The organism is Thermogemmatispora carboxidivorans (assembly GCF_000702505.1).
Lineage (GTDB): Bacteria > Chloroflexota > Ktedonobacteria > Ktedonobacterales > Ktedonobacteraceae > Thermogemmatispora > Thermogemmatispora carboxidivorans.
In genome coordinates, this window is the sequence record NZ_JNIM01000001.1 from 3,341,000 (window position 1) to 3,398,670 (window position 57,671).

At 61.9% G+C, this 57,671-nt stretch carries 43 protein-coding genes and 1 tRNA gene (2 of these 44 running past the window's edge); 22 read left to right on the forward strand and 22 right to left on the reverse strand.

From position 1 onward, the window contains the following. Positions 1–746, reverse strand: partial view of a phosphoenolpyruvate--protein phosphotransferase gene (gene ptsP / locus N688_RS13095; RefSeq protein WP_052889694.1) — the beginning only. Its footprint begins 1,114 nt before the window's first position; only the first 746 of its 1,860 coding nucleotides appear in the window; it begins with the start codon at positions 744–746; its stop codon lies beyond the left edge, outside the window. 331 nt (positions 747–1,077) lie between these two features. Here ptsP and N688_RS13100 point away from each other — a divergent pair, with 331 nt between their 5' ends. Then, entirely contained in the window at positions 1,078–2,145 is a 1,068-nt protein-coding gene (locus N688_RS13100; protein WP_052889695.1) for a diacylglycerol/lipid kinase family protein, read from the forward strand. Positions 2,146–2,348: 203 nt separating this feature from the next. Beyond that, positions 2,349–3,308 carry a cobalamin-binding protein gene (locus tag N688_RS13105; RefSeq protein WP_052889696.1) on the forward strand — a complete coding sequence of 320 codons (960 nt, stop codon included), beginning with the start codon at positions 2,349–2,351 and terminating at the stop codon, positions 3,306–3,308. 270 nt (positions 3,309–3,578) lie between these two features. Here the strand turns inward: N688_RS13105 and N688_RS13110 are convergent, their stop codons facing one another. Beyond that, positions 3,579–3,938: a hypothetical protein gene (locus N688_RS13110; RefSeq protein ID WP_156025413.1), complete on the reverse strand. Its 360-nt coding sequence runs from the start codon at positions 3,936–3,938 to the stop codon at positions 3,579–3,581. A gap of 195 nt (positions 3,939–4,133) precedes the next feature. Next, complete coding sequence (locus N688_RS13115) at positions 4,134–4,337, reverse strand: hypothetical protein (protein ID WP_052889698.1); 204 nt, start codon at positions 4,335–4,337, stop codon at positions 4,134–4,136. Positions 4,338–4,348: 11 nt separating this feature from the next. On the opposite strand from N688_RS13115, the gene N688_RS23590 reads away from it, so the two are divergent. Then, positions 4,349–4,537, forward strand: a complete 189-nt coding sequence (locus tag N688_RS23590; RefSeq protein WP_238321085.1) for a hypothetical protein — start codon at positions 4,349–4,351, stop codon at positions 4,535–4,537. A 59-nt stretch (positions 4,538–4,596) separates the two neighbouring features. On the opposite strand, the gene N688_RS13120 is transcribed toward N688_RS23590, so the two are convergent. The 7 genes from N688_RS13120 to N688_RS23195 form a co-directional block, all read right to left on the reverse strand. Next, positions 4,597–6,297 (reverse strand): sensor histidine kinase, encoded by a 1,701-nt coding sequence (locus N688_RS13120; protein WP_052889699.1) that lies wholly within the window; start codon positions 6,295–6,297, stop codon positions 4,597–4,599. Further along, positions 6,294–7,022 (reverse strand): response regulator transcription factor, encoded by a 729-nt coding sequence (locus N688_RS13125; RefSeq protein ID WP_202901918.1) that lies wholly within the window; start codon positions 7,020–7,022, stop codon positions 6,294–6,296. Before N688_RS13125 ends, N688_RS13120 begins: the two co-directional genes overlap by 4 nt. 7 nt (positions 7,023–7,029) lie before the next feature. Next, a complete protein-coding gene (locus N688_RS13130; protein ID WP_052889701.1) occupies positions 7,030–7,611 on the reverse strand; it encodes a DUF4870 domain-containing protein in 582 nt (193 codons plus the stop codon). 306 nt (positions 7,612–7,917) lie between these two features. Beyond that, positions 7,918–8,787, reverse strand: a complete 870-nt coding sequence (locus N688_RS13135) for an LLM class flavin-dependent oxidoreductase (protein WP_052889702.1) — start codon at positions 8,785–8,787, stop codon at positions 7,918–7,920. Positions 8,788–8,883: 96 nt separating this feature from the next. Then, a tRNA-His gene (locus N688_RS13140) sits at positions 8,884–8,956 on the reverse strand. Positions 8,957–9,139: 183 nt separating this feature from the next. Continuing rightward, positions 9,140–10,609, reverse strand: coding sequence for an MFS transporter (locus N688_RS13145; protein WP_081838821.1), 1,470 nt, complete (start codon positions 10,607–10,609; stop codon positions 9,140–9,142). Positions 10,610–11,194: 585 nt separating this feature from the next. Continuing rightward, on the reverse strand, positions 11,195–11,557 hold the full coding sequence (locus tag N688_RS23195) for a hypothetical protein (protein ID WP_162179558.1): 363 nt from the start codon (positions 11,555–11,557) through the stop codon (positions 11,195–11,197). Between the two features lie 614 nt (positions 11,558–12,171). Between N688_RS23195 and epsC the strand changes: the two genes are divergently transcribed. Then, a complete protein-coding gene (epsC, locus tag N688_RS13160; RefSeq protein ID WP_052889705.1) occupies positions 12,172–12,888 on the forward strand; it encodes a serine O-acetyltransferase EpsC in 717 nt (238 codons plus the stop codon). Between the two features lie 185 nt (positions 12,889–13,073). On the opposite strand, the gene N688_RS13165 is transcribed toward epsC, so the two are convergent. Next, a complete protein-coding gene (locus tag N688_RS13165; RefSeq protein ID WP_052889706.1) occupies positions 13,074–14,030 on the reverse strand; it encodes a nucleoside hydrolase in 957 nt (318 codons plus the stop codon). Between the two features lie 372 nt (positions 14,031–14,402). On the opposite strand from N688_RS13165, the gene N688_RS13170 reads away from it, so the two are divergent. The 4 genes from N688_RS13170 to N688_RS13185 are packed head-to-tail and all read left to right on the forward strand — an operon-like array spanning position 14,403 to position 18,721. Next, a complete protein-coding gene (locus N688_RS13170) occupies positions 14,403–15,599 on the forward strand; it encodes a 6-phosphofructokinase (RefSeq protein ID WP_052889707.1) in 1,197 nt (398 codons plus the stop codon). Positions 15,600–15,612: 13 nt separating this feature from the next. Further along, entirely contained in the window at positions 15,613–16,794 is a 1,182-nt protein-coding gene (locus N688_RS13175) for a phosphopentomutase (RefSeq protein WP_052889708.1), read from the forward strand. Beyond that, the gene (locus N688_RS13180; RefSeq protein ID WP_052889709.1) at positions 16,791–17,354 is read left to right on the forward strand and encodes a GNAT family N-acetyltransferase; all 564 of its coding nucleotides are present in this window, start codon (positions 16,791–16,793) and stop codon (positions 17,352–17,354) included. The genes N688_RS13175 and N688_RS13180 overlap by 4 nt, the downstream gene beginning before the upstream one ends. Beyond that, positions 17,351–18,721 (forward strand): phosphohexomutase domain-containing protein, encoded by a 1,371-nt coding sequence (locus N688_RS13185; RefSeq protein WP_052889710.1) that lies wholly within the window; start codon positions 17,351–17,353, stop codon positions 18,719–18,721. Before N688_RS13180 ends, N688_RS13185 begins: the two co-directional genes overlap by 4 nt. Before the next feature lie 228 nt (positions 18,722–18,949). On the opposite strand, the gene N688_RS13190 is transcribed toward N688_RS13185, so the two are convergent. Then, a complete protein-coding gene (locus tag N688_RS13190) occupies positions 18,950–20,011 on the reverse strand; it encodes a hypothetical protein (RefSeq protein WP_052889711.1) in 1,062 nt (353 codons plus the stop codon). 565 nt (positions 20,012–20,576) lie between these two features. Between N688_RS13190 and sucC the strand changes: the two genes are divergently transcribed. The 4 genes from sucC to N688_RS13210 all read left to right on the forward strand — a co-directional run bounded on the left by sucC (position 20,577) and on the right by N688_RS13210 (position 25,232). Next, positions 20,577–21,731 carry an ADP-forming succinate--CoA ligase subunit beta gene (gene sucC / locus N688_RS13195; RefSeq protein ID WP_052889712.1) on the forward strand — a complete coding sequence of 385 codons (1,155 nt, stop codon included), beginning with the start codon at positions 20,577–20,579 and terminating at the stop codon, positions 21,729–21,731. Then, positions 21,728–22,603 (forward strand): succinate--CoA ligase subunit alpha, encoded by an 876-nt coding sequence (gene sucD, locus N688_RS13200; protein WP_052889713.1) that lies wholly within the window; start codon positions 21,728–21,730, stop codon positions 22,601–22,603. Before sucC ends, sucD begins: the two co-directional genes overlap by 4 nt. A gap of 277 nt (positions 22,604–22,880) precedes the next feature. After that, a complete protein-coding gene (locus tag N688_RS13205; protein ID WP_052889714.1) occupies positions 22,881–24,083 on the forward strand; it encodes a histone deacetylase family protein in 1,203 nt (400 codons plus the stop codon). Between the two features lie 264 nt (positions 24,084–24,347). Next, entirely contained in the window at positions 24,348–25,232 is an 885-nt protein-coding gene (locus tag N688_RS13210) for a GNAT family N-acetyltransferase (protein ID WP_052889715.1), read from the forward strand. Between the two features lie 186 nt (positions 25,233–25,418). Here N688_RS13210 and N688_RS13215 read toward each other — a convergent pair whose 3' ends face one another. From N688_RS13215 to N688_RS13240, 5 genes are all read right to left on the reverse strand, one after another. Beyond that, positions 25,419–27,287: an adenylate/guanylate cyclase domain-containing protein gene (locus N688_RS13215; protein ID WP_052889716.1), complete on the reverse strand. Its 1,869-nt coding sequence runs from the start codon at positions 27,285–27,287 to the stop codon at positions 25,419–25,421. Between the two features lie 280 nt (positions 27,288–27,567). Beyond that, the gene (locus N688_RS13220; RefSeq protein WP_052889717.1) at positions 27,568–28,476 is read right to left on the reverse strand and encodes an NAD(P)H-binding protein; all 909 of its coding nucleotides are present in this window, start codon (positions 28,474–28,476) and stop codon (positions 27,568–27,570) included. Between the two features lie 449 nt (positions 28,477–28,925). Next, entirely contained in the window at positions 28,926–31,325 is a 2,400-nt protein-coding gene (locus tag N688_RS13230) for a sensor histidine kinase (protein WP_156025415.1), read from the reverse strand. A 36-nt stretch (positions 31,326–31,361) separates the two neighbouring features. After that, positions 31,362–32,150, reverse strand: coding sequence for a response regulator (locus tag N688_RS13235; RefSeq protein WP_052889720.1), 789 nt, complete (start codon positions 32,148–32,150; stop codon positions 31,362–31,364). 516 nt (positions 32,151–32,666) lie between these two features. Then, a complete protein-coding gene (locus N688_RS13240) occupies positions 32,667–33,503 on the reverse strand; it encodes an SGNH/GDSL hydrolase family protein (RefSeq protein WP_052889721.1) in 837 nt (278 codons plus the stop codon). 359 nt (positions 33,504–33,862) lie between these two features. On the opposite strand from N688_RS13240, the gene N688_RS13245 reads away from it, so the two are divergent. The 3 genes from N688_RS13245 to N688_RS13255 all read left to right on the forward strand — a co-directional run bounded on the left by N688_RS13245 (position 33,863) and on the right by N688_RS13255 (position 36,820). Beyond that, positions 33,863–34,657, forward strand: coding sequence for a type 1 glutamine amidotransferase (locus N688_RS13245; RefSeq protein WP_052889722.1), 795 nt, complete (start codon positions 33,863–33,865; stop codon positions 34,655–34,657). Positions 34,658–35,008: 351 nt separating this feature from the next. After that, a complete protein-coding gene (locus tag N688_RS13250; RefSeq protein WP_052889723.1) occupies positions 35,009–35,938 on the forward strand; it encodes a PP2C family protein-serine/threonine phosphatase in 930 nt (309 codons plus the stop codon). A gap of 162 nt (positions 35,939–36,100) precedes the next feature. Next, positions 36,101–36,820, forward strand: coding sequence for a CAP domain-containing protein (locus tag N688_RS13255; RefSeq protein WP_052889724.1), 720 nt, complete (start codon positions 36,101–36,103; stop codon positions 36,818–36,820). A gap of 207 nt (positions 36,821–37,027) precedes the next feature. Here N688_RS13255 and N688_RS13260 read toward each other — a convergent pair whose 3' ends face one another. Next, positions 37,028–37,591 (reverse strand): YceI family protein, encoded by a 564-nt coding sequence (locus N688_RS13260; RefSeq protein ID WP_052889725.1) that lies wholly within the window; start codon positions 37,589–37,591, stop codon positions 37,028–37,030. Positions 37,592–37,830: 239 nt separating this feature from the next. Here N688_RS13260 and N688_RS13265 point away from each other — a divergent pair, with 239 nt between their 5' ends. Next, the gene (locus tag N688_RS13265; protein ID WP_052889726.1) at positions 37,831–40,146 is read left to right on the forward strand and encodes an MGH1-like glycoside hydrolase domain-containing protein; all 2,316 of its coding nucleotides are present in this window, start codon (positions 37,831–37,833) and stop codon (positions 40,144–40,146) included. A gap of 57 nt (positions 40,147–40,203) precedes the next feature. On the opposite strand, the gene ftsH is transcribed toward N688_RS13265, so the two are convergent. Continuing rightward, positions 40,204–42,552 carry an ATP-dependent zinc metalloprotease FtsH gene (ftsH, locus tag N688_RS23795; RefSeq protein ID WP_156025417.1) on the reverse strand — a complete coding sequence of 783 codons (2,349 nt, stop codon included), beginning with the start codon at positions 42,550–42,552 and terminating at the stop codon, positions 40,204–40,206. 767 nt (positions 42,553–43,319) lie between these two features. Here ftsH and N688_RS13280 point away from each other — a divergent pair. Next, entirely contained in the window at positions 43,320–44,300 is a 981-nt protein-coding gene (locus tag N688_RS13280) for a quinone oxidoreductase family protein (protein ID WP_052889729.1), read from the forward strand. A 337-nt stretch (positions 44,301–44,637) separates the two neighbouring features. Next, positions 44,638–47,184 carry an ATP-binding protein gene (locus N688_RS13285; RefSeq protein ID WP_052889730.1) on the forward strand — a complete coding sequence of 849 codons (2,547 nt, stop codon included), beginning with the start codon at positions 44,638–44,640 and terminating at the stop codon, positions 47,182–47,184. Between the two features lie 318 nt (positions 47,185–47,502). Here the strand turns inward: N688_RS13285 and N688_RS13290 are convergent, their stop codons facing one another. Both N688_RS13290 and N688_RS13295 read right to left on the reverse strand, forming a co-directional pair. Then, the gene (locus tag N688_RS13290; protein ID WP_052891495.1) at positions 47,503–49,812 is read right to left on the reverse strand and encodes a Tex family protein; all 2,310 of its coding nucleotides are present in this window, start codon (positions 49,810–49,812) and stop codon (positions 47,503–47,505) included. Between the two features lie 184 nt (positions 49,813–49,996). Continuing rightward, on the reverse strand, positions 49,997–51,565 hold the full coding sequence (locus N688_RS13295; RefSeq protein ID WP_052889731.1) for a serine/threonine protein kinase: 1,569 nt from the start codon (positions 51,563–51,565) through the stop codon (positions 49,997–49,999). A 773-nt stretch (positions 51,566–52,338) separates the two neighbouring features. On the opposite strand from N688_RS13295, the gene N688_RS13305 reads away from it, so the two are divergent. From N688_RS13305 to N688_RS13315, 3 genes are all read left to right on the forward strand, one after another. Next, positions 52,339–53,292: a sigma-70 family RNA polymerase sigma factor gene (locus tag N688_RS13305; RefSeq protein ID WP_202901921.1), complete on the forward strand. Its 954-nt coding sequence runs from the start codon at positions 52,339–52,341 to the stop codon at positions 53,290–53,292. 697 nt (positions 53,293–53,989) lie between these two features. Continuing rightward, positions 53,990–55,273 carry a serine/threonine-protein kinase gene (locus N688_RS13310; protein ID WP_052889734.1) on the forward strand — a complete coding sequence of 428 codons (1,284 nt, stop codon included), beginning with the start codon at positions 53,990–53,992 and terminating at the stop codon, positions 55,271–55,273. Between the two features lie 174 nt (positions 55,274–55,447). Further along, complete coding sequence (locus N688_RS13315; RefSeq protein WP_052889735.1) at positions 55,448–56,170, forward strand: cytochrome c biogenesis CcdA family protein; 723 nt, start codon at positions 55,448–55,450, stop codon at positions 56,168–56,170. 385 nt (positions 56,171–56,555) lie between these two features. Here N688_RS13315 and N688_RS13320 read toward each other — a convergent pair whose 3' ends face one another. After that, positions 56,556–56,858 carry an anti-sigma factor family protein gene (locus tag N688_RS13320; RefSeq protein WP_052889736.1) on the reverse strand — a complete coding sequence of 101 codons (303 nt, stop codon included), beginning with the start codon at positions 56,856–56,858 and terminating at the stop codon, positions 56,556–56,558. A 753-nt stretch (positions 56,859–57,611) separates the two neighbouring features. On the opposite strand from N688_RS13320, the gene N688_RS13325 reads away from it, so the two are divergent. Next, on the forward strand, positions 57,612–57,671 hold the 5' end (the start) of the coding sequence (locus tag N688_RS13325; RefSeq protein ID WP_081838823.1) for a sigma-70 family RNA polymerase sigma factor. It continues 711 nt past the right edge of the window; 60 of the gene's 771 nt are visible here — the first part of the coding sequence; it begins with the start codon at positions 57,612–57,614; its stop codon lies beyond the right edge, outside the window.

A 57,671-nucleotide genomic window follows, 5' to 3' on the forward strand; every position in this document is an offset into this window, starting at 1 on the left:
GGCGCCAGTTGAGCAAAAAGGTCAGGGGCAAGTCCGCTGACGGCGGGAATCTCCAGAGAGCGGGCAATAATAGCGGCGTGAGTTGTCGGGCCACCGAACACTGTACAAATGCCGGCTACAAGCTTCGGATCAAGGGTAGCAGTATCGGAAGGTGTCAGATCGTCAGCGACAAGGATCACCGGTTCCCGCACACTTGCGGGCTGGGGAAGCAGGGAAGCCGTAGGGGTTCCCGAAAGCAGGCGCAGGACCCTTCCGGTGGCGTCGCGCACATCGCTGGCGCGCGCCGCCAGTAGCTCATCGTCGAGCGCGGCCAGGACCTGGGCATTCTCCTCGGCCACCTCGTGTAGGGCCTGCTCAGCGGGAAGGCCTTGCTGGCTGATGCGCTCAAGAGCGGCATCCAGGATTTCAGGGTCCTGCAGAATCAGCTGATGAGCCTCAAAAATAGCGGCCTCTTCCTTGCCCACCGTGCGCGCAACCTGGGCGGTCAAAGCCTGCAGCTCGGCCACCGCCTGCTCAACCGCCGCGCGCAGGCGCCGCTGCTCTTCGGCGACCTGGTCCGGCGTCAGCTCCTGGCCCTTGCCTGCAGCCGCTGGCTGAGGATGGGATGGCTGTTGCAGGGCCGGAGAGTGGTAGAGCCAGATCGGTCCGACAGCCAGGCCGGGCGAGAGCGGGACGAGGCGAAGCGGAAGCGGGACCGAAGACGAGGAAGGGGTGGGCGCCTGGAATGTCTGTTCATGCTCAGACACAGTGACTCAACCTCCTGAGAATCGCAGCCGCGGATGGTGCCAACCCTGCGGCGGGTAGCGATGGGCGCGCCTGGCGCTGCGCGTGGGCATCGGTGCCAAACTGAAATGATGTTCTTATTATCCGGCAAAAATGATGGGGCTGCAAGAGCGACCGCTCTCCAGCCTTTCCAGCAGGCCGAGGAGAGAGCTGGCTCCTGCTCAGGCCGGCCTTACTGGGTCCGGCCCGAAGGCGCCAGGCAGACTTATGCCTGTTTACAGGATGCTCAGCAACGGTATATACTCCTCTGCGAAGCCACCAGAAGGCGACTTCATACGAGAGTGGGAGGAACCAATGCCGGGCAAACGCCATGCCATCGTGATCCACAGTCCCCATTCTGGCCGGGCCCCGCAGCTTGAAGAAGCTCTCAAGCTGTTGCAAGAGGCTGGCATCGAGCCGGTGAACGTTGAACCGATTACGAGTCTGAACGAGCTCCCCCCGCAGGGGGCCACCTGGCAGGCCCAGGGCATCGACCTGGCGATTGCGGCAGGAGGCGACGGCCTGGTCGGAGGAATGATCAGGCACGTTATCAAAGCAGGGCCGGTGCTGGCCATCCTGCCGCTGGGCACGGCCAACGACACCGCCCGTTCGTTGGCCATTCCCCAGGATCTGGCCGGTGCTGTCGAAGTAATCGTGGCTGGCCAGGAGGCGGCGGTCGACGTCGGCATGGCCCTTCCACCAGCAGCCTCCTCTTCAGCCTCCGGCGCCAGCGACGAGGAGGCTGGGGGCGACTACTTTTGTCATACCCTTACGATTGGGCTGAATGTTGAATTCGCGCGTCTTGCGACCAGCAGCGAGATGCGCGAGCGTTTCGGCGCCATGACCTACCCGGTGGCGGCGCTGGAAGCTCTGCGCACGCACGAGCCGCTAGAAGTCGTTCTGGAGTTTGAGGGGCTTGCCGGACCTGCTGGGCCTGCTACCGCCGGGCAGCCGGAGGACGAGCTGCGCTATCAGGTGCTGCAGGTCGCAGCGATCAATGCCCCTGTCTTTGGTGGTCCGCTGCAGCTCAGCATTCCAGGGGCCAGCGTGACTGATCACCTGCTCGATATTGTCGTGGTACAAGGACCGGACTGGAAGGAAATCGCGGCGACCATTGGCCAGCTCTTCGCGGGCAGCGAGAGCACGCAGAGCGAAGCAAGCGCAGGGACAACTCGCCACCCTGCCGAGTTGACAACCTTACCGGGCTTGCATCATTGGCGGGCTTCCAGTGTCACGATCAGCACTCCCGCGGGTCCCTGCGAGGTGACGCTGGATGGCGAGGTCAAAGGGAAGACTCCCATTACTGTGCGTATTGCTCCCGAGCCTCTGCGCGTCCTGGTGCCAGCAGGTTGGCAAGCTCAGACCACCGAGGCTGGCCAGTAAATGCCCTGTGATACCATAAGAAGAGCCAGGCCATAGACCGAACGACGGAGGCTCAGCCACAGCTGATCAGATGAGAGCACTGACCTGTTCTCTTGGCTGTGCCCGGTGGCTTCGGCTCCTTCTGTCCACGAGTAGGACTGCTATCCTGCCCTGACCCGCTCAGGAGCAGAGAGGAGGCCACCGGCAGAAGAAGGGAGTGAGCAATGATGCGCATCGTTTCCTTGCTTGCCAGCGCCACAGAGATGGTGGCCGCCCTTGGATGCACCGGGCAACTGGTGGGGCGCTCGCACGAGTGTGACTATCCGCCCGAAGTCCAACGCTTGCCAGTTCTGAGCCGTCCGGTAATCGATATCAGCACCAGCAGCGCCGGCATCGATGCCCAGGTTCGCCAGCTTGCTGGCAGGCGCCAGACCGGAGACGAGGCGGCCCTCCAGGCGCTGAGCATTTATCAGATCGACGTCGCCCGCCTTCAGGAGCTGCGACCCGATGTCATCTTGACCCAGACCCAGTGCGAGGTCTGCGCTGTCAGCGAGCGCGATGTCAGCGAGGCGATTCGCCAGCTGACCGGCTTGCAGCCCCGCATTGTCTCTCTGGCCCCTTATCGTCTCAGCGATGTCTGGGAGGACCTGCGGCGCGTTGGGGCAGCCCTTGGGCGGGCAGCTGAGGCTGAGGCCCTGATCGCCGGCTACCAGCAACGCCTGGAGGAGCTGGGCCAGCGCTGCGCTCGCCTGAGCGCCGGGCGAGGACAGGCCCCCCGCGTGGCCGTTCTGGAATGGCTTGATCCCTTGATGGGAGCCGGCAACTGGACCCCCGAGCTGATCGTCTATGCCGGCGGCGAGCCTGTCTTGAGCGCCAGCGGGCAACACGCCCCCTGGATTAGCTGGGACGAGCTGCGCCAGGTCGATCCAGAGGTGCTGATCCTCTCGCCCTGTGGCTTCGATCTGGAGCGCACGCGGCAAGACGCTGTCCTGCTCCAACAGCATCCCTTCTGGCCGGAGCTGCGCGCTGTGCGCGAGGGGCGCGTTTACCTCATCGATGGGAACCAGTATCTGAACCGCTCCGGGCCACGCCTGGTCGAGTCGGCAGAACTGATTGCCCGAGCGCTGTGGGGAGAGCGTGCGGGGAGAGCGCTGCCGGCAGAGGGCTGGCAGCCTTTGCATTAAGCCATTAAGCGCCGTACAGAAGCGCCCACAGGGGAGCGATGCATACAATCCAGGGCCGTCCTTCAAGGCTTGCCCATTGTCTCAACACTACGGCCTTCCCGTGCTGGGCAACATCCTGACCAGGATGGTCAGCATGAGCCACCCCGCCCAGAGCAGCGCGGGCAGGCGGCAAGCACAAGAGGCGGCCCTTTGTTGCTCTCTTACTGCCTGCCACTGGCAAGCACACCGGGGGCAGGAGCAAGAGCCAGAGCGCCAGTCGGCTGGCGCTTGCTATGACTGCTCGCCCTGCCTGGGCGCGGCGGCCCAGAAGATCACGACGACAAAGAGGGCGAACAGGAGAATCAAGAACCCCATCAGACCGTCAATGATGGGGGCCAGGCTGAACTGAAGGAGGCCGGCAGCGGCAAAGAGCAAGACGACGCAGATTCCCACGACGGGGAAGAGCAAGAGCCAATTGTAGCGCCGCGCTGGATCGGCAGCCCGCCGGCGCCGGCTCGGTAGCGGTGTATAATCAGACTCCAGTGGCTCCATGAAACGCCTTTCTACGGCAGCGAGCGCAGGCCGCGCCACCAGGGCCGGCACCTTCTCCGGCCCACGCCATCGACTTGCACCCGCAGCGGATGATTTCATCTCAGCTCAGTTCCTGGTGAACCAGCGGCGCCAACATGGGCAACCTCGGGCTGAGGTCTCATCTCGTTTGGTTCACCGGCCCTTATTATAGTGCTTCTTGAGCGTGAAAGCAACTCTGCCGACAGCTCGCTTCCCCGCCTGGCTGCCAGCGAGAAGGTCCGTTGACGGCCAACGGCCTGCCTCTTTCAGCTCACGCTACGGAGTGCGGCGCCGACCAGACTCGGGAGAGCAGTGAAGCGAACGCCTGACCGAAATAAAAGGAAGCGGGCGCAAGCGGTTCAGATAGCGACGCAGCTCCAAAGCATTGACATGATAGGTGGACCCTTTCACAGTGGCAGGGATTCGGCCTTCAGCAATGGCCGCACAGAGGTCGGCAATGGTCAGGACACGCTCGGGCATGAGGTACCTCCATGAGGACTGTGCACTCGCAGCCGGCCAGTCCCACTCGCTCGCCGCTCGCAGCCTCCCTTTCCTCAGACCCTCTTCTCTTCTTCCTCTCCCCCTCGCGCTTCGGCGAGCCGGGCACGAGCTACTTCCTCTCATCTAGCCACACGCACCATTACCGGCGTCGGTTTCAGTGCATTCACTCCATCTATTAAGAAAAACACGGCAAACGCACACTTTATTTCCACAACGAGGCGCTATGCTGCAAAGCAGGCTACAAGAAAAGCAGGCGTTCCTGCTGCTCCTGCCGCCCTTGAAGAATAAGCTGGTCCTCACGCTCATCCACCTTGCTGAGCTGTGCCCACTCCTGACGAGGCTGGGACGGTTCTGGTCCGTGCGAGGTTGCGGGCCTCTGCTGGGAGATGAGGTCGGAATCGCTAGGGACGGCAGGAAGATAGAGGGTAAAGCAACTGCCCTCTGAGAGCACACTGGTGGCTGTCACTCTCCCCTGCATCGCCTCTATCCACTCCTTCACCAGGGCCAGCCCCAGGCCACTGCCACTGCCATCGCGGCGCAGCTTGCTGGAAGCCTGATAAAAGCGCTCCCAGATCCGTGGCAACTCTTCGGGGGGGATACCCTCACCCGTATCGCGTACCTGAATTACCACCTCATGCTCTTCCCGGGAAACTGCCACGGCCACAATCCCCCCGGGTGGGGTATGGCGAATGCCATTGTGCAGCAGATTCTGCAGGGCCTGAGCGAGACGCTCGGGATCAACCAGAGCCAGCGGCCCCGCTGGCGGAGTCTCCGCCACCACCTCCACTCGTCCGCTCTGCCAGGCCAGCGGCGCCCGTGCCTCTACCAGGCGGCGTACCAGCTCTCCCACATCGGTCGGCACGCAGCGCAAGGTCAGACGCCCAACCTCGGCACAGGCCAGGGCAAAGAGGTCCTCCACCAGCCGTTGCAGGCGCAGCACTTCAGCCTCCATCACCTCCAGATCCCGTGGCAGCGATTCCGGCAGCTCGCCGCGGTCCAGGCGTCGCAGCGCTGCCTCCAGATAGCCCCGCACGGTAGCAACGGGTGTGCGCAGCTCATGGGAGACGGCAGCCACTAGCTCGCGCTGGGTCTTGAGCAGTCCAGCCACCGTATCGCGCTCTTGCTTCAGCTCGCGCAAGGCCCGCTCCAGATCAATGGCCATCGCGTTAAAGTCGGCCTGCAGCTGAGCTACCTCATCCTCACCCTCGACAGGCACGCGCACCTCATAATGGCCCTGGCGCAAGGCATGAGCGGCCTCCTCCAGCGCACGCAGACGGGCCGTGGTCCGCCGGACCACCAGGTAGGAAAAGAAAGTTGTCGGGGGGATCACCGCCAGTAAGGCGATGAGCGACATCAGCCCGAGCATCATCGTGACCGAGATGAGCAGGGCCAGATCTTTCACGTTGGAGAGGACCAACAGATCGAAGAGGAGAATGACCAGTCCCGCTGCTAGCAGGACCATCATGGCATGAGCATGGGTTAAGGCCCACAAGAGTTGTTTGCGCCGCAGGCGGCTCCACAGAAAGAGCAGGCACACGAAGCCACGCCAGATAATATAACCAACCAGAGTGACCAGCCCCGCTCCCAACAAGACCACAGGGAACGCGGCCAGTCTGGGAAAGAAGAACCTGGCTCCCAGCCGATACCCCAGACTCAGCAGGAGAAAGGGCACTCCAGAGAGCAACAAGAGAAGCAGCAGCCCCCAGGCCAAATCGCGCGCCCAGCGCCGCCACCAGGGTGGGGGTCCAAGCTCGGCGCGCAGGGCAAAATAGCCCAGCCCGAAAGGCGTCAAGAGCAGCAGGCTAAACTCACGTCCCGTCTCCGTAGCAGACGTCAGATGGATCAAGCTGATCAGCAGCAACGCAAACAGGACAGCTTCGAGCAGAGCGCGTCTGCGCCTGGCCCTCAACCAGAAGAGGTTGGTCCATCTTTCTTTCATTGCCCTCCTCCTGTTCTTGAGGGGCTATGCACACGCCAGCGATAGCCTACGCCCCAGACCGTTTCGATGGCTTCCCCCAGCGCTCCCAGCTTCTTGCGCAGGCGCAAGACAGTATTATCCACCGAGCGATCGCCACCGACATAGCTCTCACCCCAGACCGTATCAAGGAGATAAGCGCGGCTGAAGGCTCGTCCAGGACTGCGCAGGAAGAGATGCAGGAGTTCAAACTCAGTCGGACTGAGATCGAGCGGCTGGCCGTCCAGGGTCACTAAATGGGCCTGGGCGTCGAGGCAGAGCGGCCCATCGATAAGGGGTCGCTCGGCCCGCGCCAGATCCTGCTGCAGCATCTGCTGAATCAGCTCCGCACGGCGCAGCAGCGCATGCACCCGCGCTAACAGCTCACGCATGCTAAAAGGCTTGGTCAGGTAATCATCGGCCCCCAGCTCCAGACCCACCACGCGATCGGTCTCCTCACTCCGTGCCGTTAACATGAGCACGGGAGTGGGCGCTTGCTGACGCAGGCGGCGCAGCACCTCCAGACCATCCATGCGCGGAAGCATCCAGTCCAGAATGACGAGCGCAGGGCGCTGCTTCTCATGCAGGCGCAACGCTTCGACGCCATCGGGAGCATAGAGGACCTCGTAGCCGTCCGCTTTCAGTTCGCGAATAATGAGCTGCGCCAGATCCTGCGCATCCTCAACAAGCAAGAGCTTCTTCATGGCCATTCTTCAATCACTTCAGGATGATCTCCCGCTTCTGGCCAACCAGAGCCAGAGCCAGGCGGCCTACGACTGGCATCAGGTAGAAGCGCCGATGGGCCGCCTGAATCATGCCAACGAGCCAGCCCGTGATGGTCACCACCAGCAGTATGCCAGACAGTAGCAGCCAGAACAAGACAGCCAGAGTGTGCAGGGAAGAAAAGTACCACCAGGAGTAGTGGCGGCCCATATAGATGAGCGCCATCAGCATGGATACTTCAATGAGAGTGATCAGTCCAAAAAAGAACAACGATTGCAGGGCATGAAAACGTACCAGACGGCTCCGGCTAGCAAAGAGCAGAACCAACAGACCCGAGAGCCAGCCACCCAGGTAACTCAGCATGCCCAAGGCGGCTTCAGCACTCGCTGAGGGCGGCGACTCGTCTGCAGCCTCCGCCGTGGCTGGCCAGTTCCCTTTCATAAACCGCTGGTCAGCCAGGACGGCGTCCATGAGCAGCTCCTGCTGCTGAACGCTTCCCATTTCTTCATACAGGCCCTCGAAAGGAGGCCTGGTCTGCCAAACAGTGGCATAATCCTTTCTTCCGTCATCCAACACGAGAACGATGCTCCTTTCTTCTCATGGCGCCACAGGGACCTGGTCTCAGCTCGACGCGCTCAAAGCTATGAGCACATGCAGGCTGCTAGCTATTACAGGAGAAGAGCTTAACCTTGAGTTGTCATCGCCGTATCCGATCTTTGTCGCAATTCTGTCGCAACCGCCTGCCAGCGACCAAAGCCAGGCGGCGCGCACCACGATGGCGCAGTGAGGGAGACAGGAGCTGAGCGTCAGGCCAGCCCGGTCGGAGAGCGGAGGAGGAAAGCGCAGAGCGGAGCGCCGGCGAAGCCGCCAAGAAGCGAGGCCCTAGCGCGGCGGCCCCTGGCGAATCCTCTGGCGCATCGCCTCCAGCGGCCACTGCTGCCAGGTGCCCCAGCGCTCTGGTACAATATTCTCGACCCACCAGGTGACCCCGACGCGAGCGTAGGCCGCCACCAGCGCCCGATCAGTCTCGGGGTCCTCGCCGGAGCTGATCCCGAAATGCACCACTTCGAACGGTCCCGGCTGCGAGCGCAGCGGCTGCAGCGCAGTCACAATCTCGGCCATCGTTTCGGGTGAGAGCATCTCTGTCAACCCTAGATCGCGCCCAATGGGGATGAAACCATCCCAGCGGACGGCCCGGCGCAGGGGGGCCCGATTGGGCCACATGCCGGCTACCCAGATGGGAATACGCGGCTGCTGATGCGGCGGCGGGAGAAAGTGCGCCTCGTGGATATGGTAGTAGCGCCCCTCAAAGTGGAAGGGCTGGCCACTCCACAGCCCACTGAGGACGGCCAGGCCCTCGTCAAGCATGGCCCCCAGGACCTTCAGGTCCGAAGGCTCCCCCAGGGCAGCAAAATCGAAGTAGCCACCACCCAGGCCCACCCCCAGCACCAGACGTCCGTCCGAAAGATGATCAAGCGTCACCGCCTGACGGGCTACCTCCCAGGGACGGCGCCGCGGCAGCGGCGTCACCAGAGGGCCAAAGCGCAGACGCTGCGTGCGCAGAGCGATGGCTGTCAAGGCTACCCAGACTTCTGCCAGCGGACCGTTGGTCGGTGCCAGGGTTGTGCGCGCAATCTGATCCCAGAGAAAGAGACCATCCCAGCCGGCAGCCTCCGCTTCCTGGGCCAGGTCACACAGCAAGCGCACATCGGCGAAGGGGCCAAAATTGGGGAGATGCAGACCGTAGAGCATCGTTCGTCACGCAGAGGTCTTAGCAGGACCGGGCGGACCGGCCAGCCCGGCAACCAATACGAATCGCTGCGGCCAATATAAGACAAATAAAAAAGGGGTGACCGATGGGGCTCGAACCCACAACCGCTGGAGCCACAATCCAGAGCTCTACCGATTGAGCTACGGCCACCGTGTTGCCTTTTCGCTACACGCACAGCCAGTATAGCGGAGAGTTTGCCCGCTGTCAATAGGGCGGGGGCCAAAATCCAGCGCTGGCCCGGAGATTGGCAGGCCAGCGCTGCACCAGCCTGCCCGTCAGCCAGAATCTGAACACGCCAGGAGAGAAGCGTAATCACCTGGCTCCCTCCTCACATCAAGGCGAGACTTCATCAAGGCGGCGCAGGCGCGTGGCCGTGCCGAATTGGGCGATCACCGCTGCAACAATCAGACAGCCAGCAATGATCAGGAAGGTACTGAGCGGGCCCAGCGTCGGGATCAAAGGAGGAATGACCAGGAGACCAACGCTGCCCCCAAGATGGCCAACGCCATCGACCAGAGCAAAGCCTGTCGCGCGCGCGCGCGTCGGATAGTGCTCGGTCGACCAGGTGTAGGTCATCGGCACCCAGAGATTGAAGCCGAAAAAGAGCACGATCGAGCCGAGGACGGCCACAGCGAAATTGCCGACCCCGCCTAGAGCAATCAGCAGGCAGCCAATGAGGGTGAGCAGGGCCGCCACGGGCAGCCAGTACTTGCGTTCCAGCAGCTCACCAAAGGCATAGTCAAAGATAGCCACCAGTACGAAGCCCACTGAGCCAATGGCCACGATCAAACCGGCCTCCGGGGGTGGGAATTTCAGAGCCGCCAGCAGGGAAGTCAGGCCCGCCGCGATGGCATAGACCGTAATGTAGCCAATGAACCAGACGACAAAGAGGAAGAGCGTGCGGAGCAGATAGAGGCGATTGCCGAAGATTTCCACGTAAGGGATGCGGCCAGGCTGGGTCTCGACGGGAATCTCGGACGGTACGGGCAGCTCGCCAACACGGACCCGGGCCTGCTCCTCCATCTGCACGACCACCCGCTCCGCTGCTTCGACTCGCCCTTGCGAGATCAGCCAGCGCGGCGACTCATGGAGCTGGAAGCGCATGAGGATGCCGATCAGCGCCAGCAAGGCCCCGATGCCGTACATCAGGCGCCAGCCGAAGGTAAAGCCAGGCCCAGCCAGGGCGAAGGGCAGCCCCAAAGGAAACGCCTCGGGCTGCGTGGTGAGCAGCAGCCCCAGCCAGACCCCGAGGAAGGCACCCAGCGAGGACATGATAAAGATCAGCGAGGTATAGCGCGCTCGTCCCCCACTCGGTGCCACCTCGTTAATATAGGTGTTCACAAGAGCCAGGTCCGCCCCAACGCCAATACCTGTGATGGTGCGCGCAATGATAAAGTTCACATAATCACCAACCAGCGCATTGTAGAGCGAGCCAAGCCCAGTGATGACCATCGTGACCAGCAGCATGTCACGCCGCCCCAGGCGGTCCGCCAGGGGACTCAGGATGAGGGTGCCGATCACGTAGCCCACCAGATTGAGCAGCACCGGCAGGCCCAGGTAGTTGGCCGCCGATTCGGGGGTGCAGCCTGGCACGATCTGTACACAGGTCTGAATGAAGGAGACGTTGATGTCGAAAATGTCGAAGAAGGTGAAGAGGAAACCAGCCCCGATAATGCCGATGTAGAGATAGGGCAAGGCCCAGATGGGGATACGGTCAAGGCGCGCTACCACCGCAGCGGCTGTGCTGCTCGTGCCACTCGCGCCACCCACGGGCCGCGAGGGATTGCCTGCTTCGGAAGCCATACCTGCCTCCTTCTCTGGCTCAGGCGCGGCTATCGATGCCAGCCAGCTAGCCAGCATATATGCGCAACGCTGCTACAATCCATTCATTCCGGCCCGATGAGGCATGTTTCGCTGGCCCGATACTCTATGAGCAAGCAACCTGTTTTAGAAAATTGTACCTGTGCTGCTCTCTCCTGTCAAGGGAGGAAGCAGCACGAAAGGAGGTGAAAGGCAGAATCGTCGGCCAATCCCTGGGCGCGGGTGCCACTGGCAACAGGAGAAGACTTGACATCGGCCTGGTCCTGCCATACACTCTATGGAGCCAACAGTACGTTATCGCCACCTTCGATGACGAGGAGACGTGCAAGGTCCGTGAGCTGACCGATCGTGACGCATCAAGGAGGTGCTGCCGATCTTCGAGGAGGCTCGGGAGGATCAGCCGCCGGCTGGTGGATGCCGATAAGCCGGCAAGCCGGCAGACCTGGGTCTCCTGGACAGCGAGGTATCTGAGCGGGCTGTCCTTGGCCCGTCTTCCTTCGCTCTGGCCGCAGCAATGGCAATGGTAGAGGCTGCATCACTGGCTCCTGCCCGGGGGCGCAGAGGCAGCTACCAGCCGGAGCGCCTCCTCCCAGGGTCTAGCCCTTCCTTCGTCCAGCCAAGCAGACTGGAAGAAGGCAGATGCCAGGTATAGCCAGCGAGAAGGAGCGTATTGTCATGGTGCAGGCGCAGCGCACGATCCCGATCCTGCCGCCTCCGGGCAACAACCTGCGTTGGCCCCTGATTGTCTTCCAGACAGGCGAGCGGCAGCCCTCGGCCCTCTATATCAATGGTGGCAATCCCCTCCCAGGCGTGACCCCGCATCGAGTCTGCCACCTTGAGGTCAAAGGCCAGCTCACTGCCCAGATGACCCGCCAGGCCATCCACCTGATTGGCTCCGCCTGCCAGGGCGCTCGGCGCAACCGTTACCACCACGGCACCCGTTGCAGTCCCGCCCGAGGAAGGCGATGTTTCTGCTCAGCAGTGGAAACGCGAGGCCAGCCTGCGACCCACCAGCGCCTTCGCCCTGGACCAGCATCGGGCCGGGTCCAACTGGCACAGGCGCTGACTACCGACTCGCCAGCCTTACAGTGCCAGAGCGCACTGTACGACCGCAGGGGCGACTCGCACTCACCCTGGAAGGAGCAGACTTGCAGCCCCTGCCGCTCCCAGGCCGGACAAGGGAACACAGGAATCAGCAGGGTAGAGGAGGGAATTGCCCTCAATGAGTCGAATACGCTGGTGCCAGCCGATGGATAGGCGTGGCTGCTCCTTGTGAATGGGCGAGGCTGCGCAGGCGCGCCATTGAGGTCTGGCAAAGACATGGAACAGGACAGGAACAGGCAGATACCAATGCTGCTCGGGATAGCCGAGCGCGCTTTACTCAGTCGCGGCTGAGTGGGCTGCCGTCAATCAGTCCCGAAGCCCGAGCCGCTGAGGCTGCGGGCCAACCGCCGGCTTCAGTAAGTGGGCGGGCGGTAGTTGATACAAAGGCGCTAGTAGAGCAAACAGGCCGGTTCTTTGTAGCAGAAAGGGCACGTGGCTACATGGTTCACCATACGTCAGAGGAGATCAAGAGCAACCAGGCCAGGGAAGGAGAAACCGATCTCTCTCAGTTACCGGAAGTTCCTCCCGGCATGCTGATTCCGGCGCCCAGCAGCACGCCGCGCAAGCGCACGCGCTGGCCGGATGCCATCGATGTGATCTTTGAGAAAGATCCTGCCTGTAACAATATCTTTGAGGCGTTGCTCTACCAGGGGCTGTGGGCCATTTTCTTCCACCGCATCGCACATTTTCTCTATAACTTGCATATCCCGGTCATCCCTCGCCTGATCTCGCAGTTCGCGCGTCTCGTCACCGGGGGCATCGAGATTCACCCGGGCGCCAGGATCGGGAAGCGCTTCTTTATCGACCACGGCGCAGGTGTGGTGATCGGCGAGACTGCTGAGATTGGCAATAATGTTATGCTCTACCACCAGGTGACGCTCGGCGCCACCGGCTGGTGGCGGCCAGGTCCTGGGCGCAAGCAAAAGCGCCACCCAACCATCGAGGATGATGTCACCATTGGCGTGGGGGCCGCTATTCTTGGGCCAATTACGATCGGGCGCGGCAGCAAGATCGGCGCAATGGCCCTGGTACTCGAATCGGTGCCGCCCAATTCTGTGGTGGCAGCCAAGCCTGCTGAGCTGTTGGTGAAGAGCGGTGAGCCCCTGGCCAAGCATGAGGAACTCACGCAAGGGTGGGAGATGGATTATCAGATTTAAGCCAGAGCGCCTCTCGGCGCAGATAGACTCTCTCCCTGGAGACGCGGGCGGGCCCTGGCCTGGCACCCGCCGCCTGCCCGCGTCTTTGCTTTTCCCTGCCTCCGCGTCGCGCGGCTACCGCCCCTCTGTAGCTGTCACCTCACCAGCCGCGCGCGATGTCGACCGAACCGACCAGGCCCCAGACCTCAGCGCTCGCTGGGGTCCTCCTCCTCATAACTTGCCAGGGTTCCAATCAGCAACTCCCAGAAGCGAGGCACGTCGAGGCCATAACCCACCCAGGCGTTAGTTCGCCGGCCCAGCACACCATAGACGTCACAGACGGTTCGCCCGAGGGTATACTCGCCGCGTGTCTCGACAGCTACGTACATGCTATGCCTGCTGACGAGGGTCGGATCGATCAGGGCCGCTACGGCGCAGGGATCATGTACCGGCGGCGCCGCGAAGCCAAAGGCCCGACGATAAGTGGTCCCGAAAAATTCGAGCAATTGGCAGACGAAAGAGGGCACTGGGCGCCCCAGGCGGCGCAGGCGCTCAAGGATGGAGGGTGTGGCCAGCGCCTGGTGAGTTACCTCCAGCGGGATCATCGTGATCGGGCAACCGCTGTTAAAGACGATGGCCGCCGCCTCGGGATCGAAGTAGATGTTGAATTCGGCGGCGGGAGTAACATTCCCCAGGCCAATGGCACCGCCCATCAGATAGAGACCTTTGAGGCGCGAGAGGATCGCCGGCTCGCGCGTGATGGCACTGGCCACGTTGGTGAGCGGTCCTGTGGCAACCAGCACCACCTCATCCGTGCTGCGCACCAGATCGATGATGAGATCGACAGCATGCTCGGGCACCGGTTCCCGCTCAGGCTGCGGTAGGGCCGGCCCGTCGAGACCCGACTCGCCGTGAATATCTGCGGCATGACGCGCCTCCCTCGCCAGCGGCTGCGCCATGCCCCTGGCCACTGGCACATCACGGATGTGCGCCAGAGTGCAGACGCTGAGGGCGTTGCGCGTGGTCTTTTCCAGTGTCTGATTGCCGGCCACCGTCGTAATGGCCAGCAGCTCTAGCTTCGGGTGACGCGCCGCCAGCAGCAAGGCGATCGCATCGTCGTGCCCCGGGTCGCAGTCGAGAATGATCTTCTGCTTCTTCTCCATCGCAGTTCCTCTCTCTCCTCTCTCTGTCTCTGTCCTATGGCAAGGGCGCACGCTTCTCCATCGACCGGCAGCAGGAGCGGGAAAGAACCCGGCCCGCACGCACAATCAGCACCCTCTTCCGTTCCGACGAGGGTTCAGGCGCTGAGCGGCTGCCGCTGCCCCGCTCCTGCTGCAACGGACAGAACGATTGTACCACTCGTTTCAACAAAGGAGCGGCGTCAGAGAGGAAGGGGCCGGCTGGACCAGGGTGGTCCGCCCTTCAGCTCGTTGCCTCGTTGCCTCGTTGCCGCGTCGCCCGGAGAGTATCTTTCGCGCGCTCCTCTTGCTATAATGGCCGCAGAACAACTCGTTTTGGGGGTTTGCTTGACGAAGATGGCCCGCGCCAACCTGCTCATCGGCCAGTCAGGAGGCGCCACCGCAGTGATCAACGCCAGCCTGGTCGGAGCCGTAGAGGCCGCGCTGGCGAGTGAGCGAGTGGCCAATGTCTACGGCATGCTCCACGGCATCGAAGGCTTCCTCAAAGAGGAGCTGATCGATCTGGGCCGCCAGCCGGCGGAGCTCTGGCCGCGCCTGTGCGAGACGCCTTCCGCCGCCCTGGGGACCTGCCGCTATCGCCTGCGCGACGAGGACCTGGAGCACGCCTTAGCGCTGCTGCGCCGCTACGAGATCCGCTATCTGCTCTACATTGGCGGCAACGACTCAGCGGACACGCTCCACCGCCTGGCTCTCGCCGCTCACAACAGCGGTTACGAGCTGCAGGCGATCAGCATTCCCAAAACTATCGACAACGATTTGCCGCTGACCGATCACTGTCCCGGCTACGGCAGCGCCGCCCGCTTCATTGCCCTGGCGACGCTCGATTCGAGCCTCAATACATCCTCTATTCCCTGGCACTACCCCGTCAAGATCATCGAGACGATGGGACGCGATGCGGGCTGGCTGGCCGCGGCCTCGGCGCTGCTCAAAGAGGACGAGAGCGAGCCACCGCACCTGATCCTGGTGCCCGAGCGTCCTTTTCGCCAGAGTGAGTTTCTGACCCGTGTCGAAGCCATCCAGCGCCGCCTGGGCTACGTTGTGGTCGTGGTGGCCGAAACAGTCCGTGACGAGAGCGGGCGCCCGCTGGGCAGCCTGGGAGCCCTGGGAGTCGACGCTTTCGGCCATCCCCTGCTCAGCGGCGCTGCCCAATATCTGGTAGAATCAGTCAGAAGCCAGCTCGGTCTACGGGCACGCTTCGATAAGCCCGGCGATTTGCAGCGGATGGCCAGCGCCTACGTCTCGCCAGTCGATCGTGCGGAGGCGCTGCTGGTGGGACGCCAGGCTGTCCTGGCCGCGCTTGCAGGAGAGAGCGACCAGATGGTCACCTTGCAGCGCGAGGAGGGGCCAGTCTATCGCTGCACAACCGGCCTGGCGCCGCTGGCAGCGATCGCCAACGAGAAGCGCTGTCTGCCAGCCGAGTATCTGGACGAAAACGGGATGATGATCACAGAGGCCTTTCGACGCTATGCGCTGCCATTGCTAGGTGAGCTTCCACCGCGCTATGCGCAGCTTGCGCCCATAAAGGTCAGGTGAAAGAAGAAAGACAATGGGGTCACTGAAACGCGCAATTCTGGTTGTACTGGATGGCGTTGGAGCTGGAGCTAATCCTGATGCGGCGGCCTACGACGATGAGGGCGCCAGCTCGCTGGAGCACTGCGCCCAGGCCGTCGGCGGGCTGGAGCTGCCCAACCTGGGGCGCGCCGGCTTCGGCAACATCACGCCGATCCTGGGTACGCCTCCGAGGGCTGACGCCGACGGCTCATGGGGCCGCATGAGCGAGCAGGGAGCCGGCAAGGACAGCACGACCGGCCACTGGGAAATCACCGGGCTGATCCTGCGCCAACCCTTCCCAACCTACCCGCATGGCTTCCCGCCCGAACTGATCGCCCGCTTCGAGGCAGCCATCGGACGCAAGGTCCTGGGCAATAAGCCAGCCTCGGGCACCGAGATCATCAAAGAGCTGGGCGAGGAGCACCTGCGCACCGGCTGCCCAATCGTCTATACCTCAGCCGACAGCGTCTTCCAGATTGCCGCTCACCAGGATGTGATTCCCCTGGAGGAGCTGTATGGCATCTGCCAGATCGCACGCTCGTTGCTGGTGGGCGAGCACGCCGTGGGGCGCGTCATCGCTCGCCCTTTCACCGGTACACCCGGCCACTTTGTGCGCACCGAGCACCGGCGCGACTTCTCACTGCCGCCCACCGGCCCTACACTCCTCGATCATCTGCAGGCCCGCGGCTACGCTGTCATCGGGCTCGGCAAGATCGAGGATCTTTTTGCCGGGCGGGGCCTGACTGCCAGCGAGCACACTGAGACCAATGGCGCTGGCATGGAGGCCGCCCTGCGCTGGCTAGAGCGCGATTTTACAGGTCTGCTCTTTGTCAACCTGGTCGAATTCGACCAGCTATGGGGCCACCGGCGCGATAGCCACGGCTACGCTCAGGCTCTGCGTGAGGTCGACCACTGGTTCGGCCTCGTGCGTCAGCGCCTCCAGCCGGGTGACGCTCTTTTCTTCACCGGCGACCACGGCGTTGATCCGACCTATCGCGGTACTGACCATACGCGCGAACAGGTACCGCTGCTGGCCTACGGACCAGCCGTGCGCCCCGGCCTCGATCTGGGGGTGCGCGCCACTTTCGCCGACCTGGGACAGACTATCGCTCAGGCCTTCGGCGTCGAGCCACTGGCCGCCGGCACCAGCTTTGCACAGGAACTGGGACTGCTATGACCGATCGACAACTGCGTAACGATGCTTATCCGCTCCTGCATGGGGAGCGCGTCTATCTGCGCCGCCCCCAGCAGAGCGACGCGCCCCTGGTCTTCACCTGGGAGCGCGATGACGAGGTGTGGCGCTATGACCCCCATCGGCCCTACTCGGAGACCCTTGAGGAGTTCTTGCCGATCTTCGAGCGCAATTATGTGATAGGCAATGGACGCCAGTTCTGGTTTATCATAGAGGACGAAAATCACGTTCCTATCGGTACCATCACTTACTTCAACCTGGATTACCGCTTGCGTCAGACCGAGATCGGCCTCGGCCTCGGCGAGAAGAGCCGCTGGGGCCAGGGCTACGGCCCGGAGGCCATCCGCACGCTGGTCCGCTATCTCTTCGAGACGCTCGGCCTGCTGCGCGTCTATGCCGAAACAGCTCAGGCTAACCAACCAGCCAGACGAGCCTTTGCCAAGGCCGGCTTTACTGAGGTCGGCCAGATCTTCGATCCGCGCAGCACCGGGGCCCCCTGGGTGCTGCTGGAAATCGTCAAAACAGAGGAAACTGGAGCCTCATGAGCACAACACCGTCTTCTCAGAGACCGCTAGATCCGAGCATCTTTAAAGCTTACGACGTGCGCGGGATCTATGGCCGCGACCTGACCGACGAGGCGGCTTATATCATCGGGCGGGCTGCCGCCCTCTACCTGGGTGTGCCAGAGATTGCCGTGGGGCGCGATATGCGCCTCTCGTCACCGGCTCTGGCCGCGGCGCTGATCCGCGGGATCACCGACCAGGGTGTCAATGCGATCGATCTGGGCCTGACCACCACCGATGAACTCTACTTCGCCGTGGGAAGGTTCAATTATCCAGCGGGCCTCATGATCACGGCCTCTCATAACCCCGGCGAGTATAACGGCATGAAGTTCTGCCGGGCCCAGGCAGCTCCAATCAGCCTGGATAGCGGCCTGGCCGAGATCCGCGATCTGGCTCTGCGCGGTCAATTCCCTGAGCCGGCGCACAAAGGCCAGGTCATCCAGCGCGACGTGACCGACGACTATGTGGCGCACGCTCTCTCATTCATCGACGTGAGCAAGATCAGGCCACTGAAGGTGGTCATCGATGCCGGCAACGGCATGGCCGGCCTGATCATGCCGCGCGTCTTCCAGCATCTGCCCTGCGAGCTGATCCCTCTCTACTTCGAGCTGGATGGCCACTTCCCGAATCATCCGGCCAGCCCGATCGAGCCAGAGAATATGGTCGATGTGCAGCGCAAGGTTCGTGAAGTAGGGGCCGACCTGGGCGCCGCCTTCGATGGCGATGCCGATCGTATGTTCCCTGTCGACGAGCAGGGCAACGTCATCGATGGATCAATGGTGACCGCCCTGGTAGCTCAGAGCCTCTTGCGCAAGCATCCCGGGTCGACCATCCTTTACAACCTGATCGTCTCGCGCAGTGTGCCCGAGCTGATCGAGCACCTGGGAGGGAAGGCCGTGCGCACGCGCGTGGGGCACTCCTACATCAAGGCCCAGATGCGCGAGCTGAATGCTATCTTCGGCGGCGAGCACTCTGGCCATTTCTACTTCCGCGATAACTGGTACGCCGATTCCGGCCTCATCGCCTTTCTGCTGCTGCTCGAACTGGTCTCCATCGAGAATAAGCCGCTCTCGGAACTGATCAAGCCGCTCAATACGCGCGTACGCAGCGGCGAGATCAACAGCCGCGTCAGCGATGTCCAGGGAAAGCTAGAGGCCCTGGTCGAGCACTACGGTCCACAGGCGCGCTCGGTCGATCGGCTCGATGGCATCACCCTCGATTTCGGCGACTGGTGGTTCAATGTGCGTCCCTCGAATACAGAGCCGCTCCTGCGCCTGAATGTGGAGGCCAATACGCGCGAGCTGATGGAAGCCAAGCGCGACGAGCTGCTGGCCTTTATCCGTTCCTGAGTGCATTGGCAGCGCTTCTGACGGGCGGAGGCCCGCCGAACAACGGTCTCTCTCAGCCGTTGCCGATGATGATGGCGCTCTTCCGTCCAGATCAGAGGAGACCGCAGCCAGGCACGGGCAAGCTGCCCCTGCCCTGTTTTGTCAGGGGAGCAGCTTGCCCGTTAGCAGCAAACTCGGGCCGGGCGGCTGACAGGACGGCCCTCGTCGCCCTTCGCCGACAGACGCCTGTCAAAGCTGCACAGTGTAATCGTTGCCTCCCTGACCATACTGGTAGAGGAAGCGCAGGGTGAGACTATGCAGGCCCGCCGGGGCACTGAACATCACGCGGCCCTTGACCTGATGCGCACCCGCCTGGAAGCTTGTAGGCAGGGTGCTATCAAGCGGGGCCCGCACATTGCCATCGAGGACCAGGCGTAAGTAGTCGAAGCCCGGCCCAGGATTGATGGCCACCCCATTGGGGTTGTCGACGCGGAAGTTGAAGATGTAGTACTGCTGACCAGCTTTGACCTGGCCCCATCCACTATAAGAAAATTGGCGCTCCACGCTGACCAGATGATAGGTCAAATAGAGACCCGGTTGCGCATTGTAGGTATAGGAGATGGAGAGGTTCTGAGGATACACTTTGCCGCTATAGCTGGCCGCATCAAAAGGGCCGCTGAAAGGGATGACTACCAGCGACTCGTTGAGCGTGGTTGAGCCAAGCTGGAGCTTCAGCTGCTCCAGCCGGGTTCCCCGAGGAACGGGGAAATCTAGCCAGCCATCGGCGCTCTTGCCGGGTGCCAGGGCCACCGCCAGACCAACGTTGCTCGGCGCGATCGGCTTCTGGCCTGGGACCAGGAGACGAGCAGCATCATAGTAGATGACTGAGATTTGGACACTTCCCCCATTCACTACGTGGAGATGGAGACGCACCTGGGCCGGCCCGGGACGAATCAGGTCGTCGCTAAAGGCGCTGGCATATTGGGCGTCAACCACCTGGAAGGTCAGCCCGGCGTAGGGCGCCGTTCGGGCCACGTGCAGAGTGGTAATGGCCGGGGCCGACGTCGTGGTCTCTGGGGTAAGTTGGAGACTCTGCAGCCAGCTCCAGACGAAGAGTCCTGTGCCCCCCAGGGCGAGCAGAGCCACAATTAAGATCAACACCAGCCAGAGACGCTGCCACGACGGTTTTTCCTCACCAGGCCTCAGACGCCGTTTGCTGCCCGGGCCTGCCTCCAGGCGTGGTGGACGCTCCGGCGCTGGCCACCGGCCAGAGCGTCCACCAGGAGAAGCCAGAGAATGGAGATCAGACATAAGAACTGTTTTGCCCCCTCTTTTGCTCCCTATAGAGAACGTTCTTCCTCGCTTTTTTTGGCTCCTGGGAGAGCCATGCAGGTGTTTCTACTATAGAAAAGAACCCAACCACTGGCATTGTAGCAGGTTTCCTCAGCGTTGACAGCTTTTTCGGGCGGTGATAGCATTGGAGTTGCTCCTCTCCTCACTGCCATGCCAGACCAGACAGCCCACAGTGAAGAGAGCGAGCCAAGCGCACCGCGCACAAGAGAGGCTGGCCTTCTGTCACGTCAAGACATCTTCGAGCGCGGTGCCCAGCCATCTATCTGATCCGATCTGCCGGCGCGCTCCGTCCGCGCCGCGCGGCTTTCGCACGCCTCTGCCCCCAGCCCGGCAGCCGCCGGCTGTGGGTCCGGGCAGGGTCCGAGCCAGGTCGGGCGCGGCTGGTCAGCAAGCACGGTTGTTGCGGCCCCCGCGCAGCGCAATCATCACGCAGAGCGCCCGCTCAGAACAGGAAAAGAGAGCAAAAAGGCAGAGGGACACCGCGCGCACGACGCAAAGGACAGACAGACAAAGGAGTACGTATTTGAAGATCCACGAGTATCAGGCCAAAGAGATCCTGGCGCGCTACGGCATCCCCATCCAGCCGGGGCGCGTAGCCCATACGCCAGAAGAAGCGGAAGCGATTGCCCGCGACCTTGGCGGACCAGTGGTCATCAAGGCTCAGGTCTATGTCGGCGGACGCGGCAAGGCAGGAGGCATTCAGTTTGGCAACACGCCCGAAGAGGCGCGCGCCGCCGCCGCCCGGGTCCTGGGTATGAACATCAAGGGGCTGACGGTTCAGAAAGTGCTGGTGGTCTCCAAGTTAGAGATTCAAGAGGAGTACTATCTTGGCATCGTTCTGGACCGCAAGACCCAGGCGCCGGTCGTGATGGTCTCGACCGCCGGCGGCGTCGATATCGAGGAAGTCGCCGCCACCACGCCCGAGAAGATTATCAAGCAACCCATCGACCTGCGCTGGGGACTGCGCCCCTTTGAGGCGCGCAATATCCTGGCGCGCGCCGGTTTCCCTTCAGCGGTCATTGCCCGTGGCGGGTCGATCTTGACCGCCCTGGCACGGGCCTTCATCGAGAGCGATGCCAACCTGGCCGAAATCAATCCGCTGGTTCTGACCCGCGATGGCCAGGTGCAGGCCGCCGACGCCAAGATTGTGCTCGACGATAATGCCCTCTACCGTCACCGCGACTACGCTGCCTGGGAGGAGCCAGAGGAGGCCAATCCGCTGGAATTCGAGGCCCACAAGGAGGGCCTGACCTATGTCAAACTCAACGGCAATGTGGGCATCATCGGCAATGGGGCGGGTCTGGTCATGACCACGCTGGACATGGTCGCCGCCTGCGGTGGCAAGCCCGCCAACTTCCTCGATATCGGCGGCGGGGCCCGCGCCGAGGTGATGGCCAAGGCCCTGACCTTCGTCGCTCGCGACCCCGACGTTCAGGGCGTCCTGGTCAATATCTTCGGTGGCATCACGCGCGGCGAGGAGGTCGCCAGGGGTGTCATTATGGCTCAGCAGCAGCTGCCCGCCGGCTTGCCGATTGTGGTACGCCTGTCGGGTACTGGCGCCGAGGAGGGCCGCGCCATGCTGAAGGATGCGGGCCTCGATTGGGGCAAGGATATGCGCGATGCGGCGCAGAAGATCGTCGCCGCCATCCAGGCAAAGGAGAAGGGACAGCAGGCATGAGCATTCTACTCGATGAGCATACCCGCGTCATTGTCCAGGGCATTACGGGGCGCGAGGGGAGCTATCACACGACTCGCATGCTGGAGGCCGGCACGAAGGTGGTGGCCGGCGTGACACCCGGTAAGGGCGGCCAGAGCGCCTGCGGCCTGCCAGTCTTCGATACGGTGGCCGAGGCTAAGGCGGCCACCGACGCCAACGCCAGCTGTATCTTTGTCCCGCCCGCCGGAGCCGCCGATGCCATCATGGAGGCCGCCAGCGCCGGCATCAAGCTGATCGTCTGCATCACCGAGTTCATTCCCGTGCTGGATACGGCCCGCGCCATGCTGGTGGTGCGCGAGCATGGGGCCACTCTGATCGGCCCCAATTGCCCCGGCCTCTGCACCCCCGGCCAGGGGAAAATCGGGATCATGCCCTACCAGATCTTTACTCCCGGACCCGTCGGCTTCATCTCCCGCTCAGGAACGCTGACCTACGAGGTCGTGGCTCTGCTCACCGAGGCCGGCATCGGCCAGTCAACCTGCATCGGCATCGGGGGCGATCCAATCATCGGCTCGACCTTTGTCGATCACTTGAAGCTGTTCGAGCAGGACCCGCAAACGCAGGCCGTGGTACTCTGCGGCGAGATCGGGGGCAGCGATGAGGAGGACGCCGCTGAGTTTATCAAGACGATGAAGAAGCCAGTGGTGGCCTTTATCTCGGGTCGTACCGCTCCGCCGGGCAAGCGTATGGGTCACGCGGGAGCCATTATCTCGGGCAATACGGGAACAGCTCAGGGGAAGGTGGCAGCCCTGCAGGCCGCCAGCGTCCCAGTCGCTGAAACCATCTTCGATATTCCCGAGCTGGTCAAGGCAGCCCTGGCCAGGCAGGCGTAGCTTCGTATCGCTTCCACGAGGAGAATCGGATGGGCCGGACCTGGCCAGGCCGGCCCGCACCCAATCAGCTCGAGGTCCGTCCGTCGCAACACCACCCTTATTCCAACAGAGGGTTTGCGGCCTCGGGACCCTGGTCTCGCTAGATCACCGCTTCACAAGAAGCCAAGCCCAGCAACAAAGACGCTGATGCGAGGAGTGGCCCCTGCCCCCGGCCTCCACCCCGGACAACCCCATTAGTCGGGAGCTGGGGCCAGTCCCCGCCTGGCGAAGAGGAGAGATGACAACAGCACTCGTTTACGACCCGATCTTTTTAGAGCACATTACGCCGCGCCGGCATCCTGAGCGGCCCGAACGTCTGCAGCGAGCAATGGCCCTCTTGGAGGCCCTCGGCTGGCTCCAGCGGGAAGGGCTGGTCCTACTCCCGCCGCGCGAGGCCAGTGAGGATGAGCTGGCCCTGGCACACGATCGCCTCTACATCCGCGCAGTGCGCGCCGCGGCAGAGCACGCCGCCCGCGAAGCCGCCGCCGGCGGACGGGTCTCCCACTTTTTTGCACCAGAGACCTTCGTCTCCGGTCGCTCCTACGAGGCCGCAGCTAAGGCCGCCGGTGCCGGCCTCACCGCCATCGACGCCCTGTTCAAAGGCGAGATCGATAATGCCTACTGCCTGGTCCGCCCGCCCGGCCACCACGCCGAGTACGACGAGGCCCTGGGCTTCTGCCTCTTCAATAACGTGGCCATCGCCGCCCGCTACGCCATCGAGCACTATGGTCTCGAACGTGTGATGATCATCGATTTTGATGTTCACCACGGCAATGGAACCCAGAACATCTTTTATCGTGACCCGCGCGTCCTCTACTTCTCAACTCATCAGGCTCCGTTCTATCCAGGCACAGGACGCTCGGACGAGCGCGGCGAGGGGGAGGGTCTGGGCACGACCATCAATGTACCGCTGCCGGCCACGACCGGCTTCGAGATCTATGAGCCGGTCTTCCGCCAGGTGATGGCACCCGCCGCCGACCGCTTTCAGCCGCAGCTGATCCTGGTGTCGGCAGGCTTCGACGCCCACTGGAAAGATCCGCTGGCTAACATGTATCTGTCGACCGCCGGCTTCGCCCAGCTGATGATGATCATCATCGAGCTGGCGAAATATCTCTGCGATGGCCGGCTGATCATGATCCAGGAGGGCGGCTACGATCTGCAGGCTAACGCGGCCTGCGTCGCTACCAGCATTAACCTGCTACTGGGGGACGACGCCGCTGTCGATAGCCTTGGGCCAGCACCAGAGAAGTCTTTCCGCATCAATACGGATGTGCTTATCGCTGAGCTGCGACGCCTCCACAAGCTGACGGGCTACCGCATGCGCAACGCACCGCGGCCAGACATCGCCAGGCTGCGACGCGAGATCAAAGGACCAGAGGCGGAGATCCCCACCAGCGACCCCGCCAGCAGCAACGGCAAGGGGACAGATGGCAGCCTCTGACCGAGCAAGCCAGACGCTGACCCCGCCCGGTCGGGCTGCCTCCGTTTCACTCGCTGCTGCGTGTTCTCAAAGAGCGAGCGATTCAGCCAGCGTAGGAGACAGAAAGCAAGAGGTTCTCAAGGTGAACAGTGGTCGCTCAAGTGGACCACCAATCAAGACGAGAGCAACCAGACAGCTACGACCAGCCCAGCCCAAGCGAGATGAGGCCCAAAAATCAGAAGGAGCGAGCCAGGGCAATGATGCCACTACGACCAAGGAGGCCCCATGCAGACAGGTTCGCAGCACGTGCGTCCTCTGACCTCCTGCGATCTCACCCACGTTCAGAAGCTCCTGCTGTTCTCAGACTACGTCTACCAGCGCTTCACTGCCCCGGAGCTGCCGCTCCTTCTGGAGCACTACCCCGCCTGCGGTCTCTTCCACGACGAGCAGCTGGAGAGCTTCTTACTCTCGCAGGCCGTGAATCCACCCGTGGCCTGGATCGGCGGCTTCGGCGTGAGCTGGAGCGAACATCGACGCGCTTTCGAACATCTTGACCGCTTGCTGGCCTATCTGCAACCCAGCCTGCAGGCGCGCGGCGCCACGCAGCTCTATTATTCGGGCAACGACCTGGAACAAGACTGGTTGCGCACACCGCTGCTGAGGCGTGGCTTTGAGCTGCATGCTCTTCTCTACGCCTACGATAAATTCGACTATCGCGTCCCTACCGCCGGCAACCAGGAGATTACCGTGCGCAGCGTGCGCAGCAGCGACTTCGAGGCTCTTTGCGAGATCGAGCGGCTCTGCTTTGCGCCGCTCTGGCGCTACAATGCCCCGGCCTTCGCCGACATCGCCGCCACTCATCCCTACTTCGTCGTGGCGGAACTGGCGGGGCAGATCGTCGGCTACCAGTTCAATGCCGTCGATGAGGGCTATGGCTACCTGATCCGCATTGCCGTCCATCCGGCCTTCAACGGACAGGGTATCGGCGCCCGCCTGATGGCCGAGGCTATCAGTTTCTTCGCTGGCGCGCGTGTTCGCCGCATCATGCTCAATACCCAGGAGGATAACCAGCGAGCCCACCGCCTCTACGAGTGGTTCGGCTTCGTGCGCATGCCTCAGCGCGGCTTCATCCTGCGCAAAGAGCTGTCCGCTGTGAGTCCCCCCAGCTGAGACGATACCTCGCCTCACCCCTGGACGACCCAGGAGCGGCAGCGAGCCGAAGGAGGAGAAGAAGGAGAGGGAGCATGCAGTATGCTGGCCGTGTGTGAGGGAGGACACGACTCAGGCCATCCGTCACCTCTCTCGCCCGGCTGGCTCGCAAGGAATGGCCCCAAGGCTGACCGGCAGCCTGATCAGTTAGAGGCTATAGACCCCCGTCAGACGCATGACCTCCAGCGGCTCAGAGCGATTCTTGACGGAGACCGTTCCAACATGATCGATCTTCACGTGCTGGCGCACGCGGTAGAAGGTGGGAGCATTCAGGTAAATATTATTATCGTCGGCCCTGGACTGGAGACGGGCCGCCACATTGACAGTATCGCCGATAGCCGTATAGTTCTGAATGCGACCGCGTGAGCCAATATTGCCCACAATGGCCAGGCCCGTATTGACCCCAATGCCGAACTTCACAGGCACCTCGTTGGGATGGCGACGCGCATAGTCGAGAATCGCCTGACGCATCTTCCAGGCCGCACGCACCGCTCGCAGGGGATGATCGTTCTGCTCCAAGGGAGCATTGAAAATAGCCATCAGCTCATCGCCCCAAAAAGCCGTCAGTGTCCCCCCTTCATCCCAGACGGCTTCTACCATCAGATCCAGATAGTTATTGAGCAGATTCATCATCTGCTCCGGTGGGAGCCGCTCGGCCAGACTGGTATATCCCCGGAGATCGGCGGAGACGACCGAGATCTCGCGGGTCTCACCACCAAGCTTGAGCAAACGCGGGTCCTCGATCAGGCGTTTCACCACGCTGGGATGGACATAGCGCCCAAAGAGCGACTTAATCTCGCGCGCCTCAGCCTGCGCACGCTTCAGATCGGTGCGGTCGTCAATGACGAGGGCGGTGCCAATATGCTGGCTATGCTCATCGCGCAGGGCAGTCACATAGAAATTCATATTGACCCAGCCCAGCCCCGCGACCTCTCCCTCGAAAGCCACCGGCACGCGCGTCCCATGCTCATGGTGCAGCAGCGCCTCCTGTAGCAGCTCAACCAGGCCCAGCTCCGGGAGCACCCCGAGCACCTCGCGGTAATGCCTACCCAACACCGCCCGCTGGTCCAACTTCAGAATCGCGCCCGCTGCCCGATTGAAGGTCGTGATGATCCCCTGGGGATCGGTGGTGATCACGCCGTTGGCAATCGAGGCAAAGATGTTGTCCATGTACTGCTTATCTTCGTTGACCTGACGCAGGGTGCGCTGCAGGTCAGCAAAGAGGCGGGCATTATCGATGGCAATGGCCGCCTGATGGCAGAAGGCAAAGAGCAGGTCGCGCTGCTGCGGGCCAAAAAGATTGGCGCTGATGCGGCTGTCGACATAGACAGCCCCAATACAGCGGTCGCGCACTACCAGCGGCGCGCACATAATAGAGCGGATGCGGTTTTCAATGATACTGCGCTGATCTTTGAGATCCTGATCTTCTTGAGCATCGCTCGTCAGGATCGGCTGGCGCGTCTGGACAACGCGATTGACCGTACTCTGGCTGATGCCCAAATTGAAGGCATCGCGCTCCAGACTGCGAGCATCCTTGGTGCGTGCGATTTTAAACTCCAGCTCGCCCCGGGCATTGAGCAAGGCCAGGAAGCCTCGCTCAGCTCCCACAAAGCTGATCACCTGATCCATGACCAGGCGCAGCACCTCGTCGAACTCCAGCGTCGAGTTCAAGGTACGCGCGATTTCATAGAGCGTTTCCAACTCATGGCGCTCGCGCTTGAGGGCTGTAATACTGCTGCGCAGCTGCTCCTGCTCGCGCTCTAGTGCAGCCGTCTCGTGGTGCTCCAGCCGCCGCTGGAGGCTCAGCATGAGCTGGCTCAGGCGCGACAGCTCCAGATCAGCGCGGCGACTGACCATCAGGGTCTTACTAAGAAGCTGGACACGCGGATCGCTCAGATGACTGGCATAGGTTCCCTCAACAGCGCGCTCTAGCTCGTGTGTATGCTCATGTAACTGGCCAGAAATACGCTTCAGGGTCTCGCTGAGCGAATGCAGCTCCCCCAGGTCCGTCAACACTGTGCGTCCCTCCCTCCGAAGCAGCCAGAAGATGATGAAGGTGAAGATGCCTCTCTTCGCAACGCTGCCTTATTATAGCACAGGGGCAGAGCAGGCAAAGAGTGACTATCAACCTGCTCCATGAGAGATACAGGGGAGACGGGATAGACCAGTCAGAGCGAGGCTCAGGGCCACAGCGCCGCCGCGCCTCGCTCCAGACCCAGAGGCCACCCAGGACGGACGGAAGCCAACAGAGGCACTCCACACGCTCGGTCGCTTGTGACGGCACAATCAGTCTCGACTAGAGGCCGTCCTTGCCTTCCTGAGCCAGGTAGCTGCGTAGCGAGAGGGGCCGAAAACCAAACTGGCGCTCGACAGCATCGAGGGCCGTGACATTGTCGAAGGTAAAGAGGGTCAGGGCCGCCCGCGTAATCGGGGGTTTGGGCAGCACCAACTCCATAGCCGTGGCCCCAAGGCGGGCCATGAAGAGCGGCAGAGGCAAGGCGGGACGTCGCACCTGCAACGTCTCCATCAGCAGGTTAATGATTTGGGCAAACGTATAATACTCGGGCCCCCCGATGACAAAGGTCCGCTTACGGCTGCCCGCCGGATCGTCTAGCAGGTGCAGAATGACGCTGACGACATCCTCGACGTAGATCGGCTGGAAGCGCAGCGAGCCGCCACCGATCAGGGGCACGACCGGCGCGCCACGGATCAGGTCGGCCAGACCTTTGAAGAAGGGAGCACCTTTTCCAAAGAGGACGGAGGGCTGCACAATGCTCCATTCGAGAGCGCTCTTTTTGAGGACCTCCTCGGCCAGGTAGCGCCCCTGCATGTAGCTGCCGGGTCGATCTGGCCTGGTCCCCAGGCCGCTGAGCTCGATCATGCGCTGGACACCAGCGGCCAGCGCGGCGTTGACCAGGTTAGTGGTACCAGCGACGTTGGTTCCTTCATAGGTATTGCCCGCCGACTGCTTGCGATCGGCAGTCATAAAGGCCGCATGGATGACAGTGTCAACACCGCGCAGGGCTGGCTCCAGCGAGATCGGATACGTGGTCGCTCCTTCCACCAGCTCGATATGCTCCACCGGCAGAAGCTGAGCCGCGCGGCGACGATTGCGCACCAGACAGCGCGGTCGCTCTCCGCGCTCGACGAGCCGCCGCACCAGGTGTCTTCCAATAAAGCCAGTTGCACCGGTAATCAGGATCATAGCTTCTCTCCTCACTGCTGCCACCTCTGCGCCTTTTCAGCCGCTCTCAGCTGGCTGCCAGCTGGCGCTGTGTGGCAGACCAGACGTGCTTTCTTCGCCAGCGATGGCGAGATCCCTTCAGAAAAGAAGACGTCACAGGAGCCTTCAACAGAGACCACCGCCTTCGAAAAGAGCCGAGTCAAGCCGAGCCGAGCCTGCTGGCTGCTCTGGGGAAGCAGCCAGGCTGCAGCGCCAGGCTGAAGCCAGCAGACAGGGCAGCAGGAGACCTCGGAAGCCAGCCAGGTAAGCCAAAACCAGTCTCGTCTGGCAATGGCAGGCGAGGCGAAGTCAGTCACCCGTTCATCGGTCGCCTGGCCTGAAGATTGAGGAGCAGGGAGAAGAGAAAACCCTATGCGCATAGGAACAATGCCGCTGAGTATAAGCACAGCAATAAACGGGAGAGCAGGATCTCAGAGGAGGGCTTCGGCGGGCAGGTAGATACGCACCGCCACGCCCTCCTCTGGACCACTCTTAATCGTCAGACTGCCGCCAGCAATAGCCAAGAGGGCACTATGGGTTAGCAGGCCGCCGCCAGTACCACTGGTAGCCGCGTCGGCGGCAGCAATACCCACGCCATCATCGGCCACGATCACCTCCAGATCGGGATCACAGCGCGCCTGCAGCGTCAGGCGCAGGCGGCGATGGAGATCGCTGCCGCGGGCATGGCGAGCGGCATTGCGTAGCGCCTCCTGCACAGCGGCAAAGATCAGCTCAGCAATGGCAGGCGGTGTTACCTCATCGATGTGCGCCGCAGTCTCTTCATTCACCTGCCAGCAGATCTCATCGAAGGCATCATGAAAATCCTGCTCTAGCATCGTCCGAATGGCCTGGACCAAGCCCTCGCGCTCCAGACGATAGGGTGCACCGGGCGTCGTCGCGCGCATCAGGGCCGCCAACTGACGATGGGCACTACTCACCAGCCCAACCGCCTCCTCGAGGGCCGTGGGGGCCCCTTCCTGACCACCCTGGCGCGCCCCCAGACGCAGCGTCTCCAGACGCAGCAGCGCCAGATGCATCTGAGGCAGAATCTCATCATGCAAAATTCGCCGCTGCTGAGCGCCCAGCAGCTTCACATCGACAATACGACGGCGCAGCAAAGCCGCGACGGCCTGCATGGCCTCATGATCGCCGATCGTATCGAGAATGCGCTGCCCACAAGCCTGAGCCAGATTCATATCCTCCTTGGTGAAAGTTCCACCATCCTCGCGCGGTCCCAAAAAGAGGGTCGCCACCAGCCCGCGCTCATCGTAGAGAGGCATCACCCAGCAGACCAGCGGCTCGCCGCTTGCCAGGCGCAGGCGCAAGCGATAAGCCAGCGGCGTACCGGCCCCACGCCCACCAGGGGGGCGGCGCGGTACCAGCCTTACCAGGGCATCCGTCTCAGCGGAAGCCAGTCCTTCGCCGCGACGTGGCAGCTCCGTTCCATTGAAGCGGGCGTCAGCCGGCCAGCGATAGCTAAAAGTACGCCGCATCGGGCCGGCCAGAATCACCAGGCGAGCGCAGCGGACCGCCAGGACACTCTGGCACAGCGAGAAAAAGAGGTTCTCCAGCTCGAACTCACTCTTCTCCGCACTCGTATTCAGCCAGTGGCGCAGGCTCGTACTACTCAAAAAGCGGCCCAGTAAGGCAATATAGCGATCATGGGCCTGGTAGCTACTCCAGGTAAAGAGAGCGTAGGCCACTGTCGCCAGGCAGGTAATGCAGAGCAGCCCGCCCAGGCTACTATGTGTCAGCGAAACCAGGAGGGCGATAAAGAGCGCCACCGCCGTCGCCACAATGACAATGCCGCGCCACTGCTCAAAGAAGCCTCGCCGCGCCAGTGGGCGTTCGATCAAGATACCATGACGGACAATCGAGTAGCCAATAACCAGAATGATCAAAGCCACAACCAGGTTGGCAAGCAGATCAAGCACGAGCAGGCTCGGGGGAATGGTCCGTAAAGGCGGTACGGCCAGCAGCGGCGCCCCACGTCCCAGCCAGCGGAGCATCGACCAGAGCCCGGCCAGGCCCAGGCCAATAGTCAGGGCCACCATCAGCAAGGCCGCCAGCAGCAAGGCCGGGCGCGCCAGGTGCCAGGAGAGCTGCGGCTCCTCTAACAATTCGACCTCCGTGGGATCATCCCAGAAGGCTTCTAACAGGGCCCGCCGCAACGAAGGCCGGGCTCCTCCCCTCTTGCGCGCGCGCAGGCTCATCCCGACAGCCCGCACGCCGGCCACCACCACCTGTTGAATGCGACTGGAAGTAAACCAGGGACCGATGGCACAGAATGCCACATAGACCAGGAAAAGAAGCGGTAGCAGGAAGAGTGGAGAAATCCATGCCCGACCAGCACTGGGAGGGGGCATGCTATAGGCCAACAGCTGCAATGTTTCCACAAAGGTAAAGGTCCGGCGATTGAGCAACAATAGCAAGAGCAGCGCTGTCCCGAGCACGGCCCCTAGAGCCAGTAACCAGGGAATGCGCCGTCGCCAGCCGGCGTTGATCAGAGAGGCATAGTGGAGGCCGATAGCGAACCAGATATAGGGGACCCAGAGCGCCGGGAACCAGGCGGCCTGCCAGAGAAGATTGAGCAGAGGGCGCAGAGTCGACTGATCCAGCGGCAGCGTAATCAGCAGTGCATGCACAAAGAAAAAGAGCGCACTCAGCGCCAGGCCCACCACGCCCCAGAGCGTGATACGGGCCCGGTGATCGCCGTTCAGCCAGACCGTACTCGCCAGCCAGAGGAAGGTCACCAGATTAAAGATCGAGACCGCCAGCGTCAACGTGCCCAGCAAGGTGACCGGAGCAAGCAGTATCTCAAGAGCCATCATTTCCCTCACGACAGGCAGATCGACTGGCCGGCCCAGCTAAGAAGGGGCTTCCTCTCCCTCGCTGGCATAGAAGGGCACCCACTCGCCCCGGCGATTCTGCACGTAGGCGACGCCCTGCTCGTCCCAGATAATCATGCGATTAAGCGTGTAGATCAGCGTCGCCCGCGCGCGCGCCACCTTCTCATCAACCGCTGACTCGCTCAAGCCCCAGGCGGCATAAATGCGTCCATTGGTGCGGCTCACCGCGCGCTTATCGTGCAGATTCAGACGGGCCGCAATCTGCTCATTGGTCATGCCCTGCGCCAGCAGCTCGGCAACACGCAGCTCGTTCGGCTCCAACAAGGCGCGCGGCGACTGCTCATCCAGGCTGCGCACTTCCTGCACACGGTCCTCGATCTCGGGATCAACGAAGCTGCGACCACTGATCGCATCCCGCAGCAGCGGCACCAGCATGCTCGGCAGCAGATAATTGCTTTTACGAACGTAAGCGTAGTGTGTTAGAATACCAGAAGCGCGAAACTCGCGATAATACTCATCGTCATCCTGAATCGAATAGAAGACCACCGGCATGCGGGGACGCTCACGGCGAATAGCGACCGCCGCCGCCACGCCGCTCATGGCCTTGCGCCCCAGGGCAGGGTCGCGCAGCTGGACATCCATGAGGATCACATCCATATCCAGCTCGCAAGCGCGCGCCACGGCCTCACGTCCCGTGGCCGCCTCGCCAACCACCTGGACAGCCCCCGTCGCCTCAAGGCCCTCACGCAGAGCCTTGCGTAAGGGGCCGTGATCATCGACCAGCAGCAACTTCATCGGAGCATCCATAGCCGGAACGGGAACAGCCCTCCTTTTGGTCCGTTGGGAGCAGTTGGGAGCACCAGAGCACAGAGCAACAGCACCTTGCCACTCGGATCAGGCGCCAGGCCAGAGCCGCACCTTCCCCATCTTCCTGCAGACTAGAACGTTCCAGCCCGACGCCAGGGAACAGTGCGCGCCTTTATTATACACCGCTGCTGTCCCGAGAGAGCAGAACCTCCCGTCCCGGGAGGCAGGTGAGATGAGGAGAGCAGCGAGCACAGGAGGGCCAGACAGCAGACGGGCCGACAGCCGGGGGTGTCCCTTCCTCGCAGGGAAATGCAACAGGCTGTCGACCCACCTGTCAGCAGATGAGGCCTGGAGAGCGCACTCGCCACCACCATCACCACCCCTGTCTAGCTTCTCCTCAGCAGCTCAACAGAGGAGAAGCCAACGGGCCAGAGGGGCAGAGGCTGAACGGACGTGGCAGCGTCGCCTCAGCCACTGCCGCCCTTGATTGATCTGAGCGACTAACGTTCGCCAACCCTAGTAGCCAGCGGTCTGCTCAAAAGCCTGGGCAATCACCTGGTAGCCCTTGTCCTTTGCATGGATGTCGTGGAAGACACTGCACATCCAGGTATAGCTACAGATGTTGTTATTGGGGACAGCAGCCCCCCCAAAGGCAGAAAAGACATCGACGAGCACGCCAAAGCCCTGGACATCGCTCGCCAGATGCTCATTGAGCTGCTGAGTATAGGGCACTGTGTTGGGGCAGATGTTCTGATAGGGATTGTAATAGTTCATCACGAGCAAATCGCCCGTCACCTGCCCGTTCACCGTCAGAGCCGCCCGCAGCTGGGGCAGAATCACCTGGCGCAGATTATAGTCCAGCGTCTGCAAGGCACTCGTGCTGCCGGTGGTATCGATCGCACAGGTCTGCGAGTTCAGATAAGGCAGGACATCATTGGCCCCGATGTCCAGGGTCACAGGGCTGACCTGGCCCGGATGGGCCCGCAGGAAATTGAGGGCAGCATTCAGCTGCGAACCAACGTAGGGATACTTGCGCAGGAGGGGAAAAGGACATTTGCCGTTGAGGAAGGTGACGCTGGTCTCGCCCGGACAGGCCAGGTTGACCATGTTGGTTGTGCCATGCGCCTTCAGATCCTGGAAAAAGTAGTTGCTGTAGCCATGCGTGAAGTCAAGGTCAGGCTGGAAGCCGAAAGCGAGGGAGTTTCCCAGGACAAGGTAGTACTTCTTTGGACCGACCAGCTTCACGCCCTGGGCCTGAGCTGCACGCACATCAGGGGCAAGAATAAAGAGGAGTAGCACGGTCAGGACGAAGGGTAGCACCAGGCGGCAGCAGGAAGGTATGCGTTTACCCATACATGACCCCCTTTGGTGTCAGGGCTAACGTTGCAGCAAGCAGTGAGGAAAAGCACACACCCCTGTTACATAGTATACAATCTGAAACAAAATAATACAAGACATTACATGGTAAAACAACTGTTTGTTCTCTGGCAGGCAGCGACAGCGCCAGCCGAGAGGCAGGCAGGGGCGGCCCTCGGCGCAGCGGGTTCGGCCAGACCTTGACCCGGGCCGTCTTCTCAGCTATAGTCTTCAGAGAAAGCAAGCGGCAGGTCTCGGCGAAGCCAGACTGGGCAGGAGCAAGAGACCGGGTCGCGCTCTTTTTCTTCCCCCAGTCGATGGGGAGAGCTTGAGGTTATGAGACAGGAAAGGCGGGTATGGAGCAGACGCAGCAGACGGAACAAATGCAGCAGCAGGGCCGCTCGCCGCGCGTTTTAGCTATTCAACAGATCTGGGATGACCCTCCCGGCTCCCTTGGCGAGATCCTCGCGGAGCACGGCATCGCCTGCGATACTGTGCACGCCGAGCGGGGTCCCCTGCCGAATCATCTCGGCGACTACAGTGCTCTCCTTGTGCTGGGCGGCCCTCAGCACGTGGGCGAGGAAGAGCGCTACCCCTATCTCCTCCAGGAGCAGGCCCTGATTCGCCAGGCAGTTGAGCAGGACATTCCCTTCCTCGGTATTTGCCTGGGAGGACAATTGCTTGCGAATGTACTGGGAGCGGAGGTCAAACGACACGATTTTGTGGAACTGGGCTTCTACCAGGTAGAATTGACCGAGGCCGGGCAGCGCGACCCGCTCTTTAAGGGATTGCCGGGCTATCAGCAGGTGATCCACTGGCATGAGGATGTCTTCGGACTGCCTGCAGGCGCCGTGCTGTTGGCTACCAGCCCGTCCACGCCTCATCAGGCTTTCCGCTATGGGCGCTGCGCTTACGGGTTGCAGTACCATATTGAGCTGACGCCCGCGATGCTGGACACGTGGCTCTATACCCCTGACTATCGCGAGGAAATCATCTCGCTCCTGGGTCCAGACGCTATCGAGCGTCTGGAGCAGGAACGTGCCCGCTTCTATCTGCTCTACCGCCAGCATACGCGCCTGGTTTTTGAAAACTTTCTGCGCCTGGCCGGGCTTCTGCCAGGGCCTCCTGCTGTGAGCGAGCAGGGCCGGTAGTTGGTGCGTTTCTGTCTCGTATTTGCGTAAGCAGTTGACCAGACAGGGATGGCATACTATAATTAGCGTAAGCGCGATCAAGGGACAATTTCCCTCGCTATTCCTCGCCTGGCGGGGTTGGATGTTTTCCTCGCCCACTGCGAGGGATCGGTCGCCGTTTATCGGCACGGCCAGGCCCCGAGCAGAGCTAGCCTGTCGCGCGGCACTCCAGGTCCAGAGCCCGTGCCAGGTGGCGACTCAAGCGCGCAGTCAAGCACGCTACTATACCTGTACCAGGCGTGTCCTGTCCTGGTCTGTATTGCTATGTCAAGACCAAGCCGTGGAGTGGAGCTGAAGGAGTCATTGATTACAATGCCGCATGCAAGAGGCCGCCGGCGTCAGGCCAGCGTCGCCTCTGAACCATCTCGCTTTGTCTTTTCTGCCTGTAGCATCCCCTGTGAGAGGCACCCAGAGCATAACGAGGATAGCTTTATCTCTGATGCTTCAACCGGCCTGGCCGCTGTCTTCGATGGCGTCGGCGGCAGCGCCGCCGGTGAAATCGCCGCCCGCATCGCAGCCCGCTGTACGCATCAGGGCTGGAAAACAGTGATGCGCCGCCTGCAACAGCGTTACCCCAGCGGCCTCTTGCTGGATCAGCAGGGAGACCACCATCAAGAACTTGGCCGCTACTTACGCGAGGTGCTGGAAGAAGCTGACGAGCTGATCCGCACGGAAGGCGCCCAGCTGGCCGGAACCGACGACCTGGCGACAACAGTCGCTCTCGGCGTCTTTTGCCCCCTCTCTAATGCCCCCGGCGCCTTGCTCTTCTATGCCCACGTCGGCGACAGCCGCATCTATCTGCTCCGACCCGGCGAACCCCTCCGCCGCCTGACAACCGACGACGGCCTGCTGGGAAAGCTGGTGGAAAATAAGGTGCTCAGGGATAGCGATGCTCTGCGCATCGATCAGGCGATGCGCTTCGAGGATCTCTCGGATCTAGAGCTGAACTACTTCCGCTGGCGCGGCGGCATTACTCAGGCCCTCGGTGGCCCTCTCCCCCCGACTATTCACGTGGACCAGACGACGATTGCTCCAGGCGACCGCGTGCTCTTCTGCACCGACGGCATCCACGATAATTTGACCGATGAGGAGATCGCAACTTTGCTCAAGGCTGGCCCCCGCTCTTCGGTGGCTCGTCTCCTGGTTGAACGCTCGCTAGAACGCTCGCGCGAGGAGCGCCATATGACGATTCGGGCGAAACCCGATGACATCACCGCCGTTGTTGTGACCTGTCGCTTCTAGATCTTCTCTTGGAAGGATAACCACCTCTTCTCTCGCTGTACACGAGCAGCTTCCCCCAAAAAGTACCAGACGTATTTGTCAATGTGCCTATCAATTGCGCCGGTATGCTACACTGTTCCCTGTTTCAAGGCTTTCTAGTAAGATCGAGAGCTGCTGCTCAGCATGAGAAGAGATCGGCTGACGTTCAAGGTGATCAGTCTCTTTGTGCTGCTGTTGTTGCTGCCCGCCTGCGCGAGCAGTGGAAGCAGCAGCAGTCGCTCTCAGCCTGAACGCGACGCGGTCCACGCCCCTCTCGGCAGTGGAGCCCTCACCAATTTGGAGCGACTGGCAACGCCAACACCCACGGTGCTGATTCCCAGTCAGCATCTCACCCCCACGCCTCGACCCACCGCTACGAGGGCAAGCGGCACCCAGGCAACCCCCCTGGCCAGTGCTTCCGCTCCCTATGGCCCCCCTCCTCCTCTCACAGATCTGGAGCAATACCTGACTCAAAAGCTCTTCGAGCAGATCAACAGCGATCGAGCAGCTCAGGGCCTCTACCCCTATACCTGGAACGCGACGTTAGCTGCTGGCGCCCGCTTGCATAGTTGGAATATGTACCACTGTGGCTTTAGTCACACCTGCCCCGATGGCCTGCCTCAGTGTACACGCATCGCCAATGAAGGCTTCAGCTTCAGCGATTGCGGCGAGAATATCGGTCTGGCCGGCCCCTCCAATCCTGCCTGGACCAATGTCTATCAGGTCCAGGAAAGCATGGCGAATGAGCCGGCGACGGGCTGGCACCACATCCATCTCTTTAGCACGACATTACACCGCGTGGGAATCGGGGTCTACGTCGATCCTTCGGGCTGGGTCTGGTTCACAGAGGACTTCGTTAGCTAGGGCTGACTCGAACCTGTCTTGCAGGGCCTGGGGCTGAAGTCCGGCAGACGAGAGCCAGCGGTGGACCGCTTTCCGTCTTTCCTCCTTCCCCTCCTCCGCTTTCGCCTTCCCTTGTGACTGCCGCGGAGCAGGCAGAGCAGCGACCTCTTGCCGGCTGCAGCCCTCCTGTATGGTCCGGTCCCTCTCTGCCTGCTCCCTGCTTCTCTTCTATCCCTGCGTGCCAGCGGCCTGGGCCTGGCTGGCCGCATCCTCCTCTTCGATGAGCTGGGCCTCAATCTGAATGTCGATGCGGTCGCTGACAAGCCAGCCGCCAGCTTCAAGGGCCACATTCCAGTTGAGTCCCCAGTCTTTGCGGTTGAGCGAGGTGGTGGCCGTGAAGCCCAGGCGCCTCTTGCCTTGCCAGTCACGCGAGCGGCCTTCCAGAGTGACATCGAGGACAATGGGCCGGGTGACACCCCGAATGGTGAGGTCACCGTAGAGCTTGCCGCTGGTGTCGCTGAGGGGTTCAAGGCGCGCGCTGGTGAAGGTGATGGTGGGGTAATGCTCCACATCGAGGAAGTCGGCAGATTTGAGATGGGCGTCGCGTTGCGGCTGGTTACTATCAAGACTGGTAGCCTCAATTTCGACGGCGACCCGCGTCGCTTCGGGATGGGCCTCGTCAAACTCAATGGTTCCCGACCATTGCTTGAAGCGACCCCGCACGGTGGTGATCATCATGTGCTTGGCACTGAATTCGATGCTGGTGTGCGCCGGGTCGATGCGCCAGGGCATGGCTGGCCTCCCCTTCTCAAAGAAGAACAGCTAACAACTCAATAATAGTTACTAATATTAGTATAGTAACTACGGAAAAGTATAGAGAAAGGCGAGGTCTTTGTCAAGATGGAGTGTGGAAGTCATTGGCTGGGGCTTGCCGGGCGACAGTTGGCGGGCTATCATGAGGAGCAGAGCAGAAGAGAGAGTAGGCTGAGGGCTTCAGCCGGCGAGCATGAGAAGGAAAGGGCCGGGTGCCGATGATTCCGCGCGATGATTTTACGCCGCATGGCTATCTAGACAATCCTTTCCATAGTTGGAAGCTGAATCCGAGCGGTGTGCTTCGCAGTCGTCCGCCGCTTGGCATGGGCTGGCACGTCCCCAACCTGGGCAGCTATGTGCGCAACCAGTTTCAATACAGTGCTCACCTGAATATTGGGCTGCGCCTCGACGATGACCTCTTGCTGATTACGCCGGAAGATTTCCAGCGTCAGGGCTGCGCCCTCAATAGTCCTCTCCATACGAAGAATCGCTTCGCCTACAATTGTATTGTCCCATCACACAATCTGCTGGTACACGCTGTCTACTTTCTGGTTGAGGAGCACGTGCTTGGCTGCTTACTTTCGTTGACGGCCACTGGTGAGTCGAGACTGCGCGTGACCTGCTACGTCCAGCACGAGCACACGCACAATCCCTTTACAAGTCGTCTATGGGAGCACGGTCTCTACGGGCGCGCCCTGCCTGGTGGCAATCTGGCCATGTTAGGCATAGCCAGCGAGGGTGACGTCTTCATTCACGGTTGGGTAGCTGTCGACGATGGTTCTGCGCCGCAGCCAGGGAAGGCAATCTACACCGTCTCTCAGGTCGAACTGGCCGCTCAACTACGTGGGGCGGCAGTGGCCCCTCCAACGGTGACGCAGGCGGACCCCGAGACGGGCTGGCAGGTGCGCACGCTGACGCTGCCCTGCACCGTGGAGCTGACGGCAGATGGTGAGGAGCGCCGCCTGCTGCTCTTGCTGGCGCGCGGGGTCTCGCTTGACCAGAGCTACCGCCGCTGGCGCGAGGCTCAGGCGAACTTCCAAGCGGCCTTGAGGGAGCGAGAGCAAGAGGACGAGGCATTCTGGACACGGGCGCCCCAGCTGTCGGGCGACTGGCCAGCGACCTGGCGCCGCGGCTTCGTCTATGATCAGGAAACCTTGCGCATGGTGATTCGCCCTCCCTGCGGTCTGCTCAAGGGTGCCTGGGACGGCATGCAAGTTCAGGCTCCGCGTCTGGTCTTGGCCGAGGCCGCCCTGGATGCGCTGGCTCTCAGTTACGCGGCGCCCGAGTTGGCTGAGGAGGTGCTCTTGACCCACTTTACGGAGGCTCCCCACGCCAATCTTCCCTGTATGCGTGAGGACGGTAGCTACAATATGGTAGCCGACGATGGGCAGATCTGCGGGACCGCTCCGGAGTGGGGCTATCCCCTCTATTGCTGCGATCTGCTCTTCCGACGCAGCGGTAACCGGACCTGGCTCCGGCGCCTCTATCCCGCTGCCGCCGCCTATCTGCGCTGGTGGCTGGAGCACCGCCGTGATGCCGACGGCTGGCTGGTCTACGCCTGCTCCTGGGAGAGCGGTCAGGATGTGTCGAGCCGCTTTGGACCGCAGCAAACCGGGGGGACGCTTATTCAGCATGTGCGCCCGGTGGATCTGCAGGCCAGCATGGCTCAGAGCGCAGCCATTGTGGCACGCTGGGCCACGCTCCTGGCTCAAGAGGAGGTGGATGGGTCAGGCCAGGCCTCTGCCGGCCCGCTTCTCAGCCGCGAGGAGTGGCAGGCTGAGGCCTCCTGGTGGCAAGCCATCGCCGATGAATTCACGGTCAAGACGCGGCGTATGTGGCAGCGTGGCTGGTTCCGAGACTACGACTCCCAACGCCAACAATGGTCGAGCGAACGGGACGCCATGCACCTGGCTCCCGTCTTTTGTGGCGTGGCTGGCTGGGGTCAGAGCGAGCAGCTGCAGGAAGCCCTGCGCCATCCTCCTACTCACAGCGGAGGCTGGGCTCCCCTCTGCTGGCCCCCAGTGGCATTGACCGTCATCGGTGCCGCTGACGCTGCCGGCCAGCCAGAGGTGGCCGCCGAACTCGCCGCCCAGTTCATCGCTGACGGCTACCGCCATCTCGACCGGCGCACCTTCAGCCCCGAAGAAGGTTTACCAGGGGTCACTCGCGAATATCGCCAGGTGCGCTGGCACGGCACCGCGCCAGAGTACGTCACGGCTGGCATTGAAGGCTACGGCTGGGGCGCCTTGGGCCTGCATCTCTTGCTACGCTACCTCTTCGGTCTGCGCGAAGAAGAGGCGGGTCAGCTTACAGTGCAACCCATGCTGCCCCGCGCTCTGCGCCAACCCGGCAGCCGCTATCACGTGGGCCCGATCCAGTGGGGTTCCTTCGCGCTGCAGGCTGCCTGCTCTGTGGTCGATGACCATCACTACCACTTTGACCTGACGGCGAGCGAGGACCGCGGCACCGCCGCGCACTGGGAGTGGGAAGGACGCTGGGGAGAGGGTCGCCTCATCCAGCTCAGTTCTTCCTGACTCCCTTGCTCTCTGGCCCTGGCGAGACCCCGCGCGGACAGTCGCCTGCTGCCGCCACTAGACCTCTGCTTCCTGCAGCAGGGCCTCAAACTCAGTGCGATTGAGATGCTCCCGCTCCAGCAGCGTCGCGGCCAGCCGATGCAGCTGATCACAATGCGTGCTCAAGATCGAGCGAGCCAGCTCGCGGCCCTCGCTCAGAATGCGCTGCACCTCGGCATCGATGAGAGCGGCCAGCGAGGTACTGATCGCGCCGAAGCCACGCCCCAGACCGGTCCCCGCAGCCTGCACCCGCGCCAGGGTCGCTGTTGCAGCATAAGCCGGCAGCAAGTGAGCGCTGGCCGATGCCGATCCCAACGGGGACCCATCCAGGGTCAGCGCCGCCCCTGTCGCTTGTGCGGAGACCGCTGACAGCACGGGACTGGCCTCCTCGGCAGCGTAATCGGCGAAAATTACTCCGACCTGCTCGCTCATCCCCCAGCGAGTGACCATGCGACGCGCCAGATCCGTCACCACCTGCAGGTCGTTCTCAGCGCCCGTCGTCACATGTTCGGGACCAAAGATCAGCTCCTCAGCGACCCGTCCTCCCAGACCAACAGCGATGCGCGCCATCAGCCGCTCACGGCTATAGTTGTAGCGATCCTCTTCGGAGACAAACTGAGTTACACCCAGACTCTGACCCCGCGGCAGAATCGTTACGCAATTGACGCGGTCTGCCTCCGGCAGATGGTAGGCGACCAGGGCATGGCCCCCTTCGTGATAGGCGATCACACGCCGCTCCCGCTCGCTCATCACGAGCGGACGCAAAATTCCGAGCTGGACCCGGGCCAGCGCTTCTTCAAAGCAGGTCTGGGTCACCGCCTCCAGGTCGCGGCGCGCAGCAATCAGCGCCGCCTCATTGACCAGATTGGCCAGGTCAGCCCCACTCATGCCCGTCGTCAGGCGCGCCAGACGCTCCAGATCGACATCCTCATCCAGCGGCGTTTGACGGGTATGAACCGCCAGAATGGCCTGCCGCCCGGCCCGATCGGGTAGGGAGACCGTAATAGTGCGGTCAAAACGCCCCGGACGCAGCAAGGCGCGATCCAGAATATCCACCCGGTTGGTGGCCGCCAGCACGATCACCGCTTCACGCTCGCTAAAACCATCCAGCTCGACCAGCAACTGGTTGAGGGTCTGATCACGCTCCTCATTGCTGAAGACGCGCGCCCCTCGCTTGCGCCCGACAGCATCAATCTCATCAATGAAGATGACACACGGGGCCGACTTGCGAGCTTCGGCAAAGAGGTCGCGCACTCGACTGGCACCAACGCCAACAAACATCTCCACAAATTCGGAGGCGCTGATGCTGAAGAAAGGAACTCCAGCCTCGCCCGCAACCGCTTTCGCGAGCAGCGTTTTGCCCGTCCCCGGTGGCCCAACCAGGAGGGCACCCCGTGGGATGCGAGCCCCCAGGCGCTTGAAACGCTCCGGCGAGCGCAGGAACTCAACAATTTCTTCTAGCTCGGCACGCACCTCATCGATGCCAGCGACATCGGCAAAGGTAACTGGGGGAGCCGTTTTCACTCGCGCCTGCCCCATACGCCCCGCCAGGCCATTGTTTCCTCCACCACTGACCTCGGCCAGCGAGCCGCCATTGCTCCCCCGGGCCGGGCCTTCCGTCTTGCGCTCCGCCGTGCCCGGCTGCTTTTCGAAACGGCGCGCCCGGCTCCGACTCATACGCGCGATGCGCTCGTCGAGAGCACGCAGCGGGCGCGGATTGCGCAGCGAGAAAGTCATTAGAGTGAGAACCAGCCCAATGACGACAATGGGCAACAGGTGCCAAAGCAGCTGCAGCCATAAAGGATTAGAGGCCGGGGGTAATATCGTCACAAAAACATGTTTCTCATTCAGAAGAGGCATGAGCAGAGGATCTCCCTCAGCAGGCAGGCGCGTATAGAGCTGCCGGGCAGGATCGAAAGTCTGCGCCTGCGTCTGGGCACCGGCCCAAGTCGAATAATTGGCGCTGGCACTGATCGAGCGGCTCCAGGCTCTCGCCTCGGTCGCCAGAGCTTGCGAGGAAGGGGACTGCCCGGCAGGCGTTGAAGCAGAGGCCAGCAAGCCATACATCGAGCGATCTTGCAGCACGACTGCCAGCACCTTGCCCGCCTTGACCTGGTTCACGAAAGCGCTATAGCTCAACACCGTCACGCCGCTCGGTGCCGTGCTGGTCGTCGGCGGCTGGAGCTGGCTGGCCAATCCAAAGAGCAGCAGGACTAAAGCCAGCACAAGGGCCCCCGTCAACAGCCCACTGCGCCGCGCCTGTATCCATGACAGCCATTTCAGCCGATTGCTTCTCCTACTCCTCACACCATTGCGCCGCCATGCCCGTTGCCACCAGCGCGCATGGCGACCACCCTTTTCTTCCATTCCTTCACCTCACCTGAGAAAGGCCCGCAAGCAATCAAATGAGGATCTTTTGCAGAAGATGCTCGCAGCCTTCCGTGTCCTTCATAGTTCATTTCATGTCTGCCAATGTTTCAATTGCTATGTTACGCCTTTTTCTTTCCTGCCATGAGTATAATGCAGGGAAGAGGCCAACCCGTCCAGGAGATGAAGACCGTATGAGTGCTCTCGCCCTATGTCGGACACGTGAAGATTGTACTGCTTCTCCCCGCCTTCCTCAGAGAGGTGGTGGATCTTTAGTACTTTCTTCTTAGTGAATATTATAGCAAATCGTTTCTCTCCTTGCCATTACGTATCAAGATGTCTCTTTACTCTCGCTTACTGGGGCATCGGCCCCCCTTGGAAGCCCTTGGGCCCGCGGCTCGCACCTGGGGGCCAGCTTATCTGCTTCCTACTCCGGCCCCAGAGAGCAGGCCAGGTACTCTCTGGTCCTTCCTCTCTTTTTCGTTATAAACGAGCCAGCCAGGGACCTCTGGTATCTGGAAAATTTCTCCTTCGGTCCATCAGGAGGAGGATCGTCCCATCGCCAACCACTCTGCCCTGTCTATTTCTGGCGCAGCGTCTCCTTGCATGGGATAGAATCAGAAGCGCCGCTCCCTTGTGCGTATGCGGGCTGGTCAAAGGCGGCCAGAGTGAACAGGAGCGCAGGCGCACAAGTGAGCAAGCTCCCTGGCTGGTTATGCCAGGAATCACTCTGATAGGCCAGGAAAGAGAAGGAGACATCTGGAACCATGAAAGCGATCCGCATCAACGAAACTGGCGGACCAGAGGTCTTGCATTTGGAAGAGATGGAGACGCCGCAGCCGCGGCAGGGCGAAGTGTTGATCAAAGTGGCGGCTGCCGGGGTAAATTATGCCGATCTGGCTCAGCGTCAGGGCACCTACCTGACACGCACACGCACGCCAACCACGCTCGGCTTCGAGGTTGCTGGCACAGTGGTGGCTCTGGGTGAGGGCGTCACCGCACCTGCCCCGGGCACGCGCGTGGCCGCCTTTGCCACTGGTGGCTACGCTGAATATGCCACTGCCAGGGCTGAGACGGTCTTTCCGATTCCGGAGTCCCTCGATTTCGTGCGGGCTGCCGCCCTGCCGGTCCAGGGGGTGACCGCTTATCAGCTGCTGCACGATTCAGCTCGCCTGCAAGCGGGTGAAAGCGTGCTGGTGCACGCTGCTGCTGGAGGCGTAGGCACCTTTGCTGTGCAACTCGCCCATCTGCTGGGAGCTGGCCAGGTCATTGGCACGGCGAGCAGCGAGGAAAAACTGGAGTATATCCGGCGCCTGGGAGCCGATTGGGCCATCAACTACAGCCAGGAGAACTGGACGGAGCAGGTCAAGCAGGCCACGGGCGGGCGTGGCGTCGATGTGCTGCTCGAGATGGTCGGTGGCTCGATTGCGGAGCAGAGTCTGCGGTGTCTGGCCCCCTTTGGCCGGATGGTCGTCTTTGGGGCTGCCAGCGGACAGATCGTTCAGTTCAGTGGTATCCAGCTGATGTATAAAAACCAGGAGATTATCGGCTACTGGCTGAGTGCCTGGCTCAGCCGTCCACAGCAGATTGCTTTCGCGATGCAGGAGCTGACTCGCTACCTGGCTGCTGGTCAGCTGACGATCTTTGTCGGGCAGACATTTCCCCTTGAAGAAGCCGCTAACGCCCACCGGGCTATTGCTGAGCGACGTACCACCGGGAAAGTTGTCCTGACAGTAGAACCTCTGTAACCCTGCTGCGAATCCTTCCTACGGAGGAACGCTTTCTACTTGATGAACAGCGGCCCTGGCTTTGGAGACCTTCTTTCCCGTCCGCCGCCAGGGCCGCTTGGGCCAGTCTTTGCAACACTGGAGCCTGCCAGGCGTTTCTACTAATGGTGGCCTCAGTCGCTCGCGCTGAGCATTGGCTCTCGTCGAGCAATCAAACAAGCAAACAATCCAGCCTCCGGCTGCCACTCAGGGGACCTGACCAGGGCAGCGCTCCTTGCAGGCAATGGTGGCCGCCGGAGAGCCTCACCAGGCTGGCCATTCACTTCATCACTGGGAAGCAGGAACAGAGGTCTAGAGGATGGACGCCTTCCAGTTCGGCCAATGGTTTAGTAAACGACGGCGCCTCTGCGGCTGGCACAGTCAGCGTGCCTTGATCGAGACGATCCGCCAGGACCCGGCACTGCGCGCCCTCGGCATCTCCGAGGATTTTCTGGCGCGGCTGGAGGCCGGCCATCTCCACTATCCTTTCCGCGGGAAGACCCGGCAGCGCGTTCTTGCCTTGGCTGCCCTGCTCTGTCGAACCCCGCGGGATGTGCAGCTCTATCAACGGGCCGCCGGCCTGCACGATCTCAGTCCCCAGGAAACGGAGCTGCTGGCTACCCTCACCGAGCAATTGGGAGGACCCTCCTCGCCAGGCCTCGTGTTGCTCCCTCCCCGTCCTACTCGCTTGATTGGCCGCCAGCGCGAGCTGCAGCATCTTCTCCATGCTCTCCGCGATGAGGGGCCAGGCATCTATATCATCAGCGGCATGCCCGGCGTCGGTAAGAGCGCCCTCGCCGCCGAGCTGGCCCATTCACTGGCCACTGATGCCAACCGCTACCGGCGCTGTTTCCCCGATGGCATCGTGGCCCTGAGCGCGCGGGGTTACCAGGGCCTGCCCGGCCTTCGCGCCCTGTTGCAACGCCTGCTCGCTCTTCTCAGCATGAGCCAGCGCCAGCCAGAGCAGGCTAGTGGGGCGCTCGCGCTCCCTTCGGGGCCGACGTTGGGCCAGACCAGCTGTTCCGAGGCCGAGATGACTGCCCTGCTCGACCAGGTGCGCACACGACTCGCAGGGAAGCGCGCGCTGCTCTTGCTGGATGATTTGGATTCGCCGTTCCCGTTGTGGCAGGCCGCTGAGGCCCTGCTGACCTGCAGTAGCCATCAGGGGGAGCGCCTGAGCGCGAGCTACGAGTATCTCACCGGTAGCAGTATGCTGGTCATCAGTCGTATCATGCCGTCTGCGACTGCTTTGCCCACCCATCACTACCATCTGGAGCCGCTGGCTCCGGCGGATGCCCTCTCCCTCTTCTTGACTCTCCTGGGTCGCAGTACCTCGGCCTTGAGCGCCAGCGAGCTGCTGGCTGCAGAGCAGATCTGCGGCGCCGTCGGCGGCCTCCCACGCGCCATCGAGCTGGCCGCTACGGCGGTCGGCGCCGGGATCTCCTGCGAGCTGCTGGCTGAGCGCCTCTCACTCCATCCGCTTGATGCTCTGCTGGATAGCGAGGGTGAGCTACGTCGCCTGATTGCCGAGGCACTGGCCACGCTGCCCCAGGAGACAAGAGAGCTACTGCTGCAGCTTGTCCCACTGCTGGCCAGACCCTTTAGCCTGGCTGAGGCGGCTGACTGGCAACAACGCTGTACAGGGACGAGCCCAAGCGGTGGACCCCAGTCTGGTCAGACGTTCAGCGCCGAGCCTGCCAGTTCACCACAACGCACGCTGGCCAGCACTGCCGCCCACCTGGCGCGTCTGGTGCGCAGCTCGCTGCTCGATCTTCATTCAGAGATGGAGAACAAAGCAGCGAGCTGCGATGGCCCCCAAGAGCAACGCTATCGGGTCCATCCCTTGCTACGCGCCTATGTCCAGGAAGAGCAGCAGCGTCAGCAGGCCGCTTTGTTGACCCTCGCCACCGAGCAGCAACACAACATCCCGGTCTTAAAGAAGCACCAGGCCGAGCTACTTCTGACCCTTTCTCAGGCGTACCAGAGTGGTCAGGATAGGATCTTTCTCCAGCTGCTGCAGGCGCTACTCGGTCTGCTCGCGCATGTCCCGCTGAGCGAGAGCGAGCCGCTTCTGCTGCGTGGTATTGAGGTCAGCCAGCGCTTAGGAGACCTGTTCTCGCTCTCCTGCTTCCTCCAGCGTCTCGGCGCTCTCCACTTCTATCACGGCCATTTGCAGCAGGCCCATCAGCGCTTCGAGGAGAGCCTCCAGGTGGCCCAGCAAGCTCTTCAGGCGGGGCAGCCGCTGCCCGCCCTCAAGCAGGGCAGCCATCCCCGTAGCTACCTGGCCCGCTCCCGCTTTTATCAGGCCGCCCTGGCCAGTAGCGAAGGGGATCTGGCACTTGCGCAGCGTTATATTAATATTTTTCTCCGCATCTGTCAGGAGTGCGGCGACGTGCGCGGCACGATTGAAGCACTGAAGCTGCAGGGACGTTATGCCTATCGTCAGAGCCGCCAGCAAGAGGCCACACAGGCGCTGCGCCACGCCAGGCATCTCTCGCTCTCTCAGGAGCAGCAGCTCACCCTTCCCTATGACCGTGCGCTGCGCCTGGAGATCCAGCTTCTGCTCTGCCACACGCAAGGCGACCAGAGCGGGGCGCGGACCACGCTTGAGCAGCTGATCGCTCTGGCCAGCGATTACCTTGATCCTTACTTTGTTCCGGCTCTCGTCCTCGACGAGGCCGACTTTGCCTGGCGACAGGGAGCCTGGGAGCAGGCGCATCTCTATGCCCTGCGCGCCATCCAGGAGGCTGACCGCCTCGGGGCCAGCTTCCTCTACCAGAAGGGCCTGACCCTGCTCCAACGTCTCACAGGCGATGAAACACGGCTGGCCACCAGACCGACACACCCGCTGCAACAGGGCGATTAAGGCCAGAGTGCAGGGCATTCAGGCAGACAAGCAGGTTAAAGCCCAAAACGCAGGCGGCTGCTAAGGAGCCTGGCCCTCGCTGGTGCCTGCGAGGGGTCGCGCTCCTCAGCAGCCGACTCCAAGTCTTACTATAGGCGACGCGAGCGCGGCCTGCAGCAGAAATGCCGCTCGCCAACGCGGAAAGGGCGCGTAATCCTACCATTCCACTGGCCGCCTCCACCGGCTTCCCAGGCCCATCGACGAAGGTGAGCCACAGCGCGGAATATGGCTTCCCCTGAGCCAGGCCGGGGACTAATCAAGGGCACGCTGGAGAACCAGTCAGCGCCCACTGGCGCCCAGGCCACGCATGCTGAGCTGGATCTGCTCGCGCTGCAGGTCGACGGCCAGGACACGCACCTGAACCACCTGCCCGACGGCCACGACGGCCAGAGGATCGCGCACATAGCGATCGGCCAGCTCTGAAATATGGACCAGGCCATCGCGCTTGACCCCAATGTCCACAAAGGCGCCGAAGTCGACTACATTGCGCACGGTGCCTTGAAGGACCATACCCGGCTTGAGATCCTCCAGCTTCAGGACATCGTGGCGCAGAATGGGAGGCGGTAGCTCATCGCGCGGGTCAAGGCCCGGTTTCTCCAGATTCTCCAAAATATCCAGCAGCGTCGGCAGCCCTACGCCGATCTTGCGCGCAATGTCAGACCAGGCAGCCTGTTCGCCATCCAGCTCCCCATCCTGGCCATGTCGCCGCCGACTGCGGCCCAACGTGCTTTGGAGCTTGACCAGGCGTCGGAATTGGACGACGCGCTCCGCCGGTTTAAGTCCCCCATCCGAGCCTTCGGGCAGCATCGCCAACAAGGCCCGGGCCGCCGGATAGCTCTCGGGATGAATAAAGGTATTATCAAGCATTTCGACGCCATTAGCGATCTTGAGGAATCCAGCGGCCTGGGTAAAGGTGGCCGGTCCCAGGCCAGGAACCTTCAGTAACTCCTCACGCGAGCGGAATGGGCCGTGCTCCTCGCGGTATTTGACAATCGCAGTGGCAACACGGCTGTTAATGCCCGCAACATGCCTGAGCAGCGCAGCCGAAGCCGAATTCAGCTCGACGCCCGCAAAGTTGACGCAGGAGACAACCACCCGCTCCAGCATCTCGGCCAGGGCTTTTTGGTCAACATCGTGTTGATAGAGACCAACGCCCAGCGCGCGTGGATCGATCTTGACCAGCTCCGCCAGCGGGTCCTGAAGACGGCGCGCGATTGAAATGGTACCGCGCTGGGTTGCGTCCAGCGTTGGGAATTCCTGGCGTGCGATCTCGGAGGCCGAATAGACCGAGGCTCCGGCCTCATTGACGATCACATAACCGATCTCACCACGGCGACCTGTCTCTTCCTCCAGCGCGCGAATCAATTCCGCCACCAGCTGCTCCGTCTCACGCGAGGCCGTGCCATTGCCTATGGCAATCACCTTCAGATCGTGCTCAGCGATCAGGCGGCGCAGCGTCTGCCTGGCTCTCTCCTCCTGATGGAGGTAGATGGTATCCGAGGTCAGGTACTTGCCGGTCTCGTCGACGACGGCCAGCTTGCAGCCAGTGCGATAGCCCGGGTCAATACCCAGTACCTTGTAACCACGCAGTGGCGGCTGCAGCAGCAGATGGCGCAGGTTGGCTGCGAAGATCCCGATGGCATGCTCCTCGGCCTTGCGGGTCAGCTCAACGCGCACCTCGCGCTCCATCGCTGGAGCCAGCAGGCGTTTGTAGCCATCTTCGATGGCCTGAGCGAGCTGAGCGGCAAAGGGCGAGGTCTCTTTGATGGGATAGTGGGCCGTGATAGCGGGCCGGGCCTGTTCGTAGTCGAGCGTCACGCTGACACGCAGCACCTCCTCGCGCTCCGCGCGGTTGAGCGCAAGGACGCGATGCGGAACCATCCGCTCGACGCCCTCGTGAAAGTCATAATAGATACGGTAGGTGCCCTTGGGATCTTTCTCGGCCAGGGCCTCGGGATCAACGGGGCGAGCGCTGACCGTGGCCTGCTGGAAGAAAAGCGCGCGAACAGCACCGCGCACATTGGCATCTTCGGCGACGATTTCCGCCACAATATCCCGCGCTCCCGCATAGGCTTCCAGGGCCGTCTCGACCCCCTTCTCGGGATCAAGGACGGGGCGGGCCTGCTCCTCCAGCACTGTGGCTGGATCGCCCGCGAGCTCTGGTTGCTGCAGAATCAGCTCGGCCAGCGGAAGCAGTCCCTTCTCGCGCGCCACACTGGCCCGAGTTTTGCGCTTCGGTCGGTAAGGGAGATAGAGGTCCTCTACTTCCTGGAGGGTGCGGGCTGCCATGATGGCCGCCTCCAGCTCTGGCGTGAGCTTCCCCTGAGCTGCGATCAAACGGCGCACATCGGCCTTGCGCTCAAAGAGGGCGCGCAGGGCTGCCGCGCGATCGGCAATAGCCTGGATCTGGACCTCGTCAAGGCTGCCCGTCACCTCCTTGCGATAGCGAGCGATGAAGGGGATGGTGTTGCCTTCGTCCAGCAAAGCGAGGGTGCGCGCAATCTGCTCGCTGGAAAGCTGCAGCTCGGCGCTCAGCAGGCGCGCCAGCTCGGAAACGGGAAGAATCTCCTCGTCTGCGCTCTGTGTCATGCTTGCATCATTCACATTCACCAGAATACGTGCCACCTTCTGTCTGTGCTCGTGTTCTTCAGAATGGGTTAAGCCGGCTCCGGGAGGAGCAACCCGCGCCTATGATACCATAGCCCCGGCGTCAGGCCAGCCTCTCCAGGCCCTTTGTCCACCCCTTCCTCATCTACCAGGGGCCTGGCAGCCACTAGGCACCCCCGCCCGCCCAGCGGCTACTGAGGAAAACGCGCCTCCCGAGCAGCCCCCCCACCCAGCCGAGCACCATCGCCAGCAGCAGGCCCCCGCCAAGGTAGAGGAGAGGGCCAGGAACATTGGAACCGTTCCCCGCCGCAGGAAGCGAGAAGAGCCAGGGCGCCACCTGGTGGACAATGCGCGTCAGCTCGCGCCCTATCTGCAGAGGCAGCCCCGGCTGATTAGCGCGCTGCAGCTCGCTCTGGAGACGCTGGACGACGATGATCAGCAGGCCACAGCCGAAGACGAGCCAGAACATCACCGTACTGCAGATCCCCGCCCAGAAACCAGCCCGGGCCCCACGCAGCGAACTGCCACCGCGACGTGTGCTCATAAAGCCTGCCAGCAGATAGCACAGCCAGCCCACCACCAAGGACAACAACAGAGCCTCTTGCGTACGCAGGAGCAGCACCAAAAGCGCCGAGCCAACCCCCTGTAGCAGGCCCCAGAGGCAGCCCTGTCCGAAGGGACTGGGCAACGGGCGCAGCGACTGTGGAGGCACCATGATCACCTGGGCCCTCTGACCTGCAGATGGCCGCCCCGGTCCAGCAGGCGAAGCCGGCGAGACCGGATAAGACAACGGTCGCGGCCCTGATGGCCCCTTAACTACCATCGCCGGAGCCGCGCCTGCTCCGGGCCGCACTCCCGGCCCTGGGCCGGCCAGTGGCCCCCCTATCACACGCACCGTCGGCTCAGCGTGCCCCATAAAGACGCCCCTGCCTTGAAGCGCCTCGGCGAACTCGCGCATAGAGCGAAAACGTCCCTCTGGATTGAGGGCCAGACCCTTCAGCAGGGCTTGCTCGACACGCGGTGAAATCTGCGGATTCAACAGGCTTGGCGGCTGCAGCGTTTCTCGCAAACTGCGACTGATCGCCGAAGGAGGCCTGGTCGCCGTCAACAGATAATACATGGTCGCCGCCAGTGCATAGATATCCGACTGGGGCGTTGTCGTGCCTGTGTACTGCTCCAGCGGGCTGAATCCCTCAGTGACCGCTTTGATCATGGTCTGGCTGGCGCTGGCAGGATCGTAGAGCTTGGTGACGCCGAAATCGACCAGAACAGCATAGCCCTCGACCGTCAGAATAATATTGGCCGGCTTGATATCGCGATGAACCACCGCCGGCGTCCGGCTATGGAGCTCCTGCAGTACCTGCATAATGGGCAGGAACCAGACGAGCACCTCCTGCTCACGGCAGGGAGAGCCGCGGGCCTGCATCAGCTGGAGCAGGTTCTGGCCCTCAATCAGCTGCATCACCAGGTAGAAGCGGCCCCCCTCCTCGAAGGCATCATAGACCTGCGGGAGATGCTTGCTCTTAATGGTAAAAAGAATGCCCGCCTCCATCAGCGCCTGACGTCGCGCCGCCGGGGTGACATCGTAGGTCTCTTTGATAGCACAAGGACGATCGCCTTCGCTGGTATCAATACCGCGGTAGACCGAGCCAAAGCCACCACGGTTAATCAGGCCATCGATAATATAGTGGCCTCCGACGACCGTCCCAGATTTCAAAGGCAGGGGAAAAGTCATCTCACGGTCCTTCTCCCGGGCAACACTCAGCAGCAGATGGTCGACAGGATTAGCTCGCTCAGGCCTCGGGCCAGCTTCCCATCCTCTTCCGTTCCGTCAGGTGCTGCCCCACCCAGCGCCAGTAGCAGCCCAGAAGAGCCACACTGGCTAGCCAGTAACTTCAGATTCCCCATTTTATTGTACACCAGCAGCCACAGCGCAAGGGCCACACCCAGAGGAAAGCAGGAACTCCGGGCAACGGAACACCACGCCATCGACAGCCACCCACCCACCCACCGACTCCCAACAGAGTAGAGAGCCATGCCCCCCTGCTGATTGCCTCTGCAAGAGAGCATTTCATCTGCGCAGCCCTCGTGCTATACTGGAGAGAATAACGCTCCGCAGAGCGATGTTATAAATAAACGGAGATTGCAAGCAAGGGTCCGGCTTGCAATCGTGTACCAGTATGGTACAATGAGGCCATGCTCAACCGATCTGGCAGGAAAAGGAGCCTGTTCCGGGACTGGGCTGAGGGACCAGGAGAGCTAAGGCATGGCTTCGAAAGCAGGAGAACATGACAGCAGTAGCCTTGGGAAGAGAACCGGAGCAGGCAGACAGTTCACCAGATGCGGTGGACGCTCGTACAATAAGAACAGAGTAGCTAGAGTTGCAGCATGTTGACTTCCTTTGCAAGAGGAAGCAACTGCCTGTCACTCGTGCGGCGATCCAGCAGGCCGACCATAACAGAGGATGATACCGCTCCCTGCCCTGGGTAGGGAGACAAGAGCAGGTACTTGGAACGAAAAGTGATGTTCGACGCCGATAAGCCGACCGAGCCAGAACGCGAACTCATACCAGTGCCGGAGCCGGAACCGGAGCCGGAGCCTGAGCAGGATGAGGATGCGGACCTGACCTCGCTAGCGCAGAGCGATAGCCTGCGCCTCTACCTCCGTGAGATCTCTCGCATCCCCCTGCTGACTCCAGCGCGTGAGGCCGAACTGGCCGAGCGTGCTGAACGGGGAGATAGCGATGCACGCAACCAGCTCATCATGGCTAACCTTCGCCTGGTGGTCAGCATCGCTAAGAAGTACGTAGGCCAAGGGCTCTCCCTGGAGGACCTGATTGGCGAGGGCAATATCGGCCTTATTCGCGCTGTCACAAAGTTCGACTACAAGAAGGGCTTCCGTTTCTCCACATACGCCACCTGGTGGATTAAGCAGGCAATCACGCGAGCGATTCTGGAGGGAACGCGCGTAGTCCGCCTGCCGGTCTACATTATGGAGGAGGTCATGCGCGTCAAGCGCATCATGCGCCAGCTCTACCAGGAGATGGGAAGGGAGCCTTCGCCCGAGAGCATTGGTGAGCGGCTCGGCATGAGTCCAGAGCGCGTCAACGAGCTTCTGATCTGGGCAGAAAAGGTCTTCTCGCTGGATGCGCCTCTCTCCGATGAGGAAGAGAACACGCTGGGCGATATCATCGAGGACGCTCGCGAGCGGGGGCCTATGGAGGTTACCAATCAGCAGCTGCTGCGTGAAGAGATTCGGAAGGTGCTGAACCAGCTCACGACCCGCGAGCGCCAGGTGATCGAACTCCGCTTCGGCCTCATCGACGACCATGACCACACGCTTGAAGAGGTAGGCCGCAAGCTGAAAGTCACTCGCGAGAGAGTTCGCCAGATTGAGGAGCGAGCAATCCGCAAGCTGCGCCATCCCCAGGCCAGTCGTTACTTGAAAGATTACCTTGACTGAGCGCGACGACGCTGGCCGGCTCGCAACAGGTTCCAGGCCAGAATGAAGCTCGCCTCGGGGCCGGCTCCGGCAGGCAGACAGAGAGACCGGTCAGCAGCGCGCAGGCCGGCTATCAGCGGCTTGCCTTGCCCCTCTTCTCCCCGCCCACGAACGGCGAGCAGAAACAGGGCAGGACAGGAGAGCGCCCACGCGCCCCTACGATATGAGCACAATCACCGCCTGTTCTGCCCTCGCGCTTTCGCCCCCACGTCCTCGCCACCTCGTCGTCGGACCTCCCTCCGCGACAAGAAGAAAGATAGGTGAATAGAAACAATTCTGTTGTTACACAACCGAACAGTGAGGACATGACTTTTGGGGCACATTCTCGCCTCCCTGTAGATGCTCCCCCGTTGAAGAACGTAAATAATTACGTCGGTACCGCCGCCATGTTATCATGGAGAAAGCGGGGAAGAGCGCCCGGCAGATCAGTTGCAGGCGAGCGCTCTTCCCCCGCTGGGCAGGTGAGACAGGCCCTTTCTCTCCTGACGGACCAGCGGGCGGCCTGGCAGCAGGCCCGGGCCGGTCTTGCAGGCTGTGGTCACCAGGCTGGGGTTCAGCGAGAGGATGAGGGTCATTGCAGGAACGCAGAAATGGAGGGGGCACTGGCCTCTCCGCCTTATAGGGCGTCGCACGGGAAGGGGCCAGTGCGTTCACGCACATGAATGAACTGGCAGGACAGAGTCTGGGTGGCTACCTGTTGGAAGAAGAAATAGGGCGTGGTTCGATGGGGATGGTGTACCGCGGCAAGCAATTCGCGCTTGGCCGTGATGTCGCCATTAAGATTCTGCCTCATGCCCTGGCCAAAGACACATCGTACGTCGCGCGCTTCATCCGTGAGGCCCGCATCATCGCCGGGCTGAATCACCCCAACATCGTGCAGATCTACGATGCCGGTGAGCAAAAGGGCGTCCTCTACTTTGTGATGGAGTACGTCCAGGGGCCAACGCTGGGTAGCCTGCTACGCCTGGATGGCCAAATCCCCCAGTATCTGGCCGCCGAGTATGCGGCGCAGATCGCCGAGGCGCTCGACTGCGCCTACAGCGAGCGCAATGTAATTCACCGCGACATCAAGCCAGAAAACTTGATGCTGGATCGCTGGGGGAAGATCAAGGTGATGGATTTCGGGCTGGCGCGCGCGCCAGGGCTGCAACGCATTACGGTGGCCCGGACGCTGGTCGGCAGTATCTACTACGCCTCCCCAGAACAGATCTGGGGCCAGCCGCTCGACAACCGCAGCGATATTTATGCCCTCGGCGTGGTGCTCTACGAGATGGTGACCGGGCAGCGCCCTTTCAATGGGCGCACGTTGCCGGAGGTGACCCAGGCCATCACGAGCGGTCAGCTGCGCCCACCGTCCTGGCTGAATCCTCAGCTCGCCCCAGGCCTGGAAGAGATTATTCTCAAGGCCCTGGCCCGCGATCGAACACAGCGCTACGAGCAGGCACGGCAGATGGCCCAGGAGCTGCGCGCCTTAAATCTGAGGGCCGAGGAGCCTCCTGTCTCCACAAATGGGGGGCCGCTCTCCCCTCTACCGCCGACCAATCCGCGGGCCTTCGTCGTGCAGCCGCCACGCCGACCGCGCCTGGCCGAGCAGCGACCATCATTCAGCGAGTGGCGGGCCCAGCGCTCAGCAACGCCGTTCCCGCCGGAGTCCTCTCACGGTCAGCCCGGGTCAGGGGAGCCAGGCAGGACGGCAGCATGGCCCGGCGGTCCTGGCTATGCCTCTTGGCTGGAGCAGCCTCCCCACGCTCCAGGCTCCGCCGGTCCGGGGTCTGTCCCAAGCAGAGGCGCGCCTGAGAGCGAGCTGCTACCGCCAGACGATCAGTCGGAAAAGGCTGGCCTCTGGCAGCACTTCCAGCGTTTGCTTGGGCGCTCAAGCAGAGGTGAGCAGGAGCCAGGTCCTGCTATGCCTTCCGGCGATGGCTATGCCCACAGCGGCTAGTTGGACTGCATCGCCAGCTCAGATGGCTCGCCTCCATCAATCGGCCAGGCGGAGGTCACCTTGCAGGGCTGGCCCATCTTCGCTATACTACGAGCGATCGTCAAACGATCGCCATCGGACCGGACCCTGTCCGTCCAAACCTGGTGCTTCGTCGCTTGAGGAGAAGACGCTTCTATGGGATCGCAAGTGAGCATCGGCGTCGCTTTTCTGGCGGGACTCGCGTCCTTTCTCTCGCCTTGCGTCCTGCCCCTGGTTCCAATCTACCTGGCGCAGCTCGTGGGCGAGAGCGTCTATCAATCGACCCGCGAAGGCGGCAGCCTGACAGTACGTTTGACAACCTTCCTGCATGCTGGGCTTTTCGTGCTGGGCTTCACCTGTGCCTTTGTCGCTCTGGGCGCTACAGCCAGCACCCTCGGCTCCTTCCTGCGAGCCAATCAGCTCCTGCTGCGCGAGATAGGTGGCGTTCTACTCGTTATTATCGGTCTTCATCTTACGGGTCTGTTTCAACTTCCGCTGCTCTCGCGACAGAAACGCTTTGAGTTCCGCCCAGCGCGCCCCGGTCCGCTCGCGTCGTTCGTGATCGGCCTGGTCTTCGCCATTGGCTGGACTCCTTGCGTCGGGCTGATTTTGGGCAGCATTCTCGGTCTGGCAGCCAATGCCGCGACCCTGCGCGAGGGTGTTCTGCTGCTGCTCAGCTACTCATTGGGCCTGGGCCTGCCCTTTCTCCTGCTCGGATTGGGCCTCAACCAGGTCAGCGCAGCTCTCAAGCTCCTCAAGCCGCATCTAGGGAAGATCGAGGTGGCCACAGGGATCATTATGGCCCTGGCCGGGCTGGCGATCTTTTTCAACGTGCTGCCCGCGCTCAACCACTACTTTAGCTGGGGCCTGAGCCTCTGAGCTTTCCCTGCGAGCCAGCCCCCTACTGCGAGGCGAGCAGAAGCAGGCTGGTTCGCTTGCTGCCCCCGCTGAGACTGAGAAAGCAACGCAGCCGGTGAGGAGACAACTGCATCCTGCTTTCTGGGCACTCAGGAGAGAGGTCGCAGATGTCTCCACGCCGGCTTGCTTTCCTGCGCCAGGACCAGGCTCTCTGTCAGTCAGAAGCCCTGATCGCAAACGAAGAGTCCTTCCACGAACGGGATCAACGCTAACAGGCAGACAGACAAAGAGTCAGCGGGAAAGACAGGGGAACAGGGCACTGACACTGCCGCTGTCCGCGGGGATCATAGCCTCATAGCCTGGCTTGCCTGTGCACCAGCGAATCGCACTCACTTAGCCAGCCTGCTTACTCGCCAGGCTCTTCCAGAGCGATATCCGCTCTCAGCTCCATCTCAAGCTCGGGATCAAGCTCCAGAGGCTCACCGGGGGGCGTCTGAGCAATACGCATCACTGCCTCACGTAAATGGGCAGGAGCACGCTCAATCGTACAGCGTTCATGAATCAGCCTTCTAAGACGTTCATCAAAGCGAAAACGGCTCTCACACTGCGAGCAGCATGCCAGATGCTGCTGGACCGTGATAACCTCCTCGGCGCTGAGTTCCCGGTCGATATACAGATGGAGACGAGCTATCGCTTCAACACAATTCATGGTTGTTCACTCGCTCTCTCTCCTCAAGTATCGAGGCTGGTTTTCTTATCTGTTCATTTTAACAGAGGGCGAGGGCGTTTTCATTCCCCAGGGAATTGCTTCCTTGCCTTTCCTCTGGCAGGTCCTGCTTAAGCGCAGCCAGCGGCAGCGGTCCCCCTCAAGCGGTTGACCGAGTCGTCCTTTTCTGGTATGTTGTCCCAGGAAAGAGAGAAAAATGCTGGGCTGTGGCCAGGGAACTGGCCGCTATGCTAGTCCTCAGCTGCTGAACGAGCAAGAGGCCAGGCCCACCAGGCCCAGACAGATCAGGGAACGAAATGCGGGCCTGAGCCGTGTGGTGAGTGAGGGAAAGGATCGCCTGCGCTGGCGAGGAGCCGATCCGCCGCTCGCCCTCCGTCGCGCTCCACCAAAAGGGGCTAGTTTGAGCAGCGATCTATCGGCTATACTAGAAACAGCCTATTGTCTAGTGAGGTACCGTATGCTGCGGTTCCGTGCAGGAGGATGGGCCTGAAAGGGCAGGTTCTGCCCGGAAAAGAAGCCTTCGCAGAGTGAGACCGCAATGAATGGAACCACCGCTGATACGCCCGACCTCTACACGGAGTACCCTCCTAGACCTCTAGGAGACAGCTCCGGCAGCGATCTGCCCTGCTTGTCAGCAGGGATGATCCTGCTCCTGTCCCTGTTGCAGACTCCATCGCAGCCGCGAGACAACGCAACTGTGGTCGTCCGGTTGAGAGAGGATAGAGGGAGATTTGCATGTCCGAACAGCCTATCACTTCTGTCAATACTCCAGTGACTACCGGAAGCGATACAACT

What these genes read in the sequence shown, in the direction of transcription:
- N688_RS13100 (WP_052889695.1), top strand. Translation starts at nt 1,078, where the DNA reads ATGCCGGGCAAACGCCATGCCATCGTGATCCACAGTCCCCATTCTGGC.
- N688_RS13105 (WP_052889696.1), top strand. Translation starts at nt 2,349, where the DNA reads ATGATGCGCATCGTTTCCTTGCTTGCCAGCGCCACAGAGATGGTGGCC.
- N688_RS13110 (WP_156025413.1), bottom strand. Translation starts at nt 3,938, where the DNA reads ATGAAATCATCCGCTGCGGGTGCAAGTCGATGGCGTGGGCCGGAGAAG.
- N688_RS13115 (WP_052889698.1), bottom strand. Translation starts at nt 4,337, where the DNA reads ATGCCCGAGCGTGTCCTGACCATTGCCGACCTCTGTGCGGCCATTGCT.
- N688_RS23590 (WP_238321085.1), top strand. Translation starts at nt 4,349, where the DNA reads ATGAGGACTGTGCACTCGCAGCCGGCCAGTCCCACTCGCTCGCCGCTC.
- N688_RS13120 (WP_052889699.1), bottom strand. Translation starts at nt 6,297, where the DNA reads ATGAAAGAAAGATGGACCAACCTCTTCTGGTTGAGGGCCAGGCGCAGA.
- N688_RS13125 (WP_202901918.1), bottom strand. Translation starts at nt 7,022, where the DNA reads ATGGCCATGAAGAAGCTCTTGCTTGTTGAGGATGCGCAGGATCTGGCG.
- N688_RS13135 (WP_052889702.1), bottom strand. Translation starts at nt 8,787, where the DNA reads ATGCTCTACGGTCTGCATCTCCCCAATTTTGGCCCCTTCGCCGATGTG.
- N688_RS13145 (WP_081838821.1), bottom strand. Translation starts at nt 10,609, where the DNA reads ATGGCTTCCGAAGCAGGCAATCCCTCGCGGCCCGTGGGTGGCGCGAGT.
- epsC (WP_052889705.1), top strand. Translation starts at nt 12,172, where the DNA reads ATGGTTCACCATACGTCAGAGGAGATCAAGAGCAACCAGGCCAGGGAA.
- N688_RS13165 (WP_052889706.1), bottom strand. Translation starts at nt 14,030, where the DNA reads ATGGAGAAGAAGCAGAAGATCATTCTCGACTGCGACCCGGGGCACGAC.
- N688_RS13170 (WP_052889707.1), top strand. Translation starts at nt 14,403, where the DNA reads ATGGCCCGCGCCAACCTGCTCATCGGCCAGTCAGGAGGCGCCACCGCA.
- N688_RS13175 (WP_052889708.1), top strand. Translation starts at nt 15,613, where the DNA reads ATGGGGTCACTGAAACGCGCAATTCTGGTTGTACTGGATGGCGTTGGA.
- N688_RS13180 (WP_052889709.1), top strand. Translation starts at nt 16,791, where the DNA reads ATGACCGATCGACAACTGCGTAACGATGCTTATCCGCTCCTGCATGGG.
- N688_RS13185 (WP_052889710.1), top strand. Translation starts at nt 17,351, where the DNA reads ATGAGCACAACACCGTCTTCTCAGAGACCGCTAGATCCGAGCATCTTT.
- N688_RS13190 (WP_052889711.1), bottom strand. Translation starts at nt 20,011, where the DNA reads ATGTCTGATCTCCATTCTCTGGCTTCTCCTGGTGGACGCTCTGGCCGG.
- sucD (WP_052889713.1), top strand. Translation starts at nt 21,728, where the DNA reads ATGAGCATTCTACTCGATGAGCATACCCGCGTCATTGTCCAGGGCATT.
- N688_RS13205 (WP_052889714.1), top strand. Translation starts at nt 22,881, where the DNA reads ATGACAACAGCACTCGTTTACGACCCGATCTTTTTAGAGCACATTACG.
- N688_RS13210 (WP_052889715.1), top strand. Translation starts at nt 24,348, where the DNA reads ATGCAGACAGGTTCGCAGCACGTGCGTCCTCTGACCTCCTGCGATCTC.
- N688_RS13220 (WP_052889717.1), bottom strand. Translation starts at nt 28,476, where the DNA reads ATGATCCTGATTACCGGTGCAACTGGCTTTATTGGAAGACACCTGGTG.
- N688_RS13230 (WP_156025415.1), bottom strand. Translation starts at nt 31,325, where the DNA reads ATGATGGCTCTTGAGATACTGCTTGCTCCGGTCACCTTGCTGGGCACG.
- N688_RS13235 (WP_052889720.1), bottom strand. Translation starts at nt 32,150, where the DNA reads ATGGATGCTCCGATGAAGTTGCTGCTGGTCGATGATCACGGCCCCTTA.
- N688_RS13240 (WP_052889721.1), bottom strand. Translation starts at nt 33,503, where the DNA reads ATGGGTAAACGCATACCTTCCTGCTGCCGCCTGGTGCTACCCTTCGTC.
- N688_RS13245 (WP_052889722.1), top strand. Translation starts at nt 33,863, where the DNA reads ATGGAGCAGACGCAGCAGACGGAACAAATGCAGCAGCAGGGCCGCTCG.
- N688_RS13250 (WP_052889723.1), top strand. Translation starts at nt 35,009, where the DNA reads ATGCCGCATGCAAGAGGCCGCCGGCGTCAGGCCAGCGTCGCCTCTGAA.
- N688_RS13255 (WP_052889724.1), top strand. Translation starts at nt 36,101, where the DNA reads ATGAGAAGAGATCGGCTGACGTTCAAGGTGATCAGTCTCTTTGTGCTG.
- N688_RS13260 (WP_052889725.1), bottom strand. Translation starts at nt 37,591, where the DNA reads ATGCCCTGGCGCATCGACCCGGCGCACACCAGCATCGAATTCAGTGCC.
- N688_RS13265 (WP_052889726.1), top strand. Translation starts at nt 37,831, where the DNA reads ATGATTCCGCGCGATGATTTTACGCCGCATGGCTATCTAGACAATCCT.
- ftsH (WP_156025417.1), bottom strand. Translation starts at nt 42,552, where the DNA reads ATGGAAGAAAAGGGTGGTCGCCATGCGCGCTGGTGGCAACGGGCATGG.
- N688_RS13280 (WP_052889729.1), top strand. Translation starts at nt 43,320, where the DNA reads ATGAAAGCGATCCGCATCAACGAAACTGGCGGACCAGAGGTCTTGCAT.
- N688_RS13285 (WP_052889730.1), top strand. Translation starts at nt 44,638, where the DNA reads ATGGACGCCTTCCAGTTCGGCCAATGGTTTAGTAAACGACGGCGCCTC.
- N688_RS13290 (WP_052891495.1), bottom strand. Translation starts at nt 49,812, where the DNA reads ATGACACAGAGCGCAGACGAGGAGATTCTTCCCGTTTCCGAGCTGGCG.
- N688_RS13295 (WP_052889731.1), bottom strand. Translation starts at nt 51,565, where the DNA reads ATGACTTTTCCCCTGCCTTTGAAATCTGGGACGGTCGTCGGAGGCCAC.
- N688_RS13310 (WP_052889734.1), top strand. Translation starts at nt 53,990, where the DNA reads ATGAATGAACTGGCAGGACAGAGTCTGGGTGGCTACCTGTTGGAAGAA.
- N688_RS13315 (WP_052889735.1), top strand. Translation starts at nt 55,448, where the DNA reads ATGGGATCGCAAGTGAGCATCGGCGTCGCTTTTCTGGCGGGACTCGCG.
- N688_RS13320 (WP_052889736.1), bottom strand. Translation starts at nt 56,858, where the DNA reads ATGAATTGTGTTGAAGCGATAGCTCGTCTCCATCTGTATATCGACCGG.